We start from the raw sequence: 57,671 nt of genomic DNA, 5'->3' as shown, positions 1-57,671 counted from the left end.
CCCGCGCTGGAAGGCGTGAAGACGGTGCTGAAGACCACGCAGGGACAGGTCTTCATCTTCCCCTCGACCGGGACCGGCGGCTGGGAAACCGCCATCACCAACACGCTGTCGCCCGGCGACAAGGTTCTGGCGACCCGCAACGGCATGTTCAGCCACCGCTGGATCGACATGTGCCGGCGCCACGGGCTGGACGTCCAGGTCGTCGCGCAGGAATGGGGCGAAGGCGTTCCCGCCGACCGGTTCGAGGAGATCCTGACCGCCGACAAGGCGCACGACATCAAGGTCGTCCTGGCCACGCATAACGAGACCGCCACCGGCGTGCGCAGCGACATCGCCGCCGTCCGCCGCGCCTTGGACGCGGCGGGTCATCCGGCGCTGCTGTTCGTGGACGGGGTTTCGTCGATTGGGTGCTATGATTTCCGCATGGACGAATGGGGTGTCGATATCGCCGTCACCGGCAGCCAGAAGGGCTTCATGCTGCCCCCCGGCCTCGCCATCGTCGGCTTCTCGCCCAAGGCCATGGCGGCGGTCGAGACCGCCAAGCTGCCGCGCACCTTCTTCGACATCCGCGACATGGCGCGCGGCTATGGCGCCAACGGCTATCCCTATACCCCGCCGGTCGGACTGCTGAACGGGCTGAACGTCGCCTGCCAGATGCTGCTGGACGAGGGGCTGGAGAATGTCTTCGCCCGCCACCACCGCATCGCCGAGGGCGTGCGCCGCGCGGTCGCGGCCTGGGGGATGCAGCTCTGCGCCAAGCGGCCGGATCTCTATTCGGACAGCGTCAGCGCCATCCGCGTGCCGGACGGGTTCGACGGCAACACAATCGTCAGCCACGCGCTGAACGCCTATGGCGTGGCCTTCGGAACCGGGCTTGGCGATGTCGCGGGCAAGGTGTTCCGCATCGGCCACCTGGGCAGCCTGACCGATGTCATGGCGCTGTCGGGCATCGCCACGGCGGAAATGGTCATGGCCGATCTGGGCCTGCCCGTCACGCTGGGCAGCGGTGTCGCCGCCGCGCAGGACCATTACCGTCACAGCGCCGCCGCCCTGAAAAAGGCCGCGTGATGAGGGACGCGATGGAAATCCCGACCTATGAGGACATGCTGGCCGCGCATGAGCGGATCCAGCCCTATATCCGCCGCACGCCGGTCCGCCTGTCGGATTACCTGAACGAGCTGACCGGCGCGCAGCTGTTCTTCAAATGCGAGAACTTTCAGGAGCCGGGGGCCTTCAAGGTCCGCGGCGCCGCCAACGCGGTCTTCGGGCTGGACGAGGCGCAGGCCGCCAGGGGCGTTGCCACGCATAGCTCGGGCAACCATGCGTCCTGCCTATCCTATGCGGCGATGCGCCGGGGCATCCCCTGCAACGTGGTCATGCCGCGCACCGCGCCGCAGGCCAAGAAGGACACGGTGCGCCGCTATGGCGGGCAGATCACCGAATGCGAGCCGTCGACCAGCAGCCGCGAGGCGACCTTTGCCGAGGTGCAGGCCCGGACCGGGGGCGATTTCGTCCATCCCTATAACGACCCGCGCGTGATCGCGGGCCAAGGCACCTGCGCGCGCGAGTTCATCGAGCAGACCGAGGGGCTGGACGCGGTGGTCGCGCCGATCGGCGGAGGCGGAATGATCTCGGGCACCTGCCTGACGCTGGCGACGCTGGCGCCCGAAACCAAGGTGATCGCGGCCGAACCCGAACAGGCCGACGACGCCTATCGCAGCTTCAAGGCGGGCCATATCATCGCCGACGACGCGCCCAAGACCGTCGCCGACGGGCTGCTGGTGCCGCTGAAGGATTTGACCTGGCATTTCGTCAGCAATCACGTCAGCGAGATCTACACCGCTTCGGACGCGGAAATCATCGAGGCGATGAAGCTGGGCTGGAAGCACCTGCGCATCGTCCTGGAACCCAGCAGCGCCGTGCCGCTGGCCATCGTGCTGAAGAATCGCGACGCCTTCGCCGGCAAGCGCGTCGGCATCATCGTTACCGGCGGCAATGTCGATCTCGACAAGCTGCCCTGGATTTAAGGGAGGGCCTGACCATGAACGCACCCGTGAATTTCGAGAACCTGGAAGTCGGCTTCGACGTGCCCGCGCTGCCGGGCATGGACGAGGGCGACATCCAGACGCCCTGCCTGATCCTGGATCTGGATGCGTTGGAGCGCAATATCAGGAAGATGGGCGACTATGCCAAGGCGCATAACATGCGCCACCGCAGCCACGGCAAGATGCACAAGTCGGTGGATGTGCAGAAATTGCAGGAATCGCTGGGCGGCGCCGTCGGCGTCTGCTGCCAGAAGGTCTCCGAGGCCGAGGTCTTCGCCCGTGGCGGCATCAGGGATATTCTGGTCAGCAACCAGGTCCGCGACGCGGCCAAGATCGACCGGCTGGCCCGGATGCCCAAGCTGGGCGCGACGGTGACGGTCTGCGTCGATGACGTGGCGAACGTGGCCGATCTCTCGGCGGCGGCGGTCAGGCACGGCACCGAACTGGGCGTCTTCGTGGAGATCGACTGCGGCGCAGGCCGCTGCGGCGTCAAGACCACGCCCGAGGTGCTGGCCATCGCCCGCGCCGTGGCCGCCGCGCCGAACCTGACCTTCAAGGGCATCCAAGCCTATCAGGGCGCGATGCAGCACATGGACAGCTATGACGACCGCAAGGCCAAGCTGGACGCGGCCATCGCCCAGGTGACGGATGCCGTCGAGGCGCTGAAGGCCGAGGGGCTGGAGCCGCAATTCGTGTCCGGCGGCGGCACCGGCAGCTATTATTTCGAGAGCAATTCGGGCGTCTATAACGAATTGCAATGCGGTTCCTATGCCTTCATGGATGCCGATTACGGCCGGATCCACGACAAGGACGGCCGCCGCATCGACCAGGGCGAATGGGAAAACGCGCTGTTCATCCTCACCTCGGTCATGTCCCACGCCAAGCCGCATCTGGCGGTGGTGGACGCGGGGCTGAAGGCGCAGTCGGTCGACAGCGGGCTGCCCTTTGTCTATGGCCGCGACGATGTGAAATACATCAAGTGCAGCGACGAGCATGGCGTGGTCGAGGATCCGAACGGCGTTCTCAAGGTCAACGACAAGCTGCGGCTGGTGCCGGGCCATTGCGATCCGACCTGCAACGTCCACGACTGGTATGTGGGCGTCAGGAACGGCAAGGTGGAAACCCTGTGGCCGGTCTCGGCGCGCGGGAAAGCCTTCTGAATGTGGGTCGTTCCTGAATCCGAGATCGCCGGGCTGATGACCCCCGAGGCCGCGTTCGACGCGGTCGAGGCGGTCTTCGCCGCCATGGCGCGGGGCGATGCCCGCAACTTTCCGGTCGTGCGCGAGGCCATCGGGCACGAGGATGCGCTCTATGGCTTCAAGGGCGGCTTCGACGGGGCGGGCATGACGCTGGGCCTGAAGGCAGGGGGCTATTGGCCGAACAACGGCAAGCACGGGCTGATCAACCACCAGTCCACTGTGTTCCTGTTCGACCCGGATACCGGACGCGTGTCGGCGGCGGTCGGAGGGAACCTGCTGACCGCCCTGCGCACGGCGGCGGCAAGCGCCGTGTCCAGCAAATACCTTGCGCCCGAAGGGGCGCGGGTGCTGGGCATGATCGGGGCGGGCCACCAATCCGCCTTCCAGATGCGCGCCGCCGTGCGCTTCGGCAAGTTCGAGCGGGTGATCGGCTGGAACCCGCATCCCGAGATGCTGACCCGCCTGGCCGAGACCGCGACCGAACTGGGCCTGCCCTTCGAGGCGGTGGATCTGCCGACGCTGGGCGAACAGGCGGATGTGATCGTCAGCATCACCTCGGCCTTCGAACCCCTGCTGCTGGACGGCCATGTCAAGGGGCCGACCCATATCGCGGCCATGGGCACCGACACCAGGGGCAAGCAGGAACTTGACCCCGCCCTTGTCGCCCGCGCGCGCCTGTTCACCGACGAGATTGCCCAATCCGTCAGCATCGGCGAATTCCAGCACGCGAGCGCGCAGAAACTGATTTCCGACAGCGATGTCACCGCGATAGGCCAGGTCATCATTGGCAATCATCCGGGACGTGGCGATGCGGAAGTCACCATCTTTGACGGCACGGGGGTCGGTCTTCAGGATCTGGCCGTCGCGGGCGCCGTGGTCGAACTGGCAAAGCGGCATGGGAGGGCCACCCAGGTCGACATCTGAACGAAACGAGGCATCCGTGGAAAGGGAGGTCCGCAATGTCTGAGGCAACTTATCAGGGGGGTGTTCATCCGGTGGATGAGATGCTGCCCGCGCCCAAGCTGTTCACGCTTGGGTTCCAGCATGTGCTGGTCATGTATGCGGGCGCCATCGCGGTCCCGCTGATCGTCGGCCGGGCGCTGAACCTGCCGCCCGAGGAGGTGGCGTTCCTGATTTCCGCCGACCTGTTCGTCTGCGGCATCGTGTCCATCATCCAGAGCCTTGGGGCGACGCAGTATTTCGGCATCAAGCTGCCGGTGATGATGGGCGTGACCTTCGCCTCGGTCGGCCCGATGGTCGCCGTGGCGACATCGCTGCCCGGTCACGAGGGCGCGCGGGCGTTGTTCGGCGCCATCATCGCGGCGGGGATCATCGGCATCCTGATCGCGCCGTTCATTTCCAGGATGCTGCGGTTCTTTCCGCCGGTGGTGACGGGCACGCTGATCCTGACCATCGGCATCAGCCTGATGCCCATCGGCATCAACTGGATCTTCGGCCTGCAAGCCGGCCCGACCGCCCCCAGGATCGTCGATCCGGCGGCGGCCGCCTGGCTGGATGCGGCGCGGGCGGCGGGCGAGGTTCCGGCCAGCGTCGCCCTGGCCCCGACGGTGCAGAACCCGCTCTATGCGGCGGGGCAGAACATTCTGATCGCGGTGCTGGTGCTGGGCACGATCCTGCTGGTGTCGAAATTCGCGCGGGGCTTTCTGTCCAACATCGCCGTCCTGATCGGCATCATCGTGGGCGGCATCGTCGCGGCCATGCTGGGCATGATGAGCTTCGACAAGGTCGGAGCGGCGGAATGGTTCGCGGTCATCAAGCCGTTCCATTTCGGGATGCCGACCTTTGATCCGATCATGATCGCCACCATGGTGCTGGTGATGCTGGTCACGCTGATCGAATCGACCGGCATGTTCCTGGCGCTGTCCGACATCTGCAAGAAGCCGCTGGACCAGAAATCCCTGGCGGCGGGCCTGCGGGCGGACGGGCTGGGGACGGTGATCGGCGGGATTTTCAACACCTTCCCCTATACGTCCTTCAGCCAGAACGTCGGCCTTGTCGGCGTGACCGGCATCCGGTCGCGCTTCGTCTGCGTGGCGGGGGGCGCGATCATGATCGTGCTGGGGCTGATCCCGAAGATGGGCGCCTTGGTCGAATCGCTGCCGACCACGGTTCTGGGCGGCGCGGGGCTGGTGATGTTCGGCATGGTCGCGGCGACCGGGGTGCGCATTCTGGCGCGCGTCGATTTCGCGACCAACCGGCACAACCTGTTCATCGTCGCGATCTCGGTGGGCATGGGGATGATCCCGCTGGTGGCGCCGAACTTCAACCAGTGGATGCCCCATGCGATCCACCCGCTGATCCATTCCGGCATCCTGCTGGCGGCGATCACGGCGGTGATCCTCAACTGGTTCTACAACGGCGCGGCCCATATCGACGAGGACGCGATCCGCGAAGCCGGTCATGTCGCGGACCACTAGGACGCTGATCCGGGGGGCCGAGGTCGTCGTCACCCTGGACGACGCCCGGCGCGAGATCCGGGGCGGCGATGTCCTGGTCGAGAATGGAAAGATCGTCGCGGCGGGTGAGAACCTGCCGCGCGACGGCGCCGAGGTGGTCAGCGCGGCGGGCTGCGTGGTCACGCCGGGGCTGGTCAACACCCATCATCACCTGTTCCAGGCCCTGACCCGCGCCGTGCCCGCCGCCCAGGACGCGGCGCTGTTCGGCTGGCTGCGCACGCTCTATCCGATCTGGGCGCGGATGACGCCCGACGACATCCGCCTCTCGGCCGAGGTCGGGCTGGCGGAACTGGCCCTGTCGGGCTGCACCTGTTCGTCGGATCACCTGTATCTTTATCCCAATGGTTCGCGCCTGGACGACAGCATCGAGGCCGCGCAAAAGATCGGCATCCGCTTCACCGCCACGCGCGGCGCCATGTCGATCGGCGAAAGCAAGGGCGGCCTGCCGCCGGATGCCCTGGTCGAGGACGAGGCCGCGATCCTGAAGGACAGCGAACGGGTCGTGGACGCCTTTCACGAGCCGGGCGAGGGGGCCATGGTGCAGGTGGGCCTTGCGCCCTGCTCGCCCTTCTCGGTCAGCCGCGAGTTGATGCGCGACGCGGCGATCCTGGCGCGGGACAAGGGCGTGCGGCTGCACACCCACCTGGCCGAGAATGACGAGGATATCCGCTATTCCCTAGACAATTTCGGGATGCTGCCGGGCGATTACGCCGAAAGCCTCGGCTGGACCGGAGACGACGTGTGGCACGCCCATTGCGTCAAGCTGTCGGCGCCGGAAATCGACCTCTTCGCCCGCACCGGCACCGGGGTCGCGCATTGCCCCTGTTCCAACGCGCGGCTGGCCAGCGGCATCGCCCCGGTCCGGGCGATGCGGGATGCGGGGGTGCCGGTGGGGCTGGGCGTGGACGGGTCGGCCAGCAACGATTGCAGCCATCTGGGGCAGGAGGCGCGGCAGGCCATGCTGGTCGCCCGGCTGAAGGATGGCCCCGCCGCGATGGCCGCGCGCGAAGCGTTGGAGATCGCGACCCTGGGCGGGGCGCGGGTGCTGGGGCGGTCCGATATCGGTGCCTTGAGGCCTGGGATGCAGGCCGATCTGGTGCTGTGGGATGTCTCGGACCTGCCGCTGGCAGGACAGTGGGATCCGGTCGCCGCGCTGATCTTCTGCGCGCCGGTGCGGCCAAGGACGGTCTATGTGGCTGGCCGGGCGGTCGTGGAGGATCACCGGCTGCTGACCGCCGATCCGCGCGATCTGCGGACGCGCGCCGAAAAGGCCGTGGCGCGTCTGGCGGGCTGAGGACCGGGGGCGCTTCGCCCCCCGGACCCCCCGAGGATATTTCGACCAAGGCAAAGAGCATCGTTCCGTCCGATTTTCTACGGAATCTTAAGACTACCTTGCTTATGGTCCCTCTCGTGCAGGCGCAGGGGGATCGGTTATCAGGAAGGCCACGATAATAAGGGAAGGGCGATGATGCCAGGATACCTGACCACGCATGTGCTGGACACGGCACGCGGCCGCCCGGCCGAGGGGATGGAGGTGGTGCTGTTCCGTCTGGAAAACGGACAGCGGACCGAGCTTGCGCGGCTGCGCACCAACCACGACGGCCGCACCGACAGCCAGATCCTGCCCGCGGCGGATTTCGCGACCGGCACCTATGAGCTGGAATTCCACGCCGGCGCCTGGATGGATGCAACCGGGGTCGACCCGGAAAGCCCGCGTTTCCTGGACGTGATCCCGATCCGATTCGGCATGTCGCAGGACGATCACTATCACGTGCCGCTGTTGGTCTCGCCCTTCGGCTATTCCACCTATCGGGGAAGCTGAAACCATGCTGCACCTGATCCCCGACCCCATCGTCATCTGGGAATGGCTGGCCTTCGCCATCCGCTGGACCCATGTCATCACCGCCATCGCCTGGATCGGATCGTCCTTCTACTTCGTGGCGCTCGACCTGGGGCTGACCAAGGCGCCCGGCCTGCCCAAGGGAGCCCATGGCGAGGAATGGCAGGTCCATGGCGGCGGCTTCTACCATATTCAGAAATATCTGGTCGCCCCGGAACGGATGCCCGAGCATCTGACCTGGTTCAAATGGGAAAGCTACATGACCTGGATCAGCGGCGCGGCGCTGCTGATGGTCACCTATTGGGCAGGGGCGAACCTGTATCTGATCGACACCGCCAAGGCCGATCTGGCGACCTGGCAGGCGATCCTGATCTCGGCCGGTTCGCTGGCGTTGGGCTGGCTGATCTATGACACGCTGTGCAAGTCCAGGCTGGGCGAGACGCCGACGGTGCTGATGCTGCTGCTGTTCGTGGCGCTTGTGGTGATGGGCTGGGGCTATACGCAGGTCTTCACCGGCCGCGCCGCGCTGCTGCATCTGGGCGCCTTCACCGCGACGATCATGACCGCGAACGTGTTCTTCATCATCATGCCGAACCAGCGGATCGTGGTGGCGGATCTGAAGGCCGGGCGCGCGCCCGATCCGAAATACGGCAAGATCGCCAAGCTGCGGTCGACGCATAACAACTATCTGACGCTGCCGGTCATCTTCCTGATGCTGTCGAACCACTATCCGCTGGCCTTTGCCAGCCAATACAACTGGCTGATCGCGGCGCTGATCTTCCTGATGGGCGTGACCATCCGGCATTTCTTCAACACCATGCACGCCCGCAAGGGAATGCTGTGGTGGACCTGGGCGGTCACGGTGGTGCTGTTCATCCTGGTGATGTGGCTGTCCTCGGCCGGGTTGAACCAGGACAGCCTGGAACAGGCCGAGGCGCGGCCCCTGACCCCGGTCGAGACCCGCTTTGCCGAGGCCGAGGGGTTCCAGCAGGTCAGCGACATCGTGCTGGGCCGCTGTTCCATGTGCCACGCGCGCGAGCCGGGATACGATGGCATCCATCACGCGCCGAAGGGGGTGTTCCTGGAAACGCCTGGCGACATTGCCAGGCACGCGCGCGAAATCTATGTCCAGGCGGGGCTGACCGACGCCATGCCGCCCGCCAATGTCAGCTTCATGGAACCGCAGGAACGGGCGCAGGTTATCCGCTGGTTCCGGTCGGCGGGTGGGGCCAGCCTGGCAGGGCTGTAGCGGACCGGAAAGAACCATGGCCCCCGCGAGAGGCCGTTTTCATCAGAACACCTTTTTCAGTTCCCGCACCGCGAAATCCGCGAACATCCTGACCTTGGGATCCTGCAACCGCCGGTGCGGGGTCAGGCAGCCGAACTGGGCGGGCAGGGGGCGGTTCTGGGGCAGAACCTCGATCAGCCGCCCCGCCTGAAGGTCCGCCGCGACCTCGTACAGCGGGCGGTTGGCGATGCCTTCGCCGCCAAGCGCCCAAGCGGTCAGCACGTCGCCGTCGTCGGTGTCGAAGCGCCCGCCGACCATCATCTTCTGCGGGCCATCCTCGGATTGCAGCACCCAGAAATATTCCGGGCTGCGCGGATAGCGCAGAAGCAGGCAGTTGTGGCCCGCCAGATCCTCGGGCGCTTTCGGCGTGCCCTGCCGTTCCAGATAGTCGGGCGAGGCGACCAGCACGCGCGGGCAATCGGCGATCTTGCGCCATTTCAGCGCCGAATCGGCGGGTTCGCCCAGGAAGAAGGCCAGGTCGATGGCGTCTTCCACGATGTTGACGTTGCGGTCCGACAGCCGCAGCCGGAAATCCACGCCGGGGTTTTCCGCGCAGAAGGGCGGGATCAGCGGCGCGATCAGCCGCCGCCCCAGGCCCAGGGGCGCGGTCAGCCGGATCACCCCCTGCGGGCGGCCCGAGAAGCTGGACACAAGCGCCTCGGCCTCGTCCAGCGTCTCGATCACCCGGCGGGCGTTGTCATAGAAGGCGCGGCCGATCTCGGTGGGCGTCAGCTTGCGGGTGGTGCGATTGAGCAGCCGCACGCCAAAGCGGTTTTCCAGATCCTTGATGCGATTCGAGGCAACTGCCGGGGAAAGCCGCAGATCCCGCCCCCCGGCGGTGATCGACCCCAGTTCGACCACCCGGACGAAGACGCGCAGGCTTTCAAGATAGGACATGGGTGATAGGCCGCTTTCAAGGATTCGTGTAAAGTCTTCCGGGTCGGCACCGATTTCGCAACCGCTTTTTTCGGCCTAGCTTTGACGATGGGTCCACAGCCACGAAGGAACGCCATGACACCCGCGCTGCGCTTTTTGCTGAACGGCCGCCCGGTCGAGCTGACCCAGGTCGGGGCATCCGACACGCTGCTGGATTTCCTGCGCATCGACCGCCGCCTGACCGGCACCAAGGAAGGCTGCGCCGAGGGCGACTGCGGCGCCTGCACGGTCTTAGTGGGGCGGCTGACCGACGACGGGCTGGTCTATGAGCCGGTGAATGCCTGCATCCGCTTCCTCGCGTCGCTGCACGGCTGCCATGTGGTGACGGTGGAACATCTGCGCGGCCCCGAGGGCGGGCTGCATCCGATCCAGGCGGCGATGGTCGAGCATCACGGCAGCCAGTGCGGCTTCTGCACGCCGGGCATCGTCATGGCGCTTTATGGGCTGTGGATGTCGAACCCCGACGCGGGCGTGGCCGAGATCGAGACGGCGTTGCAGGGCAATATCTGCCGCTGCACGGGATACGAGCCGATCATCAAGGCGGCGCTTGCGGCGGGTCGCGCGGGCGGGCAGGCCGGCGATGCGCTGGCGGTGGAACGGGAACTGGTCGCCGCGACGCTGCGCGACATGCGCGGCGAACGCGTCGAACTGGCCAAGGGCGGCGAACGCGCCATCATCCCCGCCGATGCGGACGACCTGGCGGCGGTGCTGGAGGCCGAGCCGAAGGCCACGATCATCGCAGGCGCGACGGACGTGGGCCTGTGGGTCACGAAGTTCATGCGCGACATTTCCCCCGCCGTATTCATCGGCCATCTGATGAAGGGCAAGCGCGTCGAGGATGGCGAAATCCGCCTGGGCGCGGGCGTGACCTACAGCGAGGCCGCGCCCCTGATCCGCCAGCATATTCCCGCCGCATACGATTACTGGCTGCGCATCGGCGGCTGGCAGGTGCGCAACATGGGCACCATCGGCGCGAACATCGCCAACGGATCCCCCATCGGCGACACGCCGCCGCTGCTGATCGCGATGGCTGCGCGGATCGTGCTGCGCAAGGGCGCGGCGCGGCGCGAGGTGGCCTTGCAGGATTATTTCATCGAATACGGGCGTCAGGACCGCGCGTCGGGCGAATTCGTGGAAGAAGTCATCATCCCGACCCGCCCGAACGCCCGGATTGCCGCCTACAAGATCAGCAAACGCCGCGACAGCGACATCACCGCCGTCGCCGCCGGTTTTTGCCTGACGGTTGAAAATGGCGCCATCTCCGAGGCCCGCGTGGCCTTCGGCGGCATGGCGGGCATCCCCAAGCGCGCCACCGGGGCCGAAACCGCGCTGACCGGCCAACCCTTCGCGGCGGAAACCTTTGAAGCCGCCGCCCGTGCCGTGGCCGACGACTTCCAGCCGCTATCCGACTGGCGCGCCAGCGCCGATTACCGCCGCACCGTGGCCGCCAACCTGTTCCGCCGCTTCTGGCTGGAGCAATCTGAACCGGGCCTACCCGTTCGCCTGCATGAAGCCGTGGGAGCGTGACATGAAAGACGAAACCATCATTCGCGGACAGGCGCATCAGGACACCATCCACGACAGCGCCATCAAGCACGTCACCGGCCGCGCCGACTATACCGACGACCTGGCCGAACCTTACGGGCTGCTGCACGCCTATCTGGGCCTGTCGCAATGCGCCCATGGCCGGATCACCGGCATGGATTTCTCGGAAACCCTGGCGATGCCCGGCGTGGTCGGCGTGCTGACCGCCAAGGACATTCCCGGCGTCAACGACGTGTCCCCGAACGGCAAGCACGACGATCCGATCTTCGCCGAGGAGGAGGTGCTGTTCTGGGGCCAGCCGGTCTTCGCCGTCATCGCCGAGACCCGCGATCAGGCCCGGCGCGCGGCGCACAAGGCGCGGATCAGCTATGACGTGCTGCCCCATGCGCTGGATCCCATGGCGGCGCGCGATGCGGGCATGGGCTATGTCACCGATCCCCTGACCCTGCGCCGGGGCGATGCGGATGCGGGGCTTGCCGCAAGCCCGCGCCGCATCAAGGGGCGCTTCAGCATCGGCGGGCAGGACCATTTCTATCTTGAGGGTCAGATCGCCATGGCCGTGCCGGGCGAGGATGAGGACGTGACCATCAACGTCTCGACCCAGCACCCGTCCGAGGTTCAGCACATGGTCGCCCATGTCCTGGGCTGCCAGAACAACGCGGTGGTGGTGAACGTGCGGCGGATGGGCGGCGGCTTCGGCGGCAAGGAAACGCAGATGAACCTGTTTTCCTGTGTCGCCGCCATCGCCGCCAAACGCTGGAACCGCGCGGTGAAAATCCGCCCCGACCGCGACGACGACATGACCGCCACCGGCAAGCGCCACGATTTCGTCGTGGATTACGAGGTCGGCTTCGACGATACCGGCAAGATTCTGGCCGTGCAGGGCGACTGGTATGCCCGCTGCGGCTTTTCCGCCGATCTGTCCGGCCCGGTCACGGACCGCGCGCTGTTCCATTGCGACAACGCCTATTACTATCCCGATGTGCGCGTCAGCAGCCATCCGATGAAGACCCATACGGTCAGCAACACCGCCTTCCGGGGCTTCGGCGGCCCTCAGGGGGTGATCGTGGCCGAACGCATGGTCGAGGAAATCGCCTATGCCCTGGGCCGCGACCCCTTGGAGATCCGCAAGGCCAATCTTTACCAGAACGGCCAGCTGACCCCCTATCACCAGGAGGTCACCGACCAGATCCTGCCCCGCATCTTCGAGGAGCTTGAGGCGTCCAGCGATTACCACGCCCGCCGCCGGGCGGTGCTGGACTGGAACGCGACAGGCGGCGTGATCCGCAAGGGCATCGCCCTGACCCCAGTGAAATTCGGCATCAGCTTCACCGCCACCTGGTTCAACCAGGCGGGCGCGCTGATCCATGTCTATAACGACGGATCCATCGCGCTGAACCATGGCGGCTGCGAGATGGGGCAGGGCCTGAACACCAAGGTCGCCCAGGTCGTGGCCGAGGCGTTCCAATGCGACATCAACCAGATCAAGATCACCCGGACCACCACGGAAAAGGTGCCCAACACCTCGGCCACGGCGGCATCCTCGGGGACGGATCTGAACGGCATGGCGGCGCTTGACGCGGCGGAACAGATCAAGGCCCGGCTGGTGGATTTCGTCGCCGAACGCTGGCAGCAGCCGAAGGACGAAATCCGCTTCGTCCCCGGCCATATCCGCGCGGGCGATCACGAGATCCCCTTCACCGAGGTGATCGCGGCCGCCTATATGGCGCGGATCCACCTGTCGGCGGCCGGCTTCTACAAGACGCCGAAGATCCATTGGGACCGCGCGACCGGGCGGGGGCGGCCGTTCTATTACTATGCCTATGGCGCGGCGGTGTCCGAGGTCTCGGTGGATACGCTGACCGGCGAATATGTGACCCTGCGCACCGACGTGATCCACGACGTAGGCCGCAGCCTCAACCCCGCCATCGACAAGGGCCAGGTCGAGGGCGCCTTCGTTCAGGGCGCCGGCTGGCTGACCACCGAGGAACTGTGGTGGGACGCCAAGGGCCGGCTGCGCACCCATGCGCCGTCCACCTACAAGGTGCCGCTGGCATCCGACCGGCCGCGCGTCTTCAACGTCAAGCTGGCCGACTGGTCGGAAAACAGCGAACGCACGATCAAACGGTCCAAGGCCGTGGGCGAGCCGCCCTTCATGCTGGGAATCAGCGTCTTCGAGGCGATCAACATGGCCGTGGCGTCCTTCAGCGACTATCGCGAACACCCGCGCCTTGACGCCCCGGCCACGCCCGAACGCGTGCTGATGGCGATCGAGGCGCTGCGCCGGGACTCGGGGCGGCCATGATCCGGGTCCGGGTCATCCAGGCCCTGGGCTCTACCCCGCGCGAGGCGGGGGCCGAGATGTTCGTCGGTCCCGCCTCGGTCCAGGGCACCATCGGCGGCGGCCAGCTGGAATACATGGCCATCGACCGCGCGCGGCAGATGCTGGCGGCCGGAGAGGCCGAGGCCCGGATGAACATCCCCCTCGGCCCCGAGATCGGCCAATGCTGCGGCGGCCGCGTGGTCCTGCACCTGGACCGCGAAGGGCCGACGCCCGAGGATCATCCCGACGCATTGATCTTCGGCGCGGGCCATGTCGGCCGCGCCCTGGCCTTCGCGCTGCACCCTTTGCCGGTCAACGCGACCCTGATCGACCCGCGCCCCGAGGAACTGGCCCAGGCCGCCCCCGGTATCGCCACGAAACTGACCCCGCTGCCCGAGGCCGAAATCCGCGCCGCCCGCCCCGGCAGCGCGGTGGTGATCCTGACCCACGACCACGCGCTCGACTTCCTGCTGGCGGCCGAGGCGCTGTCGCGCGACGACCTGACCTATATCGGCATGATCGGCAGCACCACCAAACGCGCCCAGTTCACCCGCTTCGCCAAGGCGAAGGGCATCGACCCCGCGCCGCTGACCTGTCCCATCGGCGCGGGCTTCACCCATGACAAGCGCCCGGCGGTCATCGCCGTCTTCACCGCCGCCGAATTGATCGCGCGGCTGACCGCAACTTCTTCTTCATATAAATATCCATGCAACAGCTGATCCGGGGCCGCGTCCTGGGGTTCCACGCCGACCCCCAGGACACCACCGACAACCACCGCTATATCGAGGACGGCGCGATCCTGATCGAGGACGGCAGGATCCTCGCCGTGGACGACTACGCCACGCTGGCCCGCGACGGCCTGAAGGAAACCGACCACCGCCCGCACCTGATCCTGCCGGGCTTCATCGACACGCATATCCATTTCCCGCAGGTGCAGGTGATCGCCAGCTGGGGCGCGCAGCTTCTGGACTGGCTGAACACCTATACCTTCCCCGAGGAAGCGCGCTTCAACCAGCAGGGCCATGCCCCCGCCATGGCCGATGCCTTCCTGAACCTGCTGACCGCGCATGGCACCACCACGGCGGTCGCCTTCTGTTCCGTCCACCCGGAATCCGCCGAGGCGCTGTTTTCCGCCGCCCATGCCCGCAACATGGCGATGGTCGCGGGCAAGGTGATGATGGACCGCAACGCCCCGCCCGAGGTGCTGGACACGCCCCAGCAGGGATACGACGACAGCAAGGCGCTGATCGCCCGCTGGCATGGCACCGGGCGGCAGCGTTACGCGATCACGCCGCGCTTCGCGATCACCTCGACGCCGGAACAGATGGCGATGACCGGCCAGCTTGCCCGCGAACATCCCGATTGCCACATCCAGACCCACCTGTCCGAGAACCTGGAAGAGATCGACTTTACCCTGTCGCTCTACCCCAAGGCGCGCGATTACCTGGATATCTACGAGACCCATGGCCTGCTGGGCGACAAGACCCTGCTGGGCCATTCCATCCACCTGCGCCCGCGAGAGATCGCGCGGATTGCGGAAACCGGCAGCCGGGCGGTGTTCTGCCCGACCTCGAACCTGTTCCTGGGCTCGGGGCTGTTCGACGAGGGCGGCCTGCGCGCGGCGGGGATCGTCAGCGGCATCGCCACCGATGTCGGCGGCGGCACCAGCTATTCGATGTTGCAGACCCTGAACGAGGGCTACAAGATCCTGCAACTGCGCGGCCAGAAGCTGACGCCGCTGTCGGCCTTCCACTGGATCACGCGGGGTAACGCCGTCGCCTTGGGGATGGCGGACCGGATCGGCACGCTGGACCCCGGCAGCATGGCCGACCTGGTTGTGCTGGACGCCCGCGCCACCCCGGCGATGGCCCTGCGCATGGCCCGCGCCGAGACGCTGGAGCAGGAACTGTTCGTCCTGCAGATCATGGGCGACGACCGGTCCGTCGCCCAGACCTATGTCGCGGGCCAGCCCATGAAAACCGCGGGTTGAGCGACGGGCGGGCTTTCCCGGCGCGACGCGGCAGGCTATCCCTTGGCGCGTAATCAGCGTGCAAGGGACAGCGTCATGACCAAGATCACCCCCGTTCTGATGGCAGGCGGATCGGGCACCCGGCTGTGGCCGGTGTCGCGCAAGAGCTTTCCCAAGCAGTTCGCGCCGTTGGTGGGGGACCAGACGCTGTTCCAGGCATCGGCTCGCAGGCTGGCGGGACCGGATTTCGCCGATCCGGTGGTCATGACCAACGCCGATTTCCGCTTCATCGTGGCCGAGCAGCTTGACCAGGCGGGCATCCGCCCCGGCGCCATCGTCATCGAACCCTCGGTGCGCAACACGGCGCCCGCGATCCTGGTCGCCGCGCTGATGGTCGCGGCCAAGGATCCCGAGGGGCTGCTGCTGGTCGCGCCGTCCGATCACGTCATCCCGGACGGGGCCGCCTTCGCCCGCGCCGTGCGACAGGGCGCGGGTCCGGCGGCGGAAGGCCGGATCGTCACCTTCGGCATCACCCCCGACCGGGCCGAGACCGGATACGGCTATCTGGAACTGGCCGGGCAGGGCGAGGGTCCGCAGCCGCTGGCGCGCTTTGTCGAAAAGCCCGACGCGGAGACGGCGGCGCAGATGCTGGCCCAGGGCAATTTCCTGTGGAACGCGGGGATCTTCCTGTTCCGCGCCGATACCATGATCGACGCCTTCCGCGCCCATGCCCCGGACTACCTGCCGCCAGTGCTGGATTCGCTGGATCAGGCCAAGGACGACATCGGCTTCCTGCGCCTAGCCAAGGGTCCATGGGACAGCCTGCCGGACCAGTCCATCGACTATGCGGTGATGGAAAAGGCCGACAACCTGACCGTGGTGCGCTTTTCCGAACGCTGGTCGGATCTGGGCGGCTGGGACGCCGTCTGGCGCGAGGCGCTGCTGGAGACGCCCGCCGACGATGGCGTGGTGACGGACGGCCATTCCACCGCCATCGACTGCCATGACGTGCTGCTGCGGTCCGACAGCGAGGATCTGGAGGTCGTGGGCATCGGGCTGACCGACGTGATGGTCGTCGCCACCGCCGACGCCGTTCTGGTGGCGGACAAATCCCGCGCTCAGGACGTGCGCCAGGCGGTCAGCGTGCTGAAGGACAAGGGCCGCAAGCAGGCCACCGCCTTTCCGCGCGACCACCGCCCCTGGGGCTGGTTCGAGACCCTGGCCCTGGCCGACCGATTCCAGGTCAAGCGCATCGTCGTGAAGCCGGGCGCGGCCCTGTCGCTGCAAAGCCATGTGCATCGGTCCGAACACTGGATCGTCGTGTCGGGGACGGCCAAGGTCACGGTGGACGACAAGGTGACGCTGGTCACGGAAAACCAGTCGATCTATGTGCCGCTGGGCGCCGTTCACCGCATGGAAAACCCCGGCAAGGTGCCGATGGTCCTGATCGAGGTGCAGACCGGCAGCTATCTGGGCGAGGACGACATCATCCGATACGAGGATATCTATGCCCGCAGCAGCGCGGAGTGACCGCAAGCCGGGGGCGCTTCGCCCCCCGCGTGGGCCGGTCGGCCCCTTCCTCGCTGGAAAAGGTTCTCTGGACCTTTTTCCGGGCGCTTCGAAGCCGCGAGGATATTTGAGCCAAGGTGAAAGGCACATGCCGCGCTTTCATAATCTTCTGTAGGATTATGAATTTGTCGCCAAGGCGTTTCGTCGCTATATCTGCGCCTTCTGGCAAGGATGACACGATGACCGGCAGACTGACCCCATCCCCCGCCTTCGAGGTGCTGAACCGGCTGGCCGCCGAACGGATCCTGATCCTGGACGGGGCGATGGGCACGCAGATCCAGAACCTGGGCCTGGCCGAGGAGGATTATACCGGCCAGGGATCGGGCCATGCCTGCCGCCACCATTCCGACCATCCCCAGCAAGGCAACAACGACCTGCTGATCCTGACCCAGCCCGAGGCGGTCGAGGAAATCCATTACCGCTATGCCCAGGCGGGCGCCGATATCGTCGAGACGAACACCTTTTCCGCCACCACCATCGCCCAGGCCGATTACGGGATGCAGGCGGCGGTGCGCGACCTGAATGTCGAGGGCGCGCGCATCGTCCGCCGCGCCCTGGACCGCGCCACCGCCCAGGACGGCAGGCCGCGTTTCGTCGCGGGCGCGATCGGGCCGACCAACCGCACCGCCTCGATCAGCCCGGACGTGAACAACCCCGGCTATCGCGCCGTCACCTTCGAGGAGCTGCGCCGCGCCTATCACGAACAGGCGCAGGCGCTGATCGAGGGCGGCTCCGATATCCTGCTGATCGAGACGATCTTCGACACGCTGAACGCCAAGGCGGCGATCTTCGCCTGTCTCCAGGCGATGGAGGGGCATGGGCGGGCGCTGCCGCTGATGATCTCGGGCACGATCACCGATGCCTCGGGGCGCACGCTGTCGGGGCAGACGCCCACGGCCTTCTGGCATTCGATCCGCCATGCCCGGCCCTGGTCGGTGGGGCTGAACTGCGCGCTTGGCGCCTCGGCCATGCGGCCGCATCTGGCGGAACTGGCGGGCGTGGCCGACACCCATATCTGCGCCTATCCGAATGCCGGGCTGCCCAATGCCTTCGGCCAATATGACGAAGGCCCGGACGACACCGCCGCGCAGGTCGCGGAATTCGCCCGCGAAGGTCTGGTCAATGTCGTCGGCGGCTGCTGCGGCACCACGCCCGATCATATCCGCGCCATCGCCGAGGCCGTGGCCCGGTTCAGCCCGCGAAAGGTGCCGGAATATGTCTGAACGCCCCCAGCTTGAGCGCCGGTTGCGCCTGTCCGGCCTGGAACCCTTTGTTCTGACGCCCGACATTCCTTTCGTGAACATCGGCGAACGCACCAACGTCACCGGGTCCGCCCGCTTCCGGAAGCTGATCACCAACCGCGATTACGCGGCGGCCCTGGAAGTCGCGCGCAATCAGGTCGAAAACGGCGCCCAGATCATCGACATCAACATGGACGAGGGGCTGATCGACAGCCGCGCCGCCATGGTCGAGTTCCTGAACCTGCTGGCGGCCGAACCCGACATCGCCCGCGTTCCGGTGATGATCGACAGCTCCAAATGGGAGGTGATCGAGGCGGGCCTGCAATGCGTGCAGGGCAAGCCGGTCGTGAACTCGATCTCCATGAAGGAGGGCGAGGAGCAGTTCCGCCAGCAGGCGGGCCTCTGCCTTGCCTATGGCGCGGCGGTCGTGGTCATGGCCTTCGACGAACAGGGCCAGGCCGATACCTGCGCCCGCAAGATCGAGATCTGCGCCCGCGCCTATCGCATCCTGACCGAGGAGGTGGGCTTCCCGCCCGAGGACATCATCTTCGATCCCAACATCTTCGCCGTGGCGACCGGGATCGAGGAACACAACAACTATGGCGTCGACTTCATCAAGGCGACCCGCTGGATCCGCCGGAACCTGCCGCACGCCCATGTCTCGGGCGGGGTGTCGAACCTGTCCTTCAGCTTCCGCGGCAACGAACCCGTGCGCGAGGCGATGCACGCCGCGTTCCTGTTCCACGCCATCCAGGCGGGGATGGACATGGGCATCGTCAATGCGGGCCAGCTTGCCGTCTATGACCAGATCGACGCGGATCTGCGCGAGGCCTGCGAGGATGTGGTCCTGAACCGCCGCCCCGACTCCACCGAACGCCTGCTGGAGATCGCCGAGCGGTTCAAGGGCGACGGCGGCGCGCAGAAGCGCGAAAAGGATCTGTCCTGGCGCGAATGGCCGGTCGAAAAGCGGCTGGAACATGCGCTTGTCAACGGCATCACCGAATTCATCGAGGCCGATACCGAGGAAGCGCGGCTTGCCGCCGAACGCCCGCTGCATGTCATCGAAGGCCCGCTGATGGCGGGGATGAACGTGGTGGGCGACCTGTTCGGCGCGGGCAAGATGTTTTTGCCGCAGGTGGTGAAATCGGCCCGCGTGATGAAGCAGGCCGTGGCCGTGCTGCTGCCCTATATGGAGGCCGAGAAGGCCGCGAATGGCGGCGGCGACCGCCAGGCGGCGGGCAGGATCCTGATGGCGACGGTCAAGGGCGATGTCCATGACATCGGCAAGAACATCGTCGGCGTCGTGCTGGCCTGCAACAATTACGAGGTCATCGACCTGGGCGTGATGGTGCCCGCCCAGAAGATCCTGGAGGTCGCGCGCGAGCAGAAGGTCGACGTGATCGGCCTGTCCGGCCTGATCACCCCGTCCCTGGACGAGATGGTGCATGTGGCCTCGGAAATGGAGCGCGAGGGGTTCCAGGTGCCGTTGCTGATCGGCGGGGCCACGACCTCGAAGATCCACACGGCGGTCAAGATCGCGCCGCGCTATCACAAGGGCGCGGCGGTCTATGTCACCGATGCCAGCCGGGCCGTCGGGGTGGTGTCGTCGCTGCTGTCGCCGTCCCAGCAGGCGGCCTATGTGGACGGCATCCGCGCCGAATACTTGGACGTGGCCGAACGCCACGAACGCGCCGAGGCCGCCAAGCAGCGCCTGCCCCTGGCCGCCGCGCGGGCCAATGCGCTGAAGCTGGACTGGTCGGCCTATGCGGCGACCGCGCCGCAATTCCTGGGCACCCGCGTCATCGACGACTGGGATCTGGCCCGGATCGCGCGCTATATCGACTGGACGCCGTTCTTCCAGACATGGGAGCTGAAGGGCGTCTATCCCCGGATCCTCGACGACGAGAAGCAGGGCGAGGCCGCGCGCCACCTGTTCCGCGACGCGCAGGAAATGCTGGCCCGGATCGTCGAGGGCGGCTGGTTCAAGCCCCGTGCCGTGGTGGGCTTCTGGCCTGCGAATACGGTCGGCGACGACATCCGCCTGTTCACGGATGAGGGGCGCGCAACGCCCCTGGCGACGCTGCACACCCTGCGCCAGCAGGTGACGAAGCGCGGCGGCCGCCCCAATGTGGCGCTGTCCGATTTCGTCGCGCCCGAGGGCCGGCCCGATTATGTCGGCGGCTTCGTGGTGACGGCGGGCCCCGAGGAATCCGAGATCGCCGCCCGCTATGAACGCGCCAACGACGATTACGCCGCGATCATGGTCAAGGCGCTGGCCGACCGCATCGCCGAAGCCATGGCCGAGATGCTGCACGAACGCGTCCGCAAGGAGTTCTGGGGCTATGGCGCCGACGAAACCTTCGCGCCTGCGGACCTGATCGGCGAACCCTACAAGGGCATCCGCCCCGCGCCCGGCTATCCCGCGCAGCCCGACCATACCGAGAAGCTGACCCTGTTCCGCCTGCTGGACGCCGAGGCCGCGACCGGCGTGCACCTGACCGAAAGCATGGCGATGTGGCCGGGATCCTCGGTCTCGGGCCTCTATATCGGCCATCCCGACAGCTATTATTTCGGCGTGGCCAAGATCGAGGAAGACCAGGTCCGCGACTATGCCGCGCGCAAGGGCATGGACCTGGCCGAGGTCGAACGCTGGCTGGCCCCGATCCTGAACTATACCCCGCGCAAAAAGGACGAGGCCGCATAAGCCTCGGCCTTTCTTCTTCACGCAAATATCCCACAGGGGGTCCGGGGGACGTGAAGTCCCCCGGCTTTTCTCAGAACCCGGCCTTGATCTTCTCGAACTCGGCCAGCTGCTTCTCGCGCTGCGCGGGATCGTTGGGGGTCTGCGCCAGGATCGGGGCCTCGATCTGGGCCAGGCCCATGGCGACGGCGGGCTCATTGGCGATCGTCGCCATCGCCTCGGTCGAGGTGTGGCCATAGCCGATCGTGTCCAGCAGCCCCTTGGCCGCCGAAGGTTCCAGCCAGGCGTTGATGAAGTCATAGGCCTTGTCTTCGTTGCCCGGCCCGTCCTTCAGGTTCACATAGCCGCAGAAGAAGGTGGACGACCCTTCGGCCGGCTCGCGCTGGAAGCCCACCGGATAGCCCTCGGCCTGGAGGAGCGACAGGACATCGTTCCAGGACCAGGTGACATCCACCGCGCCCGACGCCATCAGCTGCGCCTGTTCCGAGGGATCGGCCCAATAGGCGGCGACGTTCTGATGCGCCTGGCGCAGCCAGTCGGCGGCGGCCTGGAACTGTTCGTCGGTCACGTCGGTCCAGTCGGTCGTGCCGGTCGCCAGATAGGCCAGCGCCCACACGTCGTCCGACGAATCGGGCAGCGAGGTGCGGCCCTGGTATTTCGGGTCGGTAAAGACTTGCAGCGTCGCCACATCTTCGGCCGGGACGGTTTCGGTGTTATAGGCGATGGCCGCGGCGCCCCAGTCGACCGGGATGAACCAGACGCCGGCATCATCCTTGAAGACCGCCGAATCCAGGAAGCGCGGGTCGATCTTGTCGAAATTCGGGATCTTCGCGGTGTCCCACGGCTCGATCAGCCCGGCGTCGCGATATTTGCTGACCATCTGGCTGCACGGATGGGCCACGTCGGCCTTGAAGCCCGAGGCGACCTTCTGAAACGCCTCGTCGTCGTCGCCATAGAAGGCATAGGTCGGGCTGTCGCCGTGCTTGTCGATATAGGCCTGGAAGATCGACGGTTCCTCGAACCCCGCCCAGTCGAAGACGGTCAGTTCGCGGTCCGCCGCCAGGGCGGGCAGGGCGATGGCAGAGGCGAGGGCGGTGGTGGTCAGCAAGCGCATGAGATCGGCCTTCCTGTTGGGCGGTTCGCCCCGAACGCTAGCGGCGGCCAAACCCTGGCGCAAGGGCATCGCGCGGCCCTGAGGGGTCGTTGATCAGCGCATCCGCAACGCGCCGTCCAGGCGGATCACCTCGCCGTTGAGATAGGCGTTCTCGACGATATGGGCGGCCAGCCGCGCGAATTCCTGCGGATCGCCCAGCCGGGGCGGGAAGGTGACTTCGGCCGCCAGCCCGTCCTGCACGTCCTGGGGCAGGCCGCGCAGCATCGGCGTGGCGAAGATGCCCGGCGCGATGGCGCAGACGCGGATCCCCAGCCCCGCCAGGTCGCGCGCCAGCGGCAGGGTCATCCCGGCGATCCCGGCCTTGGACGCGGCATAGGCCGCCTGTCCCTTCTGCCCGTCGAAGGCCGCGACCGAGGCCGTGTTGACGATCACGCCGTTTTCCGTCCGCCCGTTGCGCGCCATTTCCACCGCCGCCAGCCGCAGGATGTTGAAGCTGCCGATCAGGTTCACCTCGACCACGCGGCGAAAGGCGTCGAGGTCGTGCGGCCCGGTCCGGCCCACGGTCTTTTGGCCGATCACGATGCCCGCGCAGTTCACGCAGATGTCGATGCCGCCCATCAGCTCCACCGCCCGCGCGATGGCCGACGCCGCGCTGTCCGCGCGGGTCACGTCGGCCTGGACATGATTCGGATCGTCGCCCGCCGCCCGGTCCAGGACCACGACGGCGGCGCCCCGTGCGCGGAACCAGTCGGCGGTGGCCGCCCCAAGGCCCGATGCGCCGCCGGTGACGATGGCGCGGCTGTTCCTCAGGTCCATCTCATGCGTCCAGCAGTTCCGGCCCGCCGGTGATCGCCGGGTCGGGGAGGCCGATGCGGTCCGCGTGCTTGCCCGCGAAATCGACCGCGTTCAGCACCGTCTGGATGGCCGCAATCCGGGCGCGGCGCTTGTCGTCGGACCGGATCACCGTCCAGGGCGCGACGGGCGAATGCGACAGGTTCAGCGTGTCATGGATGGCGACGGTGTATTCGTCCCATTTCGCCAGCCCGTCCACGTCGATGGCCGACAGCTTCCACTGTTTCAGCGGATCGCGCTCGCGGTCCAGGAAGCGGCGCATCTGTTCGGCGCGGCCCACGCTCAGCCACAGCTTCACAAGGATGATGCCGTCATCGACCAGGGTCTGTTCGAACCCCGGCAACTGGCGGAAAAAGGCGTTGCGCTGTTGTTCGGTCGAAAAGCCGAAGACGCGTTCGACGATGCCGCGGTTATACCAGCTTCGGTCGAACAGCGCGAATTCGCCCTGGGCGGGCAGCCAGTCCACGTAACGCTGGAAATACCACTGCCCCGCCTCGCGTTCGGTCGGCTTGGGCAGCGCGACGATATAGGCCGACCGGGGGTTCAGGTTCTCGCGCATCCGTTCGATGGTGCCGCCCTTACCTGCGGCGTCGCGGCCCTCGAACAGGACGACCAGGCGCTTTCCGGTCGCCACCACGTCATGCATCATGCGGACCAGCTGCAACTGCAACTGCTCCATCTGCGCGTCATGGGTTTTTCTGTCGATCTCTTCGCGATAGGGGAAGGTCGGGTTCAGGATCGCATCCCCGCCCGCGTCGTCGATGGCCTTGCGGAGCTCTCTCGGCGCGGCCTTCAGCGCCTCGGTGATCTTGCCGACCAGCGGCAGGTTCGGGGTCTTGGTCATCGCCTATCCTTCGCCGATGCGCGACATGTCGAACCATGTCGTCTGGTATATCTCGTTGATCCAGTTACCGTAAAGCAGATGGGCATGGCTGCGCCAGCGGTTCGACGGCGGGCGCAGGGGATCATCGTCGGGGTAATAGTTCGCCGGCACGTTGATCGCCTTGCCGCCCGCCACGTCGCGGTCGTATTCCTCTTTCAGCGTCGTGCTGTCATATTCGAAATGGTTGAAGACATAGAGCGCGCGATGCCCCGGATCCTCCAGCAGACAGGGGCCGCACTGGTCGCTGGACAGCAGCGTGCGCAGGGCCGGGCGGGCGTCCACGTCGGGCTGGCGCACCTCGGTCCAGCGGCTGACGGGGACCAGCACGTCGTCGGAAAAGCCGCGCAGATAGGGGGACGCGGGGGCCTGGTTGTGGTGGCGGAAACAGCCGAAGGCCTTGTGGTCCAGCAGGTGCTTGTCCAGCCGGTGGAAATGCCAGGCCATCGCCATGCCGCCCCAGCAGACGCCGAAGGTCGAATGGACATGGCCCTGCGTCCAGTCGAAGACGCGGGTCAGTTCGGGCCAATAGGTCACGTCCTCGAAGGGCAACTGCTCGACCGGGGCGCCGGTGATGATGAGGCCGTCGAATTTCTCGCCCGTCGCCTCGACCTCGCGGAAGGGGCGATAGAAGCTGGCCATGTGGTCGGCGGCCGTGTTGCGGCTTTCGTGGTCGGACATGCGGATCAGCTGAAAGTCGATCTGCAGGGGCGTCGCGCCGATCAGCCGGGCGAACTGGTTTTCGGTCTGGATCTTCTTGGGCATCAGGTTCAGCAGCCCGATCCGCAGCGGCCGGATGTCCTGCGTCGCGGCCCGGCCCGGAGACATCACCATCACGCCTTCGTCCGACAGGATGCGATAGGCGGGCAGGTTCTCGTTCAGGGTGATGGGCATGGTCAGGGTTCCTTGCGGTCGATGGCGCGGGCGATCAGGGCGTCGAAGTCGGCGGGGGTTTTCACCTGCGCCACCTCCTCGGCCAGGACGGTGACGCCGCGCCGCGCCATCGCCTCGTATCGCGGCTGGCGGTGGGCCAGGGCGCGTGCGTAAGTCCAGCGGATGAAATCGTCGGGGTTCACCTCGTCCTCGGCCAGGCCCTTTTCCACGCGATAGGCGATCCAGGCCTTGTCGAGGAAGGCGGGCTGGTAATACATCGGCTTCGGCGCGCGGTCGAAGCGGCGGATCAGGTCGGCGGTATGGGTGTCCGATCCCTTGATCCAGACCATCAGCAGGTCGCGTTCCAGGGCCGACAGCACCGGATCGGCGGGATCGTCGGGATCCACCACCTCGCAGATGGACCCGCCCGAATCGCAGACGAAATGCGGGATGGCATAGATGTCGCGGGCGCGGTCCATGAAATGGCGGGTATCCAGCAGGGCCGCGATTTCCGCCCGGCGGTGCTGGTTCTGGCGCAGGCAGTATTCGTCGAAGGGCAGGCCCCCGCGCGACGGGCTGCCGGGCTTGCCCAGATAGGTGGACAGCGGCGCCAGGTTGTCGAAGGTGATGTTGCTGGCAATATACACGCTGTCCGACAGCAGCAAGTCGCGCAGGAAGGGAACCTTCATCGCCTCGCGCTTGAAATTGTCGGCGATGAATTCGCCCATGTAGCGGGTGCCGATCCGGTAATCGACGGAATAATGAAACCAGTCGCCCGCCTCGCGCAGCATGTTGGACAGGTAGGTCTTGCCCAGGCCCGACATCCCGAACAGGACGACGCGCTTCGCGCCCGTCCCCAGCCATTCGCCGCCGCTGCCATAGATCATCGGATGCCCCTTCGCCTCGCGGCGCATAGGTAATCCGCGCCCGGCGAAAAGCAAAGGCCCCGCCGGGGGGGCGGGGCCTGGCGGTTGCCGCGATATGTCCCGCCTAGAAGCTGTAGCCGACGCGGACGCCGATGCCCCAGGCATCGCCGTCGTCTATCGTGGCGACATCCGTCTTGTTTCCCGTTTCGCCGACACCCAGCCGGGCATCGCCCAGCTTGGTATAGTTGATGCCGGTGGTGATCTTGAGATTGTCCATCGTATAGATCGCCGCCAGCGTGACGGCCTTCCGGCCATTGGTCGGCGCCAGGGGCGAGGCGGTGTCGCCCTTGCCGGGTTCATAGAGGAACGAGACCGAGCCCGACCAGTTCTCGGTGAACTTGCGGCCAAGGCCCAGGGTATAGGTCGTCGTGTCCTCGACCTCGACCAGCGGTACGCCCGCGCCCCGTTCGATCGGGAACAGGAAGTTGTCCACCACGAATTCGGACCATTTCACCCAGCGGATCGAGCCGAACAGCAGTGTGTCGGCGGCGATCCCGGTCTGGCCTTCCAACGTCCAGCTGCGCGGGGTCTTGACGGTATAATTGTCCCGGAATGCGATGGGCAGCGGCCCGCCGGTCTCGGTCATGTCGAAGTCATGTTCGATGGGCGAATTGTAGGTCAGCGACACCCGTGCCGCGATCTCGGGCACCTCATAGGCCGCGCCGAGGACGTAGCCGATACCCCATTCTTCGGCGATTTCAAGGTTGTAACCCGCCGTGCTCTGATAGCCCAATCCGTCCAGCCTCACCCCGCCATCGGCGTTCGAGGCGCGGATCCCGCCATGGATCGAAAGGTTGTTCCCGAACTTGTAGCGGGCAAGGGCGGTATAGGTGGTCGAGTTCACCTCGACCCGTGTTCCGCCCAGAACGGGCGAGCCGTCAGGCACCAGCGGATAGCGCAGATCGGCGCCGAAGGGTTGCTCCAGGATGACCGCGGCCGACAGGTTGTCGTTGAACTGATGCTTGTAGGCCAGACCAACAAAGCCATAGCCCTGCGCCACATCGCCCGTATCGAAGCCCGCGATGTCCTTGCCCTCGACCGTCGGATCCGCGCCGCCGAAGGTCAGTTCGGCGTAGTTCCCCTGCTCGAACAGGACGGCCAGGGATTGCGGCGCGCGTTCGAGCCCGCCCGCGACGATCGGCGAGGCCGAGATCAGCAGGATGGCGCCCCCGGTCATTATTGTTTTTTTCATGAGTTCCTCCCTCTCGCAGTCAGCGACCGCTGGATCAAGCCTTACTCCGGATGTCTTATGAATCAATTAACGGTGCAACATGACGCGGCGTCTGGGCGAGATCCGCGTGGGCTGCGTGACATTGCGGCAACTTTCGGTTGTCCGCCCGCCCAACCGCCGGGGCGGCAACAAAATCCTCGACCCTCACTGGACAAAGCCCCCGGCGCGTGAAAGGGGAAACTGCCAAACGACGTTACCGCAAGGACCACCGCCATGCAGATTCGTGAGGCCCTGACCTTTGATGATGTTCTTCTGGTTCCCGCCGCATCCACGGTGATGCCCTCGACCGCCGATGTGACGACGCGCGTGACCCGCGCCATCGCCATGAACATCCCGCTGCTGTCGTCCGCCATGGATACGGTCACCGAAAGCCGGATGGCCATCGCCATGGCCCAGGCCGGGGGCATGGGCGTGATCCACCGCAACCTGACCGCCGAACAGCAGGCCGACGAGGTTCGCCGCGTCAAGCGGTTCGAATCGGGCATCGTCTACAACCCGATCACGCTGCGCGCCGATCAGACCGTGGGCGACGCCAAGGCGTTCCAGGAACGCTTCAACGTCACCGGTTTTCCGGTCGTGGACGACCAGGGCCGCGTGGTGGGCATCGTCACCAACCGCGACATGCGCTTTGCCAGCGACGACCGGACGCCGGTGCGGGCGGTCATGACCTCGGAGAACCTGGCGATGCTGACCGAACCGGCCGACCGCCAGCAGGCCATCGGGCTGATGAAGGAACGCCGCATCGAAAAGCTGCTGGTCACGGACGGGCAGGGCAAGCTGACCGGCCTGCTGACGCTGAAGGATACCGAGAAGTCGGTCCTGAACCCCCTGGCCTGCAAGGACGGGCTGGGCCGCCTGCGCGTCGCCGCCGCCTCGACCGTGGGGGACGAGGGCTATGAGCGCAGCCAGGCCCTGATCGACGCGGGCGTGGACATGGTGGTGATCGACACCGCCCACGGCCATTCGGCGGGCGTCGCCAAGGCGGTCGAGCGGGTGAAGATGTTTTCCAACGAGGTGCAGGTGGTCGCCGGAAACGTCGCCACGGCCGAGGCGACGCGGGCGCTGATCGACGCCGGGGCCGATGCGGTCAAGGTCGGCATCGGGCCGGGCTCGATCTGCACCACGCGGATCGTGGCGGGCGTGGGCGTGCCGCAACTGACGGCGATCATGGACGCGGCGGGGGTTGCGGGCGACGTGCCGATCATCGCCGACGGCGGCATCAAGTTTTCCGGCGATTTCGCCAAGGCCATCGCGGCGGGCGCAAGCTGCGCCATGGTCGGCAGCGCCATCGCCGGCACCGACGAATCCCCCGGCGAGGTGATCCTGTACCAAGGCCGGTCCTTCAAATCCTATCGCGGCATGGGATCGCTGGGCGCGATGGCGCGGGGGTCGGCCGACCGCTATTTCCAGAAGGATGCGGCGACCGACAAGCTGGTCCCCGAGGGGATCGAGGGCCAGGTGCCCTACAAGGGTTCCGCCAGTGCTGTGATCCACCAGCTGGTCGGCGGCCTGCGCGCAGCGATGGGCTATACCGGCTGCGCGACGGTCGAGGAGATGCGCAAGAACTGCCGGTTCGTGCGCATCACCGGGGCGGGACTGAAGGAAAGCCACGTCCACGACGTCCAGATCACCCGGGAAAGCCCGAACTATCGTCTTGGATGATCAAGGGGCTAGCTGATTTTGTGCCTGGTGCCTGGCTGTCGGTGCGGGCCTTGGCCCGGCTTACGGAAAGATCGGGGCTGTCCGCGCCCACAAGCATGATGATCACAGGGTAATCGCGCGGGCAGCGATGATGATTACGCCGGAAGGCCCGCTTAGCCTCTGGGCTGACCCCCAGTAAGGAACAAAGGCCGGTCTGGGACCGGCCTTTTTCGGATCAGTCGTCGTCGCTTTCCGGGACATCGGCGATTTCGTCCAGCGACACGTCGCCGTCGTCGTCGTCTTCCTCCAGCAGGTCGTCGTCCAGCTCGCCTGCATCGTCGCCCAGATCCTCTTCGTCGTCGACCAGGTCGTCGTCTTCACGGGCGGCGGTCTTTTCGGTGACCAGCGTCTTGCCGCGCGAGTCGGTCAGGCTTTCCAGCGTGAACGTGACGCCGCAGGCGGGGCAGGTCATCGGGTTGGCGCGCAGATCGTAAAACCGCGTCGCGCAGTGCGGGCACAGGCGTTTCGTGCCCCATTCCTCTTTGGGCATGGCATTCTCCTTCCGCCGCGTTTAGGGAATTTCGGTGGTCCCCCTGCCACAGGCATACGGGGGTGTCAAAGGCTTTTGACAGCAACCGGCGGACGGGGCAAGGGCGGGCGGATGGCCGAGGCGTTCACCATCGGCAACGGGATGCGGATCACCTGGCGGCGCTCGGCGCGGGCGCGGCGCATGACGCTGCGGGTGCCGCGCGACGGCGGGCCGGTGGTGCTGACGCTGCCCGTCGGCGCCGCGCTGTCCGAGGGCGCCGCATTCGCCGAATCGAAGGCGGCCTGGCTGTTGCAGGCGGCCCAGCGGAGGCCCGCGCCCAGCATCGTGCGGCATGGCGCGGCGATGCCGGTGGCGGGGGCGCCGTTGCTGTTGACCCCTGCCTCGGTGCGCGCCGCCGCGGTCGCGGGCGACGCGCTGCTGCTGCCCGCGGGCCGCCCGGCGGGGCCGGTGGTGCAGGCCTTCCTGAAGCACCTGGCGATGGCGCGCCTGCGCGCGGCCTGCGACCGTTATTCCGGGACGCTTGGCCGCCGCTATCGGGCCATCGCCCTGCGCGATACGCGGTCCCGCTGGGGCAGTTGCACCTCGGACGGGCGGCTGATGTTCTCGTGGCGGCTGGCGATGGCCCCGCCGGTGGTGCTGGACTATGTCGCCGCCCACGAGGTCGCGCATCTGCGCCACATGGATCATTCGCCCCGCTTCTGGGCGGCGGTGGCGGCGCTGATGCCGGATTATGCGCGCCACCGCGACTGGCTGCGGCGGCACGGGCCGGACCTGATGGCCTGGCAGTTCCGCGATCCGGCGGGGGATTGACGGGGGCACGGTTTGTGATCACAACCGGGCCATGAACGCCCCAGCCCGCCCCGCCGATCCCTCTGCCCACGAGAAGCTGTATCGCAACCTGCGCAGCCGGATCATGCTGGGCGAACTGCCGCCTGGCAAGCCGCTGACCCTGCGCGGCATCGCCCGCGAATACCACCTGTCCATGACCCCCGCCCGCGAGGCCGTGCGCCGCCTTGTGGCCGAGGGGGCGCTGACCCTGTCCGCCTCGGGCCGCGTGTCCACGCCTGCCCTGTCGGACGACCGGATCGAGGAACTGGCGGCCCTTCGCGCCCTGATCGAACCGGAACTGGCCGCCCGCGCCCTGCCGCGCGCGCATTTCGCGCTGATCGACCGGCTGGCGCAGATGAACGCGCGCATCGCCGACGCGGTCGAGAATCACGACGCGGTGGGCTATATCCGCTGCAACCTGGAATTCCACCGGATGCTGTATCTGCGCGCGCAGGCCCCGGCGATGCTGGCGATGCTGGAAACCATCTGGCTGCAACTGGGACCGACGATGCGGGCGCTCTATGGCCGGGTGAAGCGGAACGAGCCGCCGCGCCATCACCGGATGATCCTGGCCGCGCTGCGGGCGGGGGACGAACCCGCCCTGCGGCTGGCCGTGCGCGCCGATGTCACGCACGGGCTGCGGCACCTGACCTCGGGTTAGCGGCGGCCCATCTGCGGCAGGCCCAAGCCGCCGAAGCCCAGCGTCGGGATTTCCGAGGGGATGATGCGGGTGTATTTCGTGCCCTCGATCGAGGCCCCCGCCATCAGCCCGGCCTGGCCGAAGATCATCGCCACGACCGGCAGTTGCGCGGTGATCGTGTCGGCGCCAAGCGCCATGCCGCCCTGGGGGATGGCGTAGAAGGCATTCGCCCCCGCCAGCCAGCCCGGCGAGGCGCGGAAGGACGCCAGCGCGGCATCCGTCTGGAAGATCAGCACATGCGCGTATTGCTGGGCGCCCGCCTGCAATCCCACGGTGGCGCGGGTGGCGGAATAATAGTCCACCGTCGCCCCGCCGATCCGCAGCGCACCTTGGCCATAGGCGCCGCCGAGGCCAAGCGCGGCCTCGGTCATCAGGGGCATGTAGAGAACGCCCTTGGCGTTCTGCACCAGGGCCTGCGCCGAAGGATAGTTCTGGACCAGATACTGATGCGTCGCATCGACCCGCGCGTCCAGTTCCGCCCCGGCATTGGTGCCCACGGCATTGCTGCACCCGGCAAGCGCCAGCGCGGCTGTGCCTGCGGCGCCTTTCAGCAGCACACGGCGGTCGATCCTGGTCTGAAAGCGGCTGATCATCACTTGTCCCTACATTGGCGCGCCGGATGGACCGGCATTTTGCGTCGGACTTTAGGGGATTTCCCCGAACCTGTCACCCGCCCTCCGCCACTCCGCGCGGCAGACCGCCTGCGGGTCAGGCGCGGGCGGCGATCGCCTCGGCCACCAGGGGCGCGAAATAGGTCAGGATACCGTCGCAGCCCGCCCGGCGGAAGCACAAAAGGCTTTCGAACATCGCATCCCGCGACAGCCAGCCGTTGCGGATCGCGCCTTCCAGCATCGCGTATTCGCCGCTGACCTGATAGGCGAAGGTCGGCGCGCCGAACTGGTCCTTCACGGCGCGGCAGATGTCCAGATAGGGCATTCCGGGCTTGACCATCACCATGTCCGCGCCCTCGGCCAGGTCGCGGGCGACGCAGCGGATCGCCTCGCCCCGGTTGGCGGGGTTGACCTGATAGGTCTTCTTGTCGCCCACCAGCCGCCCGGACGCGCCCACCGCATCGCGGAACGGGCCATAGAAGCTGGAGGCGAATTTCGCCGCATAGGACAGGATCGCCACATGTTTGTGGCCCGCCTGTTCCAACGCGCCGCGCAGCGCGCCGATGCGGCCGTCCATCATGTCGCTTGGCCCCAGGATGTCGGCCCCGCTTTCCGCCTGGGCCAGGGCCATGCGCACCAGGGCCTCGACGGTTTCGTCGTTCAGGATCTCTCCGTCGACGACGATGCCGTCATGGCCGTTGGCGTTATAGGGATCGAGCGCAATGTCGGTCATCACCGCCAGGTCCGGCACGGCGTCCTTGACCGCGCGGATCGCCCGGTTGCCGATATTGTCGGGATCCCAGGCGCGCTCGCAGGTTTCCGTCTTAAGATCCTGGTCGGAATGGGGAAAAATGCAGATTGCCGGGATGCCCAGCGATGCGGCCCGCTCCGCCGCCCGGCGCGCGCCGTCCAGCGTCAGGCGGTCCACGCCGGGCATGGAGCCGATCTCGCCCTCGGCCCCCGCGACCTCGGTCACGAAGATCGGCCAGATCAGGTTGGCGGGCGTCACGTCGCATTCCGACACCATGGCGCGGATCGCGGGCGTGCGGCGCAGCCGGCGCAGGCGGGCGGCGGGGAAAGGGGCGATGATCGGCGTCGGCATGGCGGATTCCTTGTTCCGGGGGCGGGACGGCTTTTCCTTGGCCCTTGCCCGTTCTAAGGTCGCGCGCGACCAAGGACAAGGAAGCCCGCGTGCCCCAATTCGACAGTCTGATCGGCTTTCTGGACAGCCGGTCCTTCGGCACGGTCTGGTACTGGCTGGTGGTGATCGGCACCTGGTCGCTGACGGGCCGAGGCGTGATCGGCGTCCCGGTCGAGATCCTGTCCCGCGCCCGCGCCGCCCTGGCCGAGGGGAAGGGCGACGCCCCGGTGGTCCTGCACCTGCTGGACTGGCTGTCGCTGGTGCTGCCCCGCTGGCGGCTGGGCAGGGGGGAAGGGGCGGCGTTCCTGGCCGCGACCGGCTTCGCGCTGTCGTCGCTGGCGATCATGGGCATCGGCTATGGCCTGGAACTGGCGCTTGCGTCCTTCCTGCTGCTGCTGCCGCTGGCGGTGCTGTTCTGGATGCGGATCGCGCTGGCGCGCCGCCTGGTCCCGCTGCTGGAGGCCGCCGAGCAGGGCGCCCGGCCCATCCCCGAGGCGGCCTCCCAGGCGGTCAGGCGGATGGTGATCCACCGGCGGCTGGTCACGGTCCTGTCCATGGCGGCCGTGGCGGTCACCGCGCTGTGGGGGGCGCTGTGGTCGGTGATCCATCCCTTTGGGTTCTGACCTTGACTCCGCCGCGCGGCGCTTTACCTCACGCCCATGGCCGAACACCTGATCCTTTCCGGCGCGCCCGAAGGCTATGACGCCGCCCTGATCGCGCGCGAGGCCGCGCGCCCCGAAAACAACGGCGCCCCCGTCATCCATATCGCCCGCGACGACCGCCGCATGGCCGCGACGCGCGCGGCCCTGGCCTTCCTGGCGCCCGATCTGGCGGTGCTGGATTTTCCGGCCTGGGACACGACGCCCTATGACCGCATCTCGCCCTCGCCCGACATTCAGGCGGCGCGGATGGCGACGCTGGCCGGGCTGGCGCAGGGGGCGGTCAAGGGGCCGTTCGTGCTGCTGACGACGCTGAACGCGGTGCTGCAACGGGTGCCCGCGCGCGATGTCGTCCGGAACGCCAGCTTCACCGCCCGGGTGGGCGACCGCATCGACGAGGCCGGGTTGCGCGATTTTCTGGTGCGCATGGGATTTGCGCAATCGCCGACCGTGACCGAACCCGGCGATTATGCGGTGCGCGGCGGCATCATCGACATTTATCCGCCCGGCGAATCCGGCCCGGTGCGGCTGGACCTGTTCGGCGACGTTCTGGACGGCGCCCGCCGATTCGACGCGGAAACGCAGCGCACCACCGAAAAGCTGTCGCGGATCGAGCTTGCGCCCATGTCCGAGGTGATCCTGGATGAGGACGCGATCACCCGCTTTCGCCAGAGCTATCGCACGGAATATGGCGGCGGCACCAACGATCCCCTGTATGAAAGCGTCAGCGCGGGCCGCAAGACGGCGGGGATGGAGCATTGGCTGCCCTGGTTCCACGACCGGATGGAGAGCCTGTTCGACTATCTTCCCGGCGCCTCGGTGGTGCTGGACGACCATATCGGTCAGGTGGCCGACGCCCGCCGCGACATGATCCGCGAACAGTTCGAGGCGCGGAAGGCGGCGATGGCCGCCAAGGGCCGCAGCGACACGGTCTATAAGCCCGTGCCCCCCGAGGCGATGTTCCCCTCGGACGACGAGTGGACGGCCTGGCTGGCGGCGCATCGCCTGCTGCGCCTGTCGGTGCTGCCGCAGCCGCCGGGGCCGGGGGTGCTGGATGCGGGCGGTCGCGCGGGGCGCAACTTCGCGCCGGAACGTCAGGCGGAAAGCATCAACCTGTTCAAGGCTCTGGCCGATCATGTGAAGACGCTTTCCAGGGATCACCGGGTGATCGTCGCCAGCTTTTCGGACGGGGCGCGGGAACGTCTGGCGGGCTTGCTGACCGACGAAGGCATGGCGGGCGCCAAGCCCATCGGCGACATCCGCGACCTGCCCGACAGGCCGGGCACGGTCGGGCTGGCGGTCTGGCCCCTGGACGAGGGTTTCGTGGCCGAGGGGCAGGCGCTTGGCAGGCTGGCGGTCATTTCCGAACAGGACGTGCTGGGCGACCGGCTGATCCGGGGCGCGAAGAAGCGTCGCCGGGCCGACAACTTCCTGCGCGACACGACCAGCCTGACGCCGGGCGATCTGGTCGTCCATGTCGAACACGGCATCGGCCGCTATACGGGGCTTGAGACGATCAAGGCCATGGGCGTGCCGCATGACTGCGTGGCGCTGGAATATGCGGGCGGCGACCGGCTGCTCCTGCCGGTCGAGAATATCGAGCTGCTGTCCCGTTACGGCCACGAGGAAGGCTTGCTGGACAAGCTGGGCGGCGGCGCCTGGCAGGCGCGGAAAGCGCGCCTCAAGGAGCGCATCAAGCTGATCGCCGACAAGCTGATGCGGGTGGCCGCCGAACGCCTGCTGCGCGCCGCCCCGGTGCTGGAGCCAGCGGATCACGACTGGCAGTCCTTCGCCGCCCGCTTCCCCTATTCCGAGACCGAGGACCAACTGTCCGCCATCGAGGACGTGGCCGGGGATCTGGCGGCGGGCCGGCCGATGGACCGGCTGATCGTCGGCGACGTGGGCTTCGGCAAGACCGAGGTGGCGATGCGCGCGGCCTTCATCGCGGCGTCCCAGGGGATGCAGGTCGCGGTGGTGGCGCCGACGACGCTGCTGGCGCGCCAGCATTTCAAGACCTTCGCCGAACGCTTCCGCGGCACCGCCGTCGCCGTGCGCCCCCTGTCGCGCTTCGTTTCCGCCAAGGACGCCGCCGCGACCCGCGCCGGGCTGGCCGATGGCGGCGTCGATATCGTCGTGGGCACCCATGCGGTGCTGGCCAAGGGCGTGCGCTTCAAGAACCTGGGCCTGCTGATCATCGACGAGGAACAGCATTTCGGCGTCGCCCACAAGGAACGGCTCAAGGAGTTGCGCAGCGACATCCACGTCCTGACCCTGACCGCCACGCCGATCCCGCGCACCCTGCAATTGTCCCTGACCGGCGTGCGCGACCTGTCGGTGATCGGCACGCCGCCGGTCGACCGGCTGTCGATCCGCACCTATGTGTCGGAATTCGACAGCGTGACCATCCGCGAGGCGCTGCTGCGCGAGAAGTATCGCGGGGGCCAAAGCTTCTTCGTCGTCCCGCGCCTGTCCGACCTGCCCGAGGTCGAGCATTGGCTGCGCGAGAACATGCCCGAAATCAGCTATCTGGTCGCCCATGGCCAGCTTGCCGCGGGCGATCTGGACGGGCGGATGAACGCCTTTTACGACGGCAGCCATGACGTGCTGCTGGCGACGACCATCGTCGAATCGGGGCTGGATATTCCGACCGCCAACACCATGATCGTCTGGCGCGCCGACATGTTCGGGCTGGCGCAACTGTATCAGATCCGGGGCAGGGTGGGCCGGTCCAAGACCCGCGCCTATTGCTATCTGACCACCAGGTCGCGCCAGCCGCTGACCCCGCAGGCGATGCGGCGGCTGAAATTCCTGGGCTCCATCGACGGGCTGGGGGCGGGCTTCAACCTGGCGTCGCAGGATCTGGACCTGCGCGGCGCGGGCAATCTGCTGGGCGAGGAACAGTCCGGCCATATCAAGGAAGTCGGGTTCGAACTTTACCAGCAGATGCTGGAGGAAACCATCGCCAAGCTGAAATCCGGCGAGATCGAGGGCACGCCCGAGGACGAATGGGCGCCGCAGCTGAACCTGGGCGTGCCGGTGACGATCCCGGAAAGCTACATCCTCGATCTGGACGTGCGGCTGGGCCTTTACCGCCGCCTGTCCGGCCTGACCACCAAGGTCGAGCTGGAGGGTTTCGCGGCCGAGCTGATCGACCGCTTCGGCCCGCTGCCGCGCGAGGTGAACACGCTGCTTCTGGTGATCCGCATCAAGGCGATGGCCAAGCGCGCCAATATCGCCCGGCTGGACGCGGGGCCAAAGGGCGCGACGGTGCAGTTCCACCTGGACAAGTTCCCGAACCCGGCGGGGCTGGTCGAGTTTCTGACCGATCAGCGCGGCGAGGCGAAGGTGACGGACAACAAGATCTTCGTGCGGCGCGACTGGACCAGCGACGCCGACCGCATCAAGGGCGCCTTCGCCGTCGCGCGCGATCTGGCCGCCAAGGCCAAGGCCGCCAGGTGACTGGACGGGTCCGGTTCGACCATGGTCCCCTGCCGGGCGGCACGCTGTTCGCGGCGCCCCGGACGGTGATCCGCGCCGAGACCGCCACGGGCGTCGCCCCGGCCCTGGCCGCGATCGAGGCCGCGCGGGCGCGCGGGATGTGGCTGGCGGGCTATCTCTCCTATGAACTGGGGCACGCGCTGACGCCCAGGTTGGCGCCGCTGATGCCTGCGGGGCGCGGCGATCACCCGCTGATCCTGATGGGCGTCTTCGACGCGCCGCGCCCCGCGCCGCCCTTGCCCGATCCGGCGGCTGCCATCGGCCCGGCGCAGCCGCTGTGGTCGCGGGTGCGCTATGACGCGGCCATCGCGGCGGCGCGGGACTATATCGCGGCGGGCGATTGCTATCAGGTGAATGTGACCTTCCCGATGCTGGCGCGGGTCGCGGGCGATCCGCTGGCCCTCTATGCGGCGCTTTCGGCGCGCCAGCCGGTGGGCGAGGGGGCCTTTGTCGATCTGGGCGGGCCGGTCGTGCTGTCGCGCAGCCCGGAACTGTTCTTCGCCGTCGATGCCGAAGGCCGGATCGAGACGCGGCCGATGAAGGGCACCGCCCCGCGCGGCGCGACCCCGGACGGCGATGCGGCCGCCGCCGCCGCCCTCGCCGCATCCGAAAAGGACCGGGCCGAGAACCTGATGATCGTCGATCTGCTGCGCAACGACCTGTCGCGCATCTGCCTGCCCGGCAGCGTCCGGGTGCCGCAACTGTTCCATGTCGAGACCTATGCGACGCTGCATCAGATGATCTCCACCGTGACCGGGCAACTGGCGCCGGGGGTCGGGCTGGCGGCGATCCTGGGCGCGCTGTTTCCCTGCGGCTCGATCACCGGGGCGCCCAAGATCCGGGCGATGCAGATCATCGCGGAACTGGAACGGGCGCCGCGCGGCGTCTATTGCGGGGCCATCGGCTGGATCGACCCGGCCGGGCCGATGCGCTTTTCGGTGGCGATCCGCACGCCGGTGCTGGAGGCCCCGGACCGCCTGCGGCTGAATGTCGGCGGCGGCATCATCCATGACAGCCGCGCCGGATCGGAATGGCAGGAGGCATTGTGCAAGGCCGCATTTCTGGACCTCTCCCCGCGGGCCTGACCGTTTTCGAGACGATGCGGGCCGAGGCTGACGGGCGCATCGCCCTGTGGCCGCTGCATCTGGACCGGCTGCGGCGGGACTGCGCGGCGGTGGGTTTTCCGCTGGACGAGGGGCGGGTCGCGGCGGTGCTGGCCGGGCTGCCGCGCGGGCAGGTGCTGCGGGCGCGGCTGACGGTGGACGCGGCGGGCGCGGTGGCGCTGACGCAACAGCCGCTGGCCGCGAATCCGCCCCGGTGGCGGCTGCGGATCGCCGGGATCCGGCTGTCCAGCAGCGATCCCTGGCTGCGGATCAAGACCTCGCGCCGGCCTGCCTATGACGCGGCCCGCGCGGCCCTGCCGGAGGGGGTGGACGAGGCGCTGCTGCTGAACGAACGCGGCGAGATCTGCGAGGGGACGATCACCAACCTGTTTCTGGACCGCGATGGACGGCTGCTGACGCCCGCGCTGGCTTGCGGGCTGCTGCCGGGGGTGCTGCGAGCCTCGCTGCTGGCCTCGGGGCGGGCGCAGGAAGCGGTGCTGCTGCCGGGCGACTTGGCGGAGGGCCGCATCCTGATGGGCAATGCGCTGCGCGGGCTGATCCCGGCGCGGCTATCCTGATCCGCAAGAAGCGATGCCGGCCCCCATCGAGGGGACCGGCATCGCTGCTTTCGGCGGCGCCACCCCGGCGGGCCGTTGACGACGCGGGCGGCGGCAAAAAGCCCCGCCGCAGGGTCGCGCGGCGGGGCCTTGCTCGGGCTTGCGTGAGCGCGGGGGTTATTCCGCGGTCAGCAGCGGCGTCTTCGATTTGCCGATGCGGGGGGCGTCGGGGCCGGTGATGTCGAAGACAGGCTTGTCATCCTCGATCTTCACGCGGACCACGCCGCCCTTGGTCAGCCGGCCGAACAGCAGTTCCTCGGCCAAGGGCTTCTTGATGTTCTCCTGGATCACGCGGCCCAGGGGACGGGCGCCCATCTTGTCGTCATAGCCCTTTTCGGCCAGCCAGTCGGCGGCTTCCGGGGTCAGTTCGATATGGACGTTGCGGTCCATCAGTTGGGCTTCCAGTTGCAGCACGAATTTTTCGACCACATGGACGACCACATCGCGCGAAAGGGGCGCAAAGCTGATGATCGCGTCCAGACGGTTGCGGAATTCGGGCGTGAAGGTCCGCTCGATCGCGGCCGTATCCTCGCCCTCGCGCTTGTCGCGGCCGAAGCCGATCGCGGCCCGCTGCATGTCCGAGGCCCCCGCGTTCGAGGTCATGATCAGGATCACGTTGCGGAAATCCACCTGGCGGCCGTTGTGGTCGGTGAGCTTGCCGTGATCCATCACCTGCAACAGGATGTTGTAGACATCCGGGTGCGCCTTCTCGATCTCGTCCAGCAGCAGCACGCAATGCGGATGCTGGTCCACGCCGTCGGTCAGCATCCCGCCCTGGTCGAAGCCGACATAGCCCGGAGGCGCGCCGATCAGGCGGGAAACCGCGTGCTTCTCCATATATTCCGACATGTCGAAGCGCAGCAGTTCGACGCCCAGCGTGCTGGCAAGCTGCTTGGCGACCTCGGTCTTGCCCACCCCGGTCGGGCCGGCGAACAGATAGTTGCCGATCGGCTTTTCGGGTTCGCGCAGGCCCGCCCGCGCCAGCTTGATCGCCGAGGACAGCGCCGTGATCGCCGCGTCCTGGCCGAAGACCACGCGTTTGAGCGCGCTTTCCAGGTCGCGCAGCACCTCGGCATCGTCCTTGCTGACGTTTTTCGGAGGGATGCGGGCGATCTTGGCCACCACGGCCTCGATCTCCTTGGGGGTGATCATCTTGCGGCGCTTGCTTTCGCTGACCAGATGCTGCGCGGCCCCGGCCTCGTCGATCACGTCGATGGCGCTGTCGGGCAGCTTGCGGTCGTTGATATAGCGGCTGGCCAGTTCCACCGCCGACTTGATCGCCTCGTTCGTGTAGCGCAGGTCATGGTACTTTTCGAAGCTGGGTTTCAGGCCCATCAGGATCTTGACCGTGTCGGGGACCGAAGGCTCGTTCACGTCGATCTTCTGGAACCGGCGCGACAGGGCGCGGTCCTTTTCGAAATGCTGGCGGAACTCCTTGTAGGTGGTCGAGCCCATGCAGCGCAGCTTGCCGCCCGACAGCGCGGGCTTGAGCAGGTTCGAGGCATCCATCGCCCCGCCCGAGGTCGCCCCCGCGCCGATGACGGTATGGATCTCGTCGATGAACAGGATCGCGTCGGGGTGGTTTTCCAGTTCCTTGACGACCGCTTTCAGCCGTTCCTCGAAATCGCCGCGATAGCGGGTGCCCGCCAGAAGCGCGCCCATGTCGAGCGAAAAGATCGTGGCGCCCGCCAGCACCTCGGGGGTTTCGCCGCGCGTGATCTTCAGGGCCAGGCCCTCGGCGATGGCGGTCTTGCCCACGCCCGGATCGCCCACCAGCAGCGGGTTGTTCTTGCGGCGGCGGCACAGAACCTGGATGGCCCGTTCAACCTCGGCCTCGCGGCCGATCAGGGGGTCGATGTCGCCCTTTTTCGACTTGGCGTTCAGGTCCACGCAGTATTTGCCAAGCGCGGTTTCGTCCTTGGCCTCGGGCGCGGATTCGGCCTGCTTCTGTTCGGGTTCGTCGGATCCGACCACCTTGCGGTTTTCGTTGAAGGACGGGTTCTTCGCCACGCCATGCGCGATGAAGTTGACCGCGTCGTAACGGGTCATGTCCATTTCCTGAAGGAAGAAGGCGGCGTTCGATTCGCGTTCGGCGAAGATCGCGACCAGGACGTTCGCGCCCGTCACCTCTTGCCGGCCCGAGCTTTGGACATGGATCGCGGCGCGCTGGATCACCCGCTGGAAGGCGGCGGTCGGCACGGCCTCGGACCCTTCCACGTCGGTGACCAGGGTGGACAGGTCGTCCTCGATGAAATCGACAAGCAGCTTGCGCAGCTCGTCCAGGTCGACATTGCAGGCGCGCATGACCTTGACCGCATCGGGTTCTTCGGTCAGGGCCAGCAGCAGGTGTTCGAGCGTGGCAAGCTCGTGTCGGTGTTCGTTCGCCAGCGCAAGCGCCTGGTGAATGGCCTGTTCCAGGGGGGTCGAGAAACTTGGCACGGTCGTCTCCTGTCAGTCGGCTGGCGGTATGGACGCGACATGGTGCCCACCTGTCCAGACTGTCACGATGGCTTTAAGATTTGGTGGATTTCGCCCGGCATCAAGAGCTTTCTCATGACGATGCCACGAATTTCCCACGGCTGAGGCAGATGTGATGCGTGACCGCCGGAATTTCAAGCGCGGGCGAGCGCGGAGGATCTCCGGCATCAGAATCCGGCATCAGAACTGGTCCTTCATGCGGCGCAGTTTCGCGAAGACCTCGACATCCGGCGACTCGGCCATGCCCAGCGACGCACGCAGCGCCGCCGGGCGCAGGAACGGGTTGGTCTCGCGTTCCAGGGCCAGCGTCGCCGGGGCGCAGGGCCGGTCGCCGCGCCGCACCGCATCCAGCCGGTCGCGCAGCGCCTGGTTGTCGGGGTCGACCGACAGCGCGAAGGCGCCGTTGCCCGCGCAATAGTCGTGGCCCGAACAGATCAGCGTGTCGGCGGGCAGGGCGTTCAGGCGCGACAGGCTGTCCCACATCATCGCGGGGCTGCCCTCGAACAGGCGCCCGCAGCCGAGCGCCATCAGGCTGTCGGCCGTGAAGGCGAAGCCCGAGCGGGGGAAATGAAAGGCGACATGGCCGATGGTGTGGCCCGAGACGTCGATGATCCGGACCGGTTCGCCCAGAACCTCCAGCGGTTCGCCCGGCGCGATGCGCAGGTCCAGCGGCGGCAGGCGGTGGGCGTCGGCGGCGGCGCCGATCACCATGGCGCCGGTTTCCCGCACGAGTTCGGCCACGCCGTCGACATGGTCGGAATGGTGATGGGTCAGCAGGATCGCCGACAGCGTCCAGCCGCGTTCGGCCAGGGCGCGCAGGACCGGCGCGGCCTCGGGGGCGTCGATCAGGACCGTGCCCTCGTCACCATGCAGCAGATAGGCATAGTTGTCCTTCAGGCAGCGCAGCGTGACCAGTTCCAGCGGCATTGGCAAATCCCCTTGCGTGTGATGAGGTCGAGCCTGTCAAAAGCCGGGCCGGGGCGCAATGCACCACGATATCGCCGACCTTCGCCAGTTCTATTACCAACGGTCGCTGGGCCGCGTGGTGCAGCGCATCCTGCGCGACCGGCTGGTGTCGCGCTGGCAGCCGGCGGGATGCACGGGGATGACGGTGGCGGGCTTCGGCTTTGCCGCGCCGATGCTGCGGCCCTATCTGGCGGTGGCGCGGCGGATCACGGCGCTGATGCCCGGCCCGCAGGGGGTGATGGCCTGGCCCGCCGGGATGCCCAACCGCAGCGTCCTGTGCGACGAGGTCGCCTGGCCGCTGGAAACCGGCAGCGTCGACCGGCTGGTGATGCTGCACGGGCTGGAGACCAGCGACGATCCCTCGGCCCTGCTGGCCGAGGCATGGCGGGTGCTGGGGCCGGGCGGGCGGATGATAGCGATGGTGCCGAACCGCGCCGGGCTGTGGGCGGCCTCTGATCGCACCCCCTTCGGCCTGGGCCGCAGCTATACCACCGGCCAGATCGAGACCCAGGCCCGGCAGGCGGGTTTCTTGCCGGAATGGCACGGATCGGCGGTCTATATCCCGCCCTCGGACCGGCGGTTCTGGCTGGGCAGCGCGCAGATGTGGGAACGGGCGGGCACGCGCATCAGCCGCGTCCTGATTGCCGGCGTGGTGCTGATCGAGCTGTCCAAGCAGGTGCGCGCCCCGATCGGCCCCGAGCCGCGCGTCCATGTTCCCAGCCCGCTGGAGATCCTGGACGGGGTGGTGGGGCCGCGTCCCGCGCGCGCCCCGACGGCCGGGAATTTGCAGCATATGCAGAAAAAACGACCCGAAACGCCCGCGAATCGCGCAAGACCTGTCCATAAGGTGAACTGCCGCAGCGCAGCATTATGTCCTATAGGAATGCTGTAACTCGTGGCCTGCTGTTAACCAGTCGTCCTGCCCTGCCATTCCGACATGGCAAGGGTGACTGCCCGTCTTGTAGATGTTGTCAGTGACGCCCGGCATGAGGTGACAGCCCCCCAGGGTGACCGCCCCATGCCGGGTTGTTCCCATGCCCGCGCGCGGCAGGTGCAAGGGCCGCCGCGCCCGCCCGCCGGGGGCTTTCCCCGACCCGTTCCGGCACCTGGCGATCCGAAGGTGGCAATCCTTCATATTTCCGCGTTCTAGCCGGTTGCCCGAGCCGTTTTCACCTGCTAGAGACGCCGCAGATTTCCGAACGGCCCTCCAGAAGCCGTGCGACTGCGACCCGCACCCCGCGACAGACCGGCAGCCGCCGGCCCGCCAGTGGGGCTTGCGCAAACCGTAAAGGATGACCGTGGCCAACTCTGTTTCCATGTCCCAGAGCATCGCCGGGCGCTATGCGCAGGCCGTCTTCGAGATCGTCAAGGAAGACGGGATCGTCAAGAAAGACGGGACCGTCAAGAAAAACGGGGGCCTGGACGCCCTGGCCCGGCAGACCGAGGATCTGGGCGCGGCGCTGTCGGACAGCGCCGATCTGCGCGACCTGATCAACTCTCCGATCTATACCCGCGACGATCAGGCCCGCGCCATCGGCGCGCTGGCGCAGAAGATGGGCTTTTCGCCGGTGCTGGCCAACACGCTGCAACTGATGGCGCACAACCGCCGCCTGTTCGTGCTGCCGCAACTGGTGCGCCAATTGCAGGCGCTGATCGCGGCGGAACGCGGCGAGGTCACCGCCGAGGTGACAAGCGCCGTCGCGCTGACCGACGACCAGCAGACCCGTCTGCGCGACACCCTGGCGCGGAAGTCCGGCAAGAAGGTCAAACTGAACACCCGCGTCGATGAGGCCCTCATCGGCGGCATGATTGTCAAGCTTGGTTCGCAGATGATCGACAGCTCGATCCGCTCGAAGCTCGCTTCCCTCCAGAATGCTATGAAAGAGGTCGGATAATGGGAATCCAGGCAGCCGAGATCTCGGCCATCCTCAAGGATCAGATCAGGAATTTCGGCCAGGAGGCCGAGGTGGCCGAGGTCGGGCAGGTGTTGTCCGTCGGCGACGGCATCGCCCGCGTCTATGGCCTGGACAAGGTGCAGGCCGGCGAGATGGTCGAATTCCCCGGCGGCATCCGCGGGATGGTGCTGAACCTTGAAACCGACAACGTGGGCATCGTGATCTTCGGCGACGACCGCTCGATCAAGGAAGGCGACACCGTCAAGCGCACCCGGTCGATCGTGGACGTGCCGGTCGGCAAGGCGCTCTTGGGCCGCGTCGTGGATGGCCTGGGCAACCCCATCGACGGTAAGGGCCCGATCGAGGCGACCGAGCGCCGGATCGCCGACGTCAAGGCGCCGGGCATCATGCCGCGCAAATCGGTGCATGAACCGATGGCGACCGGGCTCAAGGCCGTGGACGCGATGATCCCGGTCGGCCGCGGCCAGCGGGAACTGATCATCGGCGACCGCCAGACCGGCAAGACCGCCATCGCGCTGGACACCATCCTGAACCAGTTGAACTATAACGGCCGCGAAAGCGACGGCATGAAGACGCTGCATTGCGTCTATGTCGCGGTGGGGCAGAAGCGTTCGACCGTCGCCCAGCTTGTGAAGAAGCTGGAAGAGACCGGCGCCATGGCCTATACGACCGTGGTCGCCGCGACCGCCTCGGACCCCGCGCCGATGCAGTTCCTGGCGCCCTATTCGGGCACAGCGATCGGCGAGTATTTCCGCGACAACGGCATGGACGCGCTGATCATCTATGACGATCTGTCCAAGCAGGCCGTGGCCTATCGCCAGATGTCGCTGCTGCTGCGCCGTCCGCCCGGCCGCGAAGCCTATCCGGGCGACGTGTTCTATCTGCATTCCCGCCTGCTGGAGCGTTCGGCCAAGCTGAACGAGAACCACGGCGCCGGTTCGCTGACCGCGCTGCCGATCATCGAGACGCAGGCGGGCGACGTGTCGGCCTATATCCCGACCAACGTGATCTCGATCACCGACGGCCAGATCTTCCTCGAAACCGAACTGTTCTTCCAGGGCATCCGTCCGGCCGTGAACACCGGCCTGTCGGTCAGCCGCGTCGGTTCCGCCGCCCAGACCAAGGCGATGAAATCCGTCGCCGGTCCGGTCAAGCTGGAACTGGCCCAGTATCGCGAGATGGCGGCCTTCGCGCAGTTCGGGTCCGACCTCGATGCCGCGACGCAGCGCCTGCTGAACCGCGGCTCGCGCCTGACCGAGCTGATGAAGCAGCCGCAGTATCGCCCGCTGACCAACGCCGAGATCGTGATCGTCATCTATGCCGGGACCAAGGGCTATATCGACAACATCCCGGTCAAGGATGTCGTCGCCTGGGAAGAAGGGCTGATCCAGTTCCTGCGCAACCAGAAGGCCGACCTGCTGGACGACATGACCCGCAACGACCGCAAGGTCTCGGGCGAGCTGGAAGACGCGATCAAGGCGGCTTTGGACGCGTATAACAAGACCCGCGCCTGAGAGGGGGAATAGATGCCCAGTCTCAAGGATCTCAAGAACCGGATCGGAAGCGTCAAGAACACGCGGAAGATCACCAAGGCGATGCAGATGGTCGCCGCCGCGAAGCTGCGCCGCGCGCAGGAAGCGGCGGAAGCCGCGCGTCCCTATGCCGACCGGATGGCGGCGGTGATGGCCGGGCTGACCGCGAATGCGGCCGGTTCCGCCTCCGCGCCGCGCCTGCTGGCCGGGACGGGTGCCGACCGCAAGCATCTGCTGGTCGTGATGACCTCGGAACGCGGCCTGGCGGGGGGCTTCAACAGCGCCATCGTCAAGCTGGCCCGCCAGCACGCCGACCGGCTGCGGGGGCAGGGGAAAGAGGTCGCGATCCTGACCGTCGGCAAGAAGGGCCGCGAGCAGCTGAAGCGCGAATACGGCAGCCTGTTCGTCAGCCATGTCGACATGTCCGAGGTCAAGCGCGTGGGTTACGACAACGCCCGCGCCATCGCCGACGACGTGCTGGACCGCTTCGAGGCGGGCGATTTCGACGTGGCGACGCTGTTCTACAACCGCTTCGAATCGGTGATCAGCCAGGTTCCGACCGCGCGCCAGATCATCCCGGCCGAACTGTCCGAGGGCGAGACGACCGGGGGCGCGTCCAGCCTCTATGACTATGAACCGGGCGAGGAGGCGATCCTGGCCGACCTGCTGCCGCGTTCGGTCGCGACGCAGGTCTTCGCGGCGCTTCTGGAAAATGCGGCGTCCGAACAGGGCGCGCGGATGACGGCCATGGACAACGCCACGCGCAACGCGGGCGACATGATCGACCGTCTGACGACCGAGTACAACCGCTCGCGTCAGGCCGCGATCACCAAGGAACTCATCGAAATCATCTCGGGCGCGGAGGCTCTGTAACGGAATGGTTTCGCTGCCCTACAAGCAACACGGTGTGTCCATCGACAAGACGCTTGGACGTGGGAACGGCGAGACCATTCAGATCGCGACGATCACGTCGATCCACCTCAGCACCAGTTATGCGATGTGGTGGATGCCCGGTTTGGCCGCTGGTGTGGCGGCGTTCGGTTCGCTGGCGGGCGGCGGAGGGGGCATTCTCTTCGTCGCGCTGGCTGCTGCGGCCGTGCTGTGCTTCTGGTTGGCGGGGCGATTCAGAAAATACAACGTCGTCGTGACGACTGCCTCGGGCGAACATAAGGTATTTGCCGAGACGCGGGATGCGGCACCGGCTCAGGAAATCAGATCTGCTCTCGAGATGGCGATCTCGGAGCGTGGATAAAGAGGAAATGCAAATGGCCAATCCCACTGGCAGAATCACGCAGGTGATCGGCGCCGTCGTCGACGTGCAGTTCGGCAGCCACCTGCCGGCGATTCTGAACGCGCTGGAAACGCATAACAACGGCAAGAAGCTGATCCTGGAAGTGGCGCAGCATCTGGGCGAGAACACCGTCCGCACCATCGCCATGGATTCGACCGAAGGTCTGGTCCGCGGCGAGCCGGTCAGCGACACCGGCGGTCCGATCACCGTGCCGGTCGGCGACGTGACGCTGGGCCGCATCCTGAACGTCGTGGGCGAGCCGGTCGACGAAGGCGAGCCCCTGAACGTCAGCGAGCGCCGGGCGATCCACCAGCCCGCCCCGGAATTCGCGCAGCAGGCGACCAGTTCGGAAATCCTGGTCACCGGCATCAAGGTCATCGACCTGCTGGCCCCCTATTCCAAGGGCGGCAAGATCGGCCTGTTCGGCGGCGCCGGGGTGGGCAAGACGGTTCTGATCATGGAACTGATCAACAACATCGCCAAGGTGCATTCGGGCTATTCGGTGTTCGCGGGCGTCGGCGAACGCACCCGCGAAGGCAACGACCTGTATCACGAGATGGTGGAATCGGGTGTCATCAAGCCCGACAACCTGGCGGAGTCGCAAGTGGCCCTGGTTTACGGCCAGATGAACGAGCCTCCGGGGGCGCGGATGCGCGTGGCGCTGACCGGCCTGACCGTGGCGGAACAGTTCCGCGACGCCACCGGCACCGACGTTCTGTTCTTCGTGGACAACATCTTCCGCTTCACCCAGGCGGGTTCGGAAGTGTCGGCTCTGCTGGGCCGGATCCCGTCCGCCGTGGGCTATCAGCCTACGCTGGCCACCGATATGGGCGCGATGCAGGAACGCATCACCTCGACCAAGAACGGCTCGATCACCTCGATCCAGGCCGTCTATGTTCCGGCCGACGACCTGACCGACCCGGCGCCCGCCACGACCTTCGCCCACCTGGACGCCACGACCGTGCTGTCGCGCGCGATCTCGGAACTGGGCATCTATCCGGCCGTGGACCCGCTGGATTCGAACAGCCGGATCCTCGACCCGGCTGTCGTGGGCGAGGAACACTATCAGGTTGCCCGCGACGTTCAGGGGATCCTGCAAAAATACAAGTCGCTCCAGGACATCATCGCCATCCTCGGCATGGACGAACTGTCCGAGGAGGACAAGCTAACCGTGGCCCGCGCCCGCAAGATCCAGCGTTTCCTGTCGCAGCCCTTCGACGTGGCGAAGGTGTTCACCGGGTCCGACGGCGTTCAGGTGCCGCTGGAGAAAACCATCGCGTCGTTCAAGGCCGTGGTTGCCGGTGAATACGACCACCTGCCGGAATCGGCCTTCTACATGGTCGGCGACATCGAGGACGTGAAGGCCAAGGCCCAGCGTCTCGCGGCAGAAGCCGCGTAAGGGGGCGAAATGGCCGATACCATGCAGTTCGACCTCGTGTCGCCGGAACGGAGCCTTGTCTCGGTCCCGGTGCGCGAGGTGCGCCTGCCGGGCACGGACGGCGACCTGACCGCCATGCCCGGCCATGCGCCCACCATCGTCACGCTGCGGCCGGGTCTGGTCACGGCGATCGGCGCCGACGGATCGCAGACGGAATTCGCCGTGACCGGCGGCTTTGTCGAGATCGGTCCCGATTCGGTCAGCCTGCTGGCCGAACGCGGCCATCCGCGCGAGGAAATGACCCAAGCCGTCTTCAACGAGATGATGACCGAGGCGCTTCGCACCCGCCGCAATCTTGAAAGCAAGCGCGACTCGGTGGGCGATGATGTCGTGACCGCCGCCGTCAAGCTGCTGGCGGATATGGAGGCCCTGGGCACCCATATCGGCTTGGATCCGAATCAAACGACCGTGCCCGATTGAGGGCTGGTCTGTGGCGACTGAAAGGCCCCGGTGCGGTCCCCGCGCCGGGGTTTTTCATGCCTGCGGCGCGGCCCCGGTCCCGCGTTCGCGGTAAGGGGTGCCGCCATACAGCGCCCGGTAGCATTTGGAAAAATGCGAGGGACTGGAAAAGCCCGAGGCGAGGGCGACCTCGATGATCGACATGTCGGTCTGCATCAGCAGGTTGCGGGCGCGGGCGAGGCGCGTTTCCATGTAATATCGCTTGGGGCTGCGGTTCAGGTAGCGGCGGAACAGCCGTTCCAGCTGGCGCGTGGACATGCCCGCGTCCGCCGCAAGCTGGGCGGGGCTGATCGGGTCTTCCAGGTTCCCCTCCATCCGCGCGATGACGGCGGCCAGCTTGGGGTGGCGGATGCCGATCCGGGTGGGGATCGACAGCCGCTGCCGGTCCTGATTGGTGCGGATCGTGGTGTGCAGCATCTGGTCCGCGACCTCGGTCGCCAGGGCCTCGCCATGCGCCTCGGCGATCAGGTGCAGCATCATGTCGATCGAGGACGTGCCCCCCGCCGCCGTCAGCCGGTTGCCGTCGTTGACGAAGACCGACCGATACAGGTCGACCTGCGGAAAGGCCTCGGCGAAGCCGTCGTGGTTTTCCCAGTGGATCGTGGCCTTGCGCCCGTCCAGCAGCCCCGCCTCGGCCAGGATCCAGGCGCCGGTGCAGACCGCGCCCATCGTCGCCCCGCCGCGCGCCTGCTTGCGCAGCCAGGTCAGCACGGGCCGGGTCGCCTCGCGCGCGATCTCGGTGCCGCCGCAGACGATGATCACGTCGTCGCGTTCGGCAGTCATGTCGTCCAGCCCCGCGTCCAGCGCCACCTTGGCGCCGTTGGAGCAGGTGGCCCAGTCCTTGCCCGTCCCGACCAGGCGCCAGGCATAAAGTTCACGCCCGGCGGCGCGGTTGGCCAGCCGCAGCGGCTCGACCGCGGCGGTAAAGGGCAGCATGGTGAAGCGGTCCAGCAGAAGGAAGGTGAACCGGCGGGGCTTTTCGGATGGCATGGGGCTGTCTTCGCGCGTGATCGCGCCACCTCATCAGGGTTTTCCCGCTGCCGCAAGAGGATCCGCCACCTTCCCCTTGCCGCCGTTCGCGTCTATATCAGCACGATCATTTCCAAGGAGTGCGTGCCATGACGCAGGAGAACCGCAAGACCGTTGCCACCCAGACCTGGGACAAGGCCGGCTGGCGCGCCTATCCCCGCGTCCAGATGCCGGACTATACCGACCCCGCCGCGTTGCAGGCGGCCGAGGCGCAGCTGCGCCGCTATCCGCCGCTGGTCTTCGCCGGAGAGGCGCGGCGCCTGAAGGCCCAGCTTGCCCTGGCGGCGGAAGGCCGGGCCTTCCTGCTGCAAGGCGGCGACTGCGCCGAAAGCTTTGCCGAATTCAGCGCCGACAATATCCGCGACACCTTCAAGCTGCTGTTGCAGATGGCGGTCGTGCTGACCTGGGGCGCGCAGATGCCGGTCATCAAGGTCGGCCGGATGGCGGGCCAGTTCGCCAAGCCCCGCAGCGCCCCGACCGAGATCGTCGATGGCGTGGAACTGCCCAGCTATCGCGGCGACATCATCAACGGCTTCGATTTCACGGCCGAGGCGCGGATCCCCGATCCGCAGCGGATGCTGGCGGCCTATACCCAGGCGGCGGCCTCGCTGAACCTGCTGCGGGCATTCTCGACCGGCGGTTTCGCGGACATGCACCGCGTGCAAAGCTGGATCGCCGATTTCGTCGGCGGGCCCGAGGCCGCGAAATACCGCGACATCGCGGGCCGGATCGGCGACGCGATGGCCTTCATGCAGGCCGCCGGGGTCAATTCCGACACCGCGCATCAGCTGTCCAAGGTCGATTTCTATACCAGCCACGAGGCGCTGCTGCTGGAATACGAAGAAGCCTTGGCCCGCGTCGATTCGACCACCGGCCTGCCGGTAGCGGGGTCGGGCCACATGATCTGGATCGGCGACCGCACCCGCCAGGTCGATGGCGCACATGTCGAATTCTGCCGGGGCGTGCAGAACCCCATCGGGCTGAAATGCGGCCCGACGACCACGGCGGACGACCTGAAGGCGCTGATGGCCAGGCTCAACCCGGAAAACGAGGCGGGGCGGCTGACGCTGATCGCGCGCTTCGGGGCGGGCAAGGTGGGCGACCACCTGCCGCGCCTGATCCAGACGGTGCAGTCCGAGGGCGCGAACGTCGTCTGGTCCTGCGACCCGATGCACGGCAACGTCATCAAGTCCTCGACCGGCTACAAGACGCGGGCCTTCGATTCGATCCTGCGCGAGGTGCGCGAGTTCTTCGCCGTCCACAAGGCCGAGGGCACGATCCCCGGCGGCGTGCATTTCGAGATGACCGGCAAGGACGTGACCGAATGCACCGGCGGCGTCCGCGCCGTCACGGACGAGGATCTGTCGGATCGCTATCACACCGCCTGCGACCCGCGCCTGAATGCCAGCCAGTCCCTGGAACTGGCCTTCCTGGTGGCCGAGGAACTGCGCGACCGCCGCGAAGCCGCGGTCCAGGCCCGGCCCGACGCCGTGGCCGTCTGATCTGCCGGCAGCCGCCCCTTGCCGGGCGGGGCACGGAACCGCCCGTCGCCGAAGAAGCGCCCACCCCGGCGGCGGCCGGATTGCGGCCACAAGAACGGCCGAAGCGCGTCGTATTCCGCCGCCGTGATCCCCGCAGGGTCCCAGATGTCGAAATCGCTGCCCAGCTTCGCCGTGCGGCCTAGGTGTTTGATCCCACGGTTTGATGGTGCGATCCTTTCTCAGGGATGGAGGGAAGCATTATGGGCCAGGTTCGTCACGGGAGCGCCACGACCACGCACGCCGTCAGAGCTGCAATACAACGATCGCAAGCTTCGCTCGCGACGCAGAGCCGGGAGCTCGGCATTAACCCCAAGACAGTGGCGAAGTGGCGCAAGCGAGCGACGGTCGATGATCTCAAGACAGGGCCGAAGGAGCCACGCTCCACGGTTTTGACAGAAGCCGAGGAGGCGGCCATCGTCGCGTTCAGGCTGCACACGCTTTTGCCGCTGGACGACTGCCTCTATGCCCTGCAGCCATCAATTCCACACCTGACACGCTCAGCGCTGCATCGGTGCCTTCAGCGCCACGGCATCTCTCGACTGCCCGACGTGGAAGGCGACAAGCCGAAACGGTCGAAGTTCAAGCGCTACCCTATCGGCTTCTTTCATATCGACATCGCCGAGGTGCAGACTGCTGAAGGCAAGCTTTACCTGTTCGTCGGCATTGACCGCACGAGCAAGTTTGCCGTGACCCAGCTCGTCGACAAGGCGGACAGGAAGACAGCTTGGGAGTTCCTGCAGCACATGCTCGAAGCCGTGCCCTATCAGGTCCATACCATCCTCACCGACAACGGTATTCAGTTCGCCGAGCAGCCTCGGAACCGGAACACCATCTATTCCAGACCTATGCGCTTTGACATGATCTGCGAGGCCAACGGCATTGAGCACCGCCTGACGAAGCCCAACCACCCGTGGACCAACGGTCAGGTCGAGCGGATGAACCGCACGATCAAGGACGCCACCGTCAAACGCTTTCACTACACCAGCCACGACGAGCTCCGCACGCATCTCGCCGACTTCATGGCAGCCTACAACTTCGCGCGTAGGCTCAAGACCCTCGGCGGCCTCACGCCCTACGAATACATCTGCAAGATCTGGACATCAGAGCCAGACAGATTCATCCTAAACCCGATCCACCAGATGCCGGGACTGAACACCCGCGCCCGGATCGCAGATCATGCGGCGGTTGCCCCGACGCGACAGGATCATCGGCGGGCGGTCCGGCGATGCGTTCGAGGTCGAGGGGTATGACCAGGGCGGCAGGCAGCACGGCCCCACCGGCAGCGGCATGGCGTGCCGGTCCAGTCCCCGCGCCCGGATCGCGGATCATGCGGCGGTTGCCCCGACGCGACAGGATCGGCGGCAGGCGGTCAGCTTGCGACGGTTGGATCGGGCGGCGGCAGGTCGCTGAGAAGGCAAGGGCGCGGGGCCGGTGCGGTCATGATCGGGCGGCGGCGGCACCAATTGAAACAACAACCCAAACAACAACCGTCAGTCAGGAAAAATCGCAGGACGGACGGTCACGTGAAGCGGGGCGCGAATAGACCCACGCTGCGACACTTTGGGGAGAACCTTTTGCCTCTCTGGCGCTTGCAGCATGGCGCGGCGGGTGGCGGCATGGCGGACCAGTCCCCGCGCCCGGATCGCAGATCATGCGGCGGTTGCCCCGACGCGACAGGATCATCGGCGGGCGGTCCGGCGATGCGTTCGAGGTCGAGGGGTATGACCAGGGCGGCAGGCAGCACGGCCCCGCAGGCGGCAGCACGGCCCGCAGATGGCGGCACGGCCCCGCAGGTAGCGGCATTGCACGGCGGGCGGCGGCATGGCCCCGCAGATGGCGGCATGGTCCCGCAGGTGGCAGCATGGCACCGCAGGCGGCGGCACGGCGCGCCGGTTCATTCCCCGCGCCCGGATCGCAGATCATGCGGCGGCTGCCCTGATGCGACAGGATCGGCGGCAGGCGGTCCGGCGATGCGGTCGAGGTCGAGGGGTATGACCACGGCGGCGGCATGGTCCCGCAGGTGGCAGCATGGCACCGCAGGCGGCGGCATGGCGCGGCGGTCCAGTCCCCGCGCCCGGATCGCAGATCATGCGGCGGCATGGCCCGATGCGACGGGATCGGCGGCAGGCGGTCCGGCGATGCGGTCGAGGTCGAGGGGTATGACCAGGGCGGCAGCATAGTCCCGCAGGTGGCAGCACGGCCCCGCAGGTAGCGGCATGGCCCCGCTGGCGGCAGCATGGCCCCGCAGGTGGCAGCATGGCACCGCAGGTAGCGGCATGGCCCCGCTGGCGGCGGCATTGCACGGCGGGCGGCGGCAGGTCGCTGAGAAGGCAAGCGGCAGGATGGATCGCAAGCCCGGCTATTGGGGCGCGTCACGTCCATCTTTTCCGGGTAGATAACCCTCGGACTGCAAAGCGCCGACCAGCAATCGGCGAATCGCGGCGGACACGCTTAGCGAAGCCGCTGGATTGTCGGCAATGTAGGCGTCAAGCGCAGCCATCATGTCCACCGGCAGGCGCACCCCGACCCTCGGCGTTTCACCCGTTGCGGGACGGCCTCGTTTTTTTTGTGGGACAGATATTGACGACATGTTTTTTGTGTGCCAGAAAAGATGCACAAGAGCAAGCGGCAAAGCAATCCGCGAAGCCGATCAATCAAGATGAAACCGCGATAAGCCACAAATCAAGGCAAGACGATGACCACATTTAACGACATAGGCACGGCAAAAAAAACGCCTGTTATGATGAAATTCATTTCGTATCAAAGCCTCATGCTTGAATGGGAAAGCCATCCCGATACAGCGGAAAACATGGCGGAAATCGACAGTTGCGGGCGCGCTTTTGCGGATCGCCTTGCGGAAATCCGACGCGAAATCGTTGCAACCCCCACAACATGCGCGGCAGACTTCGCGGCCAAGTTAATCGTGGATACCAGCTATGGCGAAATCTTACCGGATTGGAACGATAGCGAAAGCATATGGGCAGAAGCGCGGGCGCTGACCAGTCAAATCGCGGCCTGAGAATATCCGCGCTGGCATGTTCGGATGACCGGATTTGGGGCGAAAAGGCATTATGCCACCAACGGATCGCCGCCCTGACAGGCAGATTAGGCAAGCCGTGCGATAGCCGCTACAGCGCAATAAGGGCCAGAGCCTTTGCCCGAACCTCAAGCGATCCGCCCCGGCCATAGTCGGGGCGCTCGTATTTGTGGCCCATCAGTTCGGCCCTGATCCGATCATCAATCCCGGCCTCTGTCATCCGATCCTCAAACGAATGGCGCAGGCAATAGGCTGTATGTTTCGGCGTCTCGCGCAGTTTGTTTTCAGTCAGGAATTTGTTGACCGTCGCCGACCAACTATCGGCATTGTCAACGTAATGCCCGATACCGCCCCGCCCCGCGATCCGCTTTGCGGCGTCCAGGGAAACGCCCAACAGCGGGATTTGACGGGGCGACATTTCGGTTTTCAGGACGCGGGCGATCTGGCAAGAAATATCCAGATGCGGGACAGCTTCTGTCAGTCGCCACGCCTCACGCCCACAGCCCAGGATTTCCGAAGGTCGGGCGCCCGTATTGACCATAACGAGCAGCACGTCCCGCGCCTCATCGTTCAGCCCGTCAAGGGCGCCATCGGCAAGGATACGGTTCCGGATGAAAGCCTCGGAAAACGGGACGCCAACCGTCTTGGTTTTCTTGCCCTTGAACCGCAGCTTGGCGAACGGGTTGGGAAGATCCAGCGCGTGATATTCGCACCACGTCCGGTAAAGGTCGGACAAATGCCCAATATCCTTGTTCGCCGACCCCTTGTCCAAGCCCTCTTTGGCAATCCTTTCGGCCCAATGGTCGCGCAGTCTTTGGGCATGTTCACGCCCGATTTCGGTCATGGCGAGGTCGCCGTTCAGCTTGACGAAAGTTGCAACCGCCCGCTCACGGGGCTGGCGCCAGCGTTTGACCTGCCGCTCGGATTTGCCTGCCTGCCGCTCAATAGCCGAAAACCTGACAAAATCAGCCAGCGCCGCCGTGATCGAGACGGGCGGCTTATCTATTGCGCCGAGAAGGGCAGAGGCTTCCGCCAGAGGCGCGAATGTTCCATCAGATCGGATCAGCGCCTCTAGCCGCGTGAGAAGGTCATCAATCGGCGCGGCTGCCAGTTCTGCCGCCGGACGGTAAGGAAAGCCGCGCGCCTGTGCCAGCTTGCGCGCTGCCTCATAAGCGGCTGCCGCATCATCAGTTTGGCCGACTGCCAAGGCTTCCCAATAGGCCATGACTTCGGCCTCGACCGCTGCGGCTTTGATCCTCGCCTCGCGTTCGGAGTCGGTCCAGAGCGCCCGCGTCACCTTCTGCCGGGGATCGACTTGGGCGAACCTTTTGGGCACCCGCTTCACGAAATACCAGTAACCGCGATCCTTGGTGATGCCCATCGCCCTGCCTCATGTTCCGGGACATGTTCCGGGATTTAAGAGCGATTTCAAGGGCGCGGAAGGGGAATGCTCTGCAAATGCTGGGAATTTTACATTTGCATAGCGAGTGAATTGGTGGAGCCAAGGGGAGTCGAACCCCTGACCTCTTGAATGCCATTCAAGCGCTCTACCAACTGAGCTATGGCCCCACCGGAGGTCCGCCGCGTCTTTCGCCGTGGCGTGCGGGGTCTATAAGGGCGCGCGCAGCAGGGTGCAAGCGGAAAATTCGGCCGTCGGGAGATTGTCGCCTGGCCCTCGATCCCCCGAAAGGCAGCCGGATCAAGGGGCCTTGGGACTGCCGCGACAGAGAGGGTAGTGGATGGTGAGGAACTGCCGACCAACCAGACAAGCTATTGATATTGCTTTCTCTTCTAGGTGGGCGGGTTGCGTTGTCACACCTGTGGCTGTGGTACGCAAGTAGCCTGTGATCTGCATAGAGTTTGGACGTTCAAATTGTCATGCGGCGCTTGGCGGTTGTCGGCGCAGGTCTTGAGCGCGATCATGATATCGAGGGTCTGCCGGCACAGGTAGACGTTGTGCGGCTTGGACCGCTTCATGGGCTCCTTCGGGATGGTCCAGACAGTATTGTCGAAATCGATCTCGTCCCAGACTGCATCCTGCAACTCGCTCTTGCGACTGCGGACGATGCGGATGCCGTTCTGACGCATGAGCCTGCCCACACGACGCTGGCCGAGCCGCAGACCCAATTCGTTCAGTTCCTCGGTCATGCGCGGCCTGCCATAGCTGCCCAGGCTCAGCCGATGCTGGTCGCGAATGTGGGCCAGGATCACCCTATCGCGCCGCTGGCGGATTGACGGGGGTCTGTGCCGCCATGCGCGCAATCCGCGGTCCGTCACGCCCATCATTCGACACAGATGGCTACGGGAAAGGCAGCCCCGATAACTGGCAATAAACTGAAACGTCACAGCTTTTGAGCCGCGAAGAACTGAGCTGCCTGTTTTGGCACCTCCCACTTTCGCCGGGCAAACAGTCCCCCGGACTGTTTCCTGATCCGGCTCAAATCGCGCAATATGCGGTTCTCTTTCCGCAGCCGTTCATTCTCGCGAAGAAGATCCGCATCCCGGTCCGGCACCTTTGCCTCATCGGAATTCGCCCGAATCCATTTGCCGAGCGTCGAAAGCCCGATCCCAAGATCAGACGCGATCTGACGCCGTGTCAGACCACTGGTGAGTGCAATTCCAACCGCATCGCGCTTGAACTCGTCGCTGTGTGTCACTGCCATATTCGGTCTCCATTTTGGCGAGCATCGCTCTCTGAAGACCGGAACGGAACGGGGACAGGTCCACGCTTCCCCATGCCGGGCGAGGAAGTCGATCACGGCACGGGCGGCCGGGGAGTGTTCGTCACGGACATACTCGACGATGGCTAGGATACCATCTGAAGGCAGGGCTCGGGCGGCTTCGCGATAGAAGGCCGGCCGGTCGAACCAATGCGCGGCCGTCGCCGCCACCACGCCTCGCGCGCCGCCATCCTCGACAGGCAGGTGCTCGGCGTTGCCATCACGATAGGAGACAGAAGGAGAAGCTGGCTGCACCATCGCCTGCTCGCGCATCCGGAACGATGGCTCGACCCCGACCACCGGCACACCTTGCGGCAAGGCGGCCGCGAGCTGGCGCGTGAAGATGCCCGTGCCGCTGCTGACATCGAGCACAGGCAATGCGGGTTCCACGGGAGCCGCCACGATCCGCGCGGCGACCTTGCGGACGATGCTATTCGGATATCGCGGGCGGAACTGCGCATATCGATCGCCGGCCGTCTGAAATCTGTCGCTCTGATTTGACATAACGTCACATTAGACGTTGTGCGGCTTGAATCGCTTCATCCGCTCCTTCGGGATCGACCAGACGGCGTTCTCGAAATCGACCTCATCCCAGGTTGCGTCCTGTAGCTCGCTCTTCCTGACCATGGTGAGCAGGAACAGTTTCATGCCGAGCCGGATCGTGGGCAGCGTGGGCACATGCTCAAGCTGGCCAAGCATGACGCGGATTTCGGCAGGCGACAGCGAACGGTCTCTGGGAACGAAGGTTGTGATGGAGGCAGGCCCGACCTCATTGGCCGGGTTGGCCACCTTTTCCCCGCGCAGGATTGCGAAGGCACAGACGAGCTTCACGATATCGCGGACGTGGACGGCCGTAGCCGGCGCTCCGCGTTGCTTCACCTTGGCGCACAGTGAACGCAGATCATCC

47 protein-coding genes, 1 tRNA gene and 2 pseudogenes (2 of these 50 cut by a window edge) are annotated in these 57,671 nt (G+C 66.5%); 32 read left to right on the top strand and 18 right to left on the bottom strand.

Annotation, left to right across the window (positions count from 1 at the left end):
* From bhcA to PXD02_RS11575, 8 genes are all read left to right on the top strand, one after another.
* Positions 1-1,068 carry the 3' portion of an L-aspartate--glyoxylate aminotransferase BhcA gene (bhcA, locus tag PXD02_RS11610; RefSeq protein WP_275104029.1) on the top strand. Its footprint begins 120 nt before the window's first position, so only the last 1,068 of its 1,188 coding nucleotides appear in the window; the start codon falls outside the window, past its left edge; the stop codon is at positions 1,066-1,068.
* The gene (gene bhcB / locus PXD02_RS11605; RefSeq protein ID WP_275104028.1) at positions 1,068-2,027 is read left to right on the top strand and encodes a beta-hydroxyaspartate dehydratase BhcB; all 960 of its coding nucleotides are present in this window, start codon (positions 1,068-1,070) and stop codon (positions 2,025-2,027) included. Before bhcA ends, bhcB begins: the two co-directional genes overlap by 1 nt.
* A gap of 14 nt (positions 2,028-2,041) precedes the next feature.
* The gene (gene bhcC, locus PXD02_RS11600) at positions 2,042-3,205 is read left to right on the top strand and encodes a 3-hydroxy-D-aspartate aldolase BhcC (protein ID WP_275104027.1); all 1,164 of its coding nucleotides are present in this window, start codon (positions 2,042-2,044) and stop codon (positions 3,203-3,205) included.
* A complete protein-coding gene (bhcD, locus tag PXD02_RS11595) occupies positions 3,206-4,168 on the top strand; it encodes an iminosuccinate reductase BhcD (RefSeq protein WP_275104026.1) in 963 nt (320 codons plus the stop codon).
* Positions 4,169-4,203: 35 nt separating this feature from the next.
* Positions 4,204-5,682 carry a nucleobase:cation symporter-2 family protein gene (locus PXD02_RS11590; protein WP_275104025.1) on the top strand — a complete coding sequence of 493 codons (1,479 nt, stop codon included), beginning with the start codon at positions 4,204-4,206 and terminating at the stop codon, positions 5,680-5,682.
* Positions 5,666-7,015, top strand: coding sequence for an 8-oxoguanine deaminase (locus PXD02_RS11585; protein ID WP_275104024.1), 1,350 nt, complete (start codon positions 5,666-5,668; stop codon positions 7,013-7,015). Before PXD02_RS11590 ends, PXD02_RS11585 begins: the two co-directional genes overlap by 17 nt.
* Positions 7,016-7,189: 174 nt before the next feature.
* Positions 7,190-7,543, top strand: coding sequence for a hydroxyisourate hydrolase (gene uraH / locus PXD02_RS11580; protein WP_275106415.1), 354 nt, complete (start codon positions 7,190-7,192; stop codon positions 7,541-7,543).
* 4 nt (positions 7,544-7,547) lie between these two features.
* On the top strand, positions 7,548-8,810 hold the full coding sequence (locus PXD02_RS11575) for a urate hydroxylase PuuD (protein WP_473092019.1): 1,263 nt from the start codon (positions 7,548-7,550) through the stop codon (positions 8,808-8,810).
* Positions 8,811-8,852: 42 nt separating this feature from the next.
* Here PXD02_RS11575 and PXD02_RS11570 read toward each other — a convergent pair whose 3' ends face one another.
* Positions 8,853-9,746: a LysR family transcriptional regulator gene (locus PXD02_RS11570; RefSeq protein ID WP_275104023.1), complete on the bottom strand. Its 894-nt coding sequence runs from the start codon at positions 9,744-9,746 to the stop codon at positions 8,853-8,855.
* A gap of 114 nt (positions 9,747-9,860) precedes the next feature.
* Between PXD02_RS11570 and xdhA the strand changes: the two genes are divergently transcribed.
* The 7 genes from xdhA (at position 9,861) to metH (ending at position 21,136) form a co-directional block, all read left to right on the top strand.
* Positions 9,861-11,312: a xanthine dehydrogenase small subunit gene (gene xdhA / locus PXD02_RS11565; RefSeq protein WP_275104022.1), complete on the top strand. Its 1,452-nt coding sequence runs from the start codon at positions 9,861-9,863 to the stop codon at positions 11,310-11,312.
* Between the two features lies 1 nt (position 11,313).
* Complete coding sequence (gene xdhB / locus PXD02_RS11560) at positions 11,314-13,635, top strand: xanthine dehydrogenase molybdopterin binding subunit (protein ID WP_275104021.1); 2,322 nt, start codon at positions 11,314-11,316, stop codon at positions 13,633-13,635.
* Positions 13,632-14,372, top strand: a complete 741-nt coding sequence (gene xdhC, locus PXD02_RS11555; protein WP_275104020.1) for a xanthine dehydrogenase accessory protein XdhC — start codon at positions 13,632-13,634, stop codon at positions 14,370-14,372. Before xdhB ends, xdhC begins: the two co-directional genes overlap by 4 nt.
* On the top strand, positions 14,360-15,643 hold the full coding sequence (gene guaD, locus PXD02_RS11550; RefSeq protein WP_275104019.1) for a guanine deaminase: 1,284 nt from the start codon (positions 14,360-14,362) through the stop codon (positions 15,641-15,643). The genes xdhC and guaD overlap by 13 nt, the downstream gene beginning before the upstream one ends.
* 75 nt (positions 15,644-15,718) lie before the next feature.
* A complete protein-coding gene (locus PXD02_RS11545) occupies positions 15,719-17,152 on the top strand; it encodes a mannose-1-phosphate guanylyltransferase/mannose-6-phosphate isomerase (RefSeq protein ID WP_275104018.1) in 1,434 nt (477 codons plus the stop codon).
* A 218-nt stretch (positions 17,153-17,370) separates the two neighbouring features.
* Positions 17,371-18,414 (top strand): homocysteine S-methyltransferase family protein, encoded by a 1,044-nt coding sequence (locus tag PXD02_RS11540; RefSeq protein WP_275104017.1) that lies wholly within the window; start codon positions 17,371-17,373, stop codon positions 18,412-18,414.
* Positions 18,407-21,136 carry a methionine synthase gene (metH, locus tag PXD02_RS11535; protein ID WP_275104016.1) on the top strand — a complete coding sequence of 910 codons (2,730 nt, stop codon included), beginning with the start codon at positions 18,407-18,409 and terminating at the stop codon, positions 21,134-21,136. Before PXD02_RS11540 ends, metH begins: the two co-directional genes overlap by 8 nt.
* A 70-nt stretch (positions 21,137-21,206) precedes the next feature.
* Here the strand turns inward: metH and PXD02_RS11530 are convergent, their stop codons facing one another.
* From PXD02_RS11530 to PXD02_RS11505, 6 genes are all read right to left on the bottom strand, one after another.
* The gene (locus tag PXD02_RS11530) at positions 21,207-22,247 is read right to left on the bottom strand and encodes an ABC transporter substrate-binding protein (protein WP_275104015.1); all 1,041 of its coding nucleotides are present in this window, start codon (positions 22,245-22,247) and stop codon (positions 21,207-21,209) included.
* Positions 22,248-22,340: 93 nt separating this feature from the next.
* Positions 22,341-23,063, bottom strand: a complete 723-nt coding sequence (locus PXD02_RS11525) for an SDR family NAD(P)-dependent oxidoreductase (RefSeq protein WP_275104014.1) — start codon at positions 23,061-23,063, stop codon at positions 22,341-22,343.
* A 1-nt stretch (position 23,064) separates the two neighbouring features.
* Entirely contained in the window at positions 23,065-23,943 is an 879-nt protein-coding gene (gene ppk2 / locus PXD02_RS11520; RefSeq protein WP_275104013.1) for a polyphosphate kinase 2, read from the bottom strand.
* A gap of 3 nt (positions 23,944-23,946) precedes the next feature.
* A complete protein-coding gene (locus tag PXD02_RS11515) occupies positions 23,947-24,873 on the bottom strand; it encodes a homoserine O-succinyltransferase (protein ID WP_275104012.1) in 927 nt (308 codons plus the stop codon).
* A 2-nt stretch (positions 24,874-24,875) separates the two neighbouring features.
* Positions 24,876-25,739 carry an ATPase gene (locus PXD02_RS11510; protein ID WP_275104011.1) on the bottom strand — a complete coding sequence of 288 codons (864 nt, stop codon included), beginning with the start codon at positions 25,737-25,739 and terminating at the stop codon, positions 24,876-24,878.
* A 103-nt stretch (positions 25,740-25,842) separates the two neighbouring features.
* Complete coding sequence (locus tag PXD02_RS11505) at positions 25,843-26,970, bottom strand: OmpP1/FadL family transporter (RefSeq protein ID WP_275104010.1); 1,128 nt, start codon at positions 26,968-26,970, stop codon at positions 25,843-25,845.
* 252 nt (positions 26,971-27,222) lie between these two features.
* On the opposite strand from PXD02_RS11505, the gene guaB reads away from it, so the two are divergent.
* Positions 27,223-28,671 carry an IMP dehydrogenase gene (gene guaB, locus PXD02_RS11500; RefSeq protein ID WP_275104009.1) on the top strand — a complete coding sequence of 483 codons (1,449 nt, stop codon included), beginning with the start codon at positions 27,223-27,225 and terminating at the stop codon, positions 28,669-28,671.
* 214 nt (positions 28,672-28,885) lie between these two features.
* Here the strand turns inward: guaB and PXD02_RS11495 are convergent, their stop codons facing one another.
* Positions 28,886-29,200, bottom strand: coding sequence for a TIGR02300 family protein (locus PXD02_RS11495; protein ID WP_275104008.1), 315 nt, complete (start codon positions 29,198-29,200; stop codon positions 28,886-28,888).
* A 111-nt stretch (positions 29,201-29,311) separates the two neighbouring features.
* Between PXD02_RS11495 and PXD02_RS11490 the strand changes: the two genes are divergently transcribed.
* On the top strand, positions 29,312-30,010 hold the full coding sequence (locus PXD02_RS11490) for a M48 family metallopeptidase (RefSeq protein WP_275104007.1): 699 nt from the start codon (positions 29,312-29,314) through the stop codon (positions 30,008-30,010).
* Between the two features lie 31 nt (positions 30,011-30,041).
* A complete protein-coding gene (locus PXD02_RS11485; RefSeq protein ID WP_275104006.1) occupies positions 30,042-30,689 on the top strand; it encodes a GntR family transcriptional regulator in 648 nt (215 codons plus the stop codon).
* On the opposite strand, the gene PXD02_RS11480 is transcribed toward PXD02_RS11485, so the two are convergent.
* A complete protein-coding gene (locus PXD02_RS11480; RefSeq protein ID WP_275104005.1) occupies positions 30,686-31,321 on the bottom strand; it encodes a lipid-binding SYLF domain-containing protein in 636 nt (211 codons plus the stop codon). The genes PXD02_RS11485 and PXD02_RS11480 overlap by 4 nt on opposite strands.
* A 115-nt stretch (positions 31,322-31,436) precedes the next feature.
* Entirely contained in the window at positions 31,437-32,441 is a 1,005-nt protein-coding gene (gene hemB / locus PXD02_RS11475) for a porphobilinogen synthase (protein ID WP_275104004.1), read from the bottom strand.
* An 89-nt stretch (positions 32,442-32,530) separates the two neighbouring features.
* Here hemB and PXD02_RS11470 point away from each other — a divergent pair, with 89 nt between their 5' ends.
* From PXD02_RS11470 to PXD02_RS11455, 4 genes are read left to right on the top strand one after another with little or no spacing between them, the layout of a single operon-like run.
* Entirely contained in the window at positions 32,531-33,103 is a 573-nt protein-coding gene (locus PXD02_RS11470) for a hypothetical protein (RefSeq protein WP_275104003.1), read from the top strand.
* A 36-nt stretch (positions 33,104-33,139) separates the two neighbouring features.
* Positions 33,140-36,598 carry a transcription-repair coupling factor gene (mfd, locus tag PXD02_RS11465; protein ID WP_275104002.1) on the top strand — a complete coding sequence of 1,153 codons (3,459 nt, stop codon included), beginning with the start codon at positions 33,140-33,142 and terminating at the stop codon, positions 36,596-36,598.
* The gene (locus PXD02_RS11460) at positions 36,595-37,722 is read left to right on the top strand and encodes an aminodeoxychorismate synthase component I (RefSeq protein WP_275104001.1); all 1,128 of its coding nucleotides are present in this window, start codon (positions 36,595-36,597) and stop codon (positions 37,720-37,722) included. Before mfd ends, PXD02_RS11460 begins: the two co-directional genes overlap by 4 nt.
* On the top strand, positions 37,683-38,318 hold the full coding sequence (locus PXD02_RS11455; protein ID WP_275104000.1) for an aminotransferase class IV family protein: 636 nt from the start codon (positions 37,683-37,685) through the stop codon (positions 38,316-38,318). The genes PXD02_RS11460 and PXD02_RS11455 overlap by 40 nt, the downstream gene beginning before the upstream one ends.
* A 156-nt stretch (positions 38,319-38,474) precedes the next feature.
* Here the strand turns inward: PXD02_RS11455 and clpA are convergent, their stop codons facing one another.
* Together clpA and gloB are read right to left on the bottom strand one after the other, a co-directional pair.
* Complete coding sequence (gene clpA / locus PXD02_RS11450; RefSeq protein ID WP_275103999.1) at positions 38,475-40,796, bottom strand: ATP-dependent Clp protease ATP-binding subunit ClpA; 2,322 nt, start codon at positions 40,794-40,796, stop codon at positions 38,475-38,477.
* Between the two features lie 219 nt (positions 40,797-41,015).
* Positions 41,016-41,762: a hydroxyacylglutathione hydrolase gene (gloB, locus tag PXD02_RS11445; RefSeq protein ID WP_275103998.1), complete on the bottom strand. Its 747-nt coding sequence runs from the start codon at positions 41,760-41,762 to the stop codon at positions 41,016-41,018.
* 58 nt (positions 41,763-41,820) lie between these two features.
* On the opposite strand from gloB, the gene PXD02_RS11440 reads away from it, so the two are divergent.
* From PXD02_RS11440 to PXD02_RS11410, 7 genes are all read left to right on the top strand, one after another.
* Complete coding sequence (locus PXD02_RS11440) at positions 41,821-42,693, top strand: class I SAM-dependent methyltransferase (protein WP_275103997.1); 873 nt, start codon at positions 41,821-41,823, stop codon at positions 42,691-42,693.
* Between the two features lie 406 nt (positions 42,694-43,099).
* The gene (locus PXD02_RS11435) at positions 43,100-43,696 is read left to right on the top strand and encodes a F0F1 ATP synthase subunit delta (RefSeq protein WP_275103996.1); all 597 of its coding nucleotides are present in this window, start codon (positions 43,100-43,102) and stop codon (positions 43,694-43,696) included.
* Positions 43,696-45,231: a F0F1 ATP synthase subunit alpha gene (gene atpA, locus PXD02_RS11430; RefSeq protein ID WP_275103995.1), complete on the top strand. Its 1,536-nt coding sequence runs from the start codon at positions 43,696-43,698 to the stop codon at positions 45,229-45,231. Before PXD02_RS11435 ends, atpA begins: the two co-directional genes overlap by 1 nt.
* Before the next feature lie 12 nt (positions 45,232-45,243).
* Positions 45,244-46,122 carry a F0F1 ATP synthase subunit gamma gene (locus tag PXD02_RS11425; protein WP_275103994.1) on the top strand — a complete coding sequence of 293 codons (879 nt, stop codon included), beginning with the start codon at positions 45,244-45,246 and terminating at the stop codon, positions 46,120-46,122.
* A 4-nt stretch (positions 46,123-46,126) separates the two neighbouring features.
* Positions 46,127-46,501: a DUF6232 family protein gene (locus tag PXD02_RS11420; protein WP_275103993.1), complete on the top strand. Its 375-nt coding sequence runs from the start codon at positions 46,127-46,129 to the stop codon at positions 46,499-46,501.
* Positions 46,502-46,514: 13 nt separating this feature from the next.
* The gene (atpD, locus tag PXD02_RS11415) at positions 46,515-47,939 is read left to right on the top strand and encodes a F0F1 ATP synthase subunit beta (protein WP_275103992.1); all 1,425 of its coding nucleotides are present in this window, start codon (positions 46,515-46,517) and stop codon (positions 47,937-47,939) included.
* A 9-nt stretch (positions 47,940-47,948) separates the two neighbouring features.
* Positions 47,949-48,398 carry a F0F1 ATP synthase subunit epsilon gene (locus tag PXD02_RS11410; protein ID WP_275103991.1) on the top strand — a complete coding sequence of 150 codons (450 nt, stop codon included), beginning with the start codon at positions 47,949-47,951 and terminating at the stop codon, positions 48,396-48,398.
* A gap of 54 nt (positions 48,399-48,452) precedes the next feature.
* Here PXD02_RS11410 and PXD02_RS11405 read toward each other — a convergent pair whose 3' ends face one another.
* The gene (locus tag PXD02_RS11405) at positions 48,453-49,427 is read right to left on the bottom strand and encodes a GlxA family transcriptional regulator (RefSeq protein WP_275103990.1); all 975 of its coding nucleotides are present in this window, start codon (positions 49,425-49,427) and stop codon (positions 48,453-48,455) included.
* Between the two features lie 128 nt (positions 49,428-49,555).
* Between PXD02_RS11405 and PXD02_RS11400 the strand changes: the two genes are divergently transcribed.
* The 3 genes from PXD02_RS11400 (at position 49,556) to PXD02_RS11390 (ending at position 54,026) form a co-directional block, all read left to right on the top strand.
* Positions 49,556-50,968, top strand: a complete 1,413-nt coding sequence (locus PXD02_RS11400) for a class II 3-deoxy-7-phosphoheptulonate synthase (protein WP_275103989.1) — start codon at positions 49,556-49,558, stop codon at positions 50,966-50,968.
* A gap of 239 nt (positions 50,969-51,207) precedes the next feature.
* A complete protein-coding gene (locus PXD02_RS11395; RefSeq protein WP_275103988.1) occupies positions 51,208-52,257 on the top strand; it encodes an IS481 family transposase in 1,050 nt (349 codons plus the stop codon).
* Between the two features lie 1,445 nt (positions 52,258-53,702).
* Entirely contained in the window at positions 53,703-54,026 is a 324-nt protein-coding gene (locus PXD02_RS11390; protein WP_275103987.1) for a hypothetical protein, read from the top strand.
* A gap of 109 nt (positions 54,027-54,135) precedes the next feature.
* Here the strand turns inward: PXD02_RS11390 and PXD02_RS11385 are convergent, their stop codons facing one another.
* From PXD02_RS11385 to PXD02_RS11365, 5 genes and pseudogenes are all read right to left on the bottom strand, one after another.
* Complete coding sequence (locus PXD02_RS11385) at positions 54,136-55,425, bottom strand: DUF6538 domain-containing protein (protein WP_275103986.1); 1,290 nt, start codon at positions 55,423-55,425, stop codon at positions 54,136-54,138.
* Between the two features lie 112 nt (positions 55,426-55,537).
* Positions 55,538-55,613, bottom strand: a tRNA-Ala gene (locus tag PXD02_RS11380).
* A gap of 471 nt (positions 55,614-56,084) precedes the next feature.
* A pseudogene (locus PXD02_RS11375) lies at positions 56,085-56,707 on the bottom strand (transposase); the annotation flags it as partial.
* 150 nt (positions 56,708-56,857) lie between these two features.
* Positions 56,858-57,268: pseudogene (locus tag PXD02_RS11370) on the bottom strand (class I SAM-dependent methyltransferase); the annotation flags it as partial.
* A 9-nt stretch (positions 57,269-57,277) separates the two neighbouring features.
* On the bottom strand, positions 57,278-57,671 hold the 3' portion of the coding sequence (locus PXD02_RS11365; RefSeq protein ID WP_473092084.1) for a tyrosine-type recombinase/integrase. It continues 149 nt past the right edge of the window; 394 of the gene's 543 nt are visible here — the last part of the coding sequence; its start codon lies off the right edge, out of view; it ends in the stop codon at positions 57,278-57,280.

The organism is Paracoccus sp. S3-43 (assembly GCF_029027965.1).
Lineage (GTDB): Bacteria > Pseudomonadota > Alphaproteobacteria > Rhodobacterales > Rhodobacteraceae > Paracoccus.
This window is presented reverse-complemented; position numbering and strand designations above follow the sequence as displayed.

Bases quoted from the DNA above. Each gene is read 5' to 3' on its own strand.
- xdhC (WP_275104020.1), top strand. From the start codon at position 13,632: ATGATCCGGGTCCGGGTCATCCAGGCCCTGGGCTCTACCCCGCGCGAG.
- hemB (WP_275104004.1), bottom strand. From the start codon at position 32,441: ATGCCGACGCCGATCATCGCCCCTTTCCCCGCCGCCCGCCTGCGCCGG.
- PXD02_RS11525 (WP_275104014.1), bottom strand. From the start codon at position 23,063: ATGGACCTGAGGAACAGCCGCGCCATCGTCACCGGCGGCGCATCGGGC.
- PXD02_RS11570 (WP_275104023.1), bottom strand. From the start codon at position 9,746: ATGTCCTATCTTGAAAGCCTGCGCGTCTTCGTCCGGGTGGTCGAACTG.
- bhcC (WP_275104027.1), top strand. From the start codon at position 2,042: ATGAACGCACCCGTGAATTTCGAGAACCTGGAAGTCGGCTTCGACGTG.
- PXD02_RS11575 (WP_473092019.1), top strand. From the start codon at position 7,548: ATGCTGCACCTGATCCCCGACCCCATCGTCATCTGGGAATGGCTGGCC.
- uraH (WP_275106415.1), top strand. From the start codon at position 7,190: ATGCCAGGATACCTGACCACGCATGTGCTGGACACGGCACGCGGCCGC.
- PXD02_RS11390 (WP_275103987.1), top strand. From the start codon at position 53,703: ATGACCACATTTAACGACATAGGCACGGCAAAAAAAACGCCTGTTATG.
- gloB (WP_275103998.1), bottom strand. From the start codon at position 41,762: ATGCCGCTGGAACTGGTCACGCTGCGCTGCCTGAAGGACAACTATGCC.
- xdhA (WP_275104022.1), top strand. From the start codon at position 9,861: ATGACACCCGCGCTGCGCTTTTTGCTGAACGGCCGCCCGGTCGAGCTG.
- PXD02_RS11405 (WP_275103990.1), bottom strand. From the start codon at position 49,427: ATGCCATCCGAAAAGCCCCGCCGGTTCACCTTCCTTCTGCTGGACCGC.
- guaD (WP_275104019.1), top strand. From the start codon at position 14,360: ATGCAACAGCTGATCCGGGGCCGCGTCCTGGGGTTCCACGCCGACCCC.
- PXD02_RS11585 (WP_275104024.1), top strand. From the start codon at position 5,666: ATGTCGCGGACCACTAGGACGCTGATCCGGGGGGCCGAGGTCGTCGTC.
- PXD02_RS11440 (WP_275103997.1), top strand. From the start codon at position 41,821: ATGCACCACGATATCGCCGACCTTCGCCAGTTCTATTACCAACGGTCG.
- PXD02_RS11420 (WP_275103993.1), top strand. From the start codon at position 46,127: ATGGTTTCGCTGCCCTACAAGCAACACGGTGTGTCCATCGACAAGACG.
- PXD02_RS11410 (WP_275103991.1), top strand. From the start codon at position 47,949: ATGGCCGATACCATGCAGTTCGACCTCGTGTCGCCGGAACGGAGCCTT.
- mfd (WP_275104002.1), top strand. From the start codon at position 33,140: ATGGCCGAACACCTGATCCTTTCCGGCGCGCCCGAAGGCTATGACGCC.
- bhcB (WP_275104028.1), top strand. From the start codon at position 1,068: ATGAGGGACGCGATGGAAATCCCGACCTATGAGGACATGCTGGCCGCG.
- PXD02_RS11515 (WP_275104012.1), bottom strand. From the start codon at position 24,873: ATGCCCATCACCCTGAACGAGAACCTGCCCGCCTATCGCATCCTGTCG.
- PXD02_RS11480 (WP_275104005.1), bottom strand. From the start codon at position 31,321: ATGATCAGCCGCTTTCAGACCAGGATCGACCGCCGTGTGCTGCTGAAA.
- PXD02_RS11485 (WP_275104006.1), top strand. From the start codon at position 30,042: ATGAACGCCCCAGCCCGCCCCGCCGATCCCTCTGCCCACGAGAAGCTG.
- PXD02_RS11590 (WP_275104025.1), top strand. From the start codon at position 4,204: ATGTCTGAGGCAACTTATCAGGGGGGTGTTCATCCGGTGGATGAGATG.
- PXD02_RS11495 (WP_275104008.1), bottom strand. From the start codon at position 29,200: ATGCCCAAAGAGGAATGGGGCACGAAACGCCTGTGCCCGCACTGCGCG.
- PXD02_RS11400 (WP_275103989.1), top strand. From the start codon at position 49,556: ATGACGCAGGAGAACCGCAAGACCGTTGCCACCCAGACCTGGGACAAG.
- PXD02_RS11385 (WP_275103986.1), bottom strand. From the start codon at position 55,425: ATGGGCATCACCAAGGATCGCGGTTACTGGTATTTCGTGAAGCGGGTG.
- PXD02_RS11505 (WP_275104010.1), bottom strand. From the start codon at position 26,970: ATGAAAAAAACAATAATGACCGGGGGCGCCATCCTGCTGATCTCGGCC.
- xdhB (WP_275104021.1), top strand. From the start codon at position 11,314: ATGAAAGACGAAACCATCATTCGCGGACAGGCGCATCAGGACACCATC.
- PXD02_RS11530 (WP_275104015.1), bottom strand. From the start codon at position 22,247: ATGCGCTTGCTGACCACCACCGCCCTCGCCTCTGCCATCGCCCTGCCC.
- PXD02_RS11510 (WP_275104011.1), bottom strand. From the start codon at position 25,739: ATGATCTATGGCAGCGGCGGCGAATGGCTGGGGACGGGCGCGAAGCGC.
- atpA (WP_275103995.1), top strand. From the start codon at position 43,696: ATGGGAATCCAGGCAGCCGAGATCTCGGCCATCCTCAAGGATCAGATC.
- PXD02_RS11545 (WP_275104018.1), top strand. From the start codon at position 15,719: ATGACCAAGATCACCCCCGTTCTGATGGCAGGCGGATCGGGCACCCGG.
- guaB (WP_275104009.1), top strand. From the start codon at position 27,223: ATGCAGATTCGTGAGGCCCTGACCTTTGATGATGTTCTTCTGGTTCCC.
- PXD02_RS11490 (WP_275104007.1), top strand. From the start codon at position 29,312: ATGGCCGAGGCGTTCACCATCGGCAACGGGATGCGGATCACCTGGCGG.
- PXD02_RS11425 (WP_275103994.1), top strand. From the start codon at position 45,244: ATGCCCAGTCTCAAGGATCTCAAGAACCGGATCGGAAGCGTCAAGAAC.
- ppk2 (WP_275104013.1), bottom strand. From the start codon at position 23,943: ATGACCAAGACCCCGAACCTGCCGCTGGTCGGCAAGATCACCGAGGCG.
- PXD02_RS11540 (WP_275104017.1), top strand. From the start codon at position 17,371: ATGACCGGCAGACTGACCCCATCCCCCGCCTTCGAGGTGCTGAACCGG.
- atpD (WP_275103992.1), top strand. From the start codon at position 46,515: ATGGCCAATCCCACTGGCAGAATCACGCAGGTGATCGGCGCCGTCGTC.
- metH (WP_275104016.1), top strand. From the start codon at position 18,407: ATGTCTGAACGCCCCCAGCTTGAGCGCCGGTTGCGCCTGTCCGGCCTG.
- PXD02_RS11395 (WP_275103988.1), top strand. From the start codon at position 51,208: ATGGGCCAGGTTCGTCACGGGAGCGCCACGACCACGCACGCCGTCAGA.
- bhcD (WP_275104026.1), top strand. From the start codon at position 3,206: ATGTGGGTCGTTCCTGAATCCGAGATCGCCGGGCTGATGACCCCCGAG.